We start from the raw sequence: 57,117 nt of genomic DNA, 5'->3' as shown, positions 1-57,117 counted from the left end.
CCGATGCGGGTCGGGGGTCGAGGTTAGCCTGTGGCCATGCACGCGATCGTCCCTCCCTATCTGCTGTCCCGCCTCGCGGCCACTGAGGAGGAGCGCCTGGTTCGGGCTGCCGCCGCGGCGCGCGCGACGCTCGCCGCACCGCGCACCTACCTTCCCGTGCGAGCGGCTCCGGATCTGTCCGCAGCCGGTCGCGAGCTCGTCGCAGAAGCGTCGTCCACACCGGACCGGGTCATCAGCGACGCGCAGAATCGCGAGAGCCTTCCCGGAATCCGCGTGCGCGGGGAGGAAGATCCCGTCAGCGCTGACGCTGCCGTCAATCAGGCGTTCGATGGACTGGGCGCCACGTTCGCGCTGTACTGGGAGGCGTTCGAACGCTCGTCGATCGACGACGAAGCAGGTCCGCTGCCGGCCACGGTGCACTTCGGCGACCGCTACGACAACGCCTTCTGGAACGGAGAGCGCATGGTCTTCGGGGACGGTGACGGTGAGGTTTTCGCGGGCTTCACGCAGTCTCTGTCGGTGATCGCCCACGAACTCACACACGGGGTGATCGAGAATTCCGGGGGTCTCGAGTACTCCGGGCAGTCGGGTGCGCTGAACGAATCGCTGGCCGATGTGTTCGGCGCTCTCACCGAACAGCATGCCGCCGCGCAGACGGTGACCGAGGCGTCGTGGCTGATCGGCGAGGGAATCTTCACGGACGCCGTACAGGGCGCCGCACTGCGCTCCCTGAGCGCGCCGGGCACCGCCTACGACGACGACGTGCTGGGCCGCGATCCGCAGCCGGCGCACATGCGGGACTTCGTGGTCACCGACGCCGACAATGGCGGCGTGCACATCAACTCCGGCATCCCGAACAAGGCCTTCCACCTGGTCGCCATGGCGCTCGGGGGGAATGCCTGGGACCGCGCGGGACACATCTGGTATCTGGTCATGACGGCCGGGACGCTGAGCCGCACGGCGGGTTTCTCGGCGTTCGCCGCAGAGACCCTCGCGGTCACGACGCGGGAGTACGGTGGTGGATCGGAGGAGGTCGACGCCGTCCGCGCCGCGTGGATCGGTGTCGGCGTGATCGAGGATGCCGGATGAGCCTGAGCGCGCAGAGTCCGCGCCGCCCGTGCCGCTGTCGGTGGTCGTGAAGCGTTCGGGCGGCGTGGCCGGAGTGACGCGGCAGTGGCGAGTGGACGCGGTCGCAGACGAATCGTCAGCATGGGAAGAGCTCGTCGACCGATGCCCCTGGGGCACACCGAAGCACGCGGCGCCGACCGGCGCCGACCGATTCTGGTGGACGGTGTCGGCGCACCGCGGCGACGACCGTCGCCGTGCGGAGCTCGCCGAGTACGAGATCGACGGACCGTGGAAGGTCCTCATCGATGCGGTACGGGGCGCCGCCGGCGCCGAGCGCGCGGGTTCAGCGGGTGCGCCGCCCGAAGAGTGAGCGCTTCTTGCGGCTGTGCAGGTGCTTCTGAAGGTAGATCGTGCCGATCGAACGACCGAACTTGAACCCCACTCGGCCCATTCGGCCGACCTCGACGAAGCCGAGCCTGTTGTGAAGGGCGATGGACGCCTCCGCCCCCCGATCACTGATGACGGCCACCATCTCTCGGATGCCGAGTTCTTCGCACGCCGCGATCAACGCCTCCAGGAGCGCCCGGCCGAGCCCCTTGCCGGTGGCCGCGTGCCCGAGGTAGATCGAGTTCTCGACCGTGTACCGATAGCCGGATTTTCCGGTCCAGGGTGCGACGAGTCCGTAGCCGAGGATCTGCCCCGTCGGAGAGACGGCCACGAGGAACGGCAGCGCGAGCTTGTGCAGAAAGTCGAACTTGTCGAGCCACTGCTGGTGCGACCACTTCTTCTCGTCGAGGGTGACGACGGAATTGGTGACGTAATAGTTGTAGATCTCACGCACATACGGCATGTCGGTGCGCACCGCGGGGCGGATCTCATAGGCGAACGGATGCTCCGCCTCACGTCGCCGCAGGTGTGGCGGGACACGGCGACGCGACTTCTCGTATTCCTCTTCGAGCATGCGGATCAGCCTACGCGCCGGGCTCCGCGGGCGGGAGGCGCCAGTCGATCGGGGATGCCCCGAACCCGACGAGCGCATCATTCGCGCGCGAAAACGGCCGGGAGCCGAAGAACCCGCGCCGCGCCGACAGCGGAGAGGGATGGGACGAGGCGATGATGTGGCTTGCGCCGAGGAGCGGCCGCAGGCTCTCGGCATCCCTTCCCCACAGGATCGCGACGAGCGGTTCGGGGCGGGCGACAAGGGCGCGGATCGCGTGCGCGGTGACGTTCTCCCACCCCCACCCCCGGTGGGAACCCGGGGCGCCGGGCGCAACCGTGAGGACACGATTCAACAGCATGACGCCCTGGTCACTCCACGCCGACAGGTCGCCGTGCGCTGCACGCGGGATGCCCAGATCGCCCTCGAGCTCTTGATAGATGTTCGCCAGGCTGCGCGGCAGCGGGCGAACGCGCGAATCGACCGCGAAGGACAGACCGATCGCATGGCCGGGGGTGGGATACGGATCCTGGCCGACGATGAGGACCTTCACGGCGGACGGAGGGCGGGCGAAAGCGCGGAAGATGGCGTCGCCCGCGGGCAGATAGACGCGGCCTGCGGCCGTCTCGGCACGCAGCCGATTGCCCAGCAGTTCGATCTGGGCAGCCACGGGCGCGAGCGCCGCAGCCCAGTCGGGATGGATCGTCCGAAACCACCGGTCGCTCTCGCTCGGTGCGCTCACGCCGCCTCCTTCTCGCGGATGTCAGCCTATGTCGCTGACGGGTCACGATGGACGCGACCCTAGACTGGTCGCCGTGTCCACGCCCCCCTCCGCGGCCCTCCGCACCTCTGCCCTGGGCATCACCGCGGGCCTGATCGGCTGGTTCATCGTCGTCGAGATCGTCAGCGGCATCCTCCAGGGGTACTACGTGCCGCTGTTCAGCGACATCGTGGTGACCCTCGGCATCCACGATTCAGACGTCAACTGGTTCGAGGCCGCACAGCTGCTGCTGTCGGCGCTCGTCGTGCCGATCCTCGCGAAGCTCGGCGACATGTACGGTCACAAGCGCATCCTGCTGATCGCGGCCGTGCTGACAGCCGGCGCGACGTGGTGGCTTGCTTTCGCGACCTCGTTCTGGAGCTTCCTGATCGCCTGGGCGCTGCAGGGCTTTTACGTCGTGTGGCTGCCGCTGGAGATCGCGCTCATCTTCGAGCGCGGACGTGCGCAGCAGCGAGGCGTCTCGATGACGCGGCGCGCGGCGGGCCTGCTCGTCGTCGGCCTGCAGGCGGGCGCGATCATCGGCGCGCTCGCGGCCGGCCGGATCTTCGCCGCCACCGGGCAGAACCTCAGCGCCACGCTGATCGTGCCGGCGATCGCCGTGACACTTGTGACGGTCGTGATCTGGATCGGGGTGCCCGAGTCGACGCCCGAGCCCGGACGCAAGCTCGACACCGGCGGGTTCGTGCTGCTGGCGATGGCCTTGCTCCTGGTCACCAGCGCGCTCACGTTCCTCAGGTTGAACGGGCCCGCTGCCGCGTGGGTCTGGCTGCTGCTCGTCATCGGCATGGCCGGCTTTGCGCTGTTCGGCTGGTTCGAGCTCCGGCAGAACGATCCCGCGGTGGACATCCGCGTGCTCCGACGCCCCGAGATGTGGCCCGTACAGGCGACCGCGTTCCTCGTGGGCATCAGCCTGCTGGGCGCGCAAGGGCCTCTGTCGACCTACGCCGGCACAGATCCCGCGCTCGGGTATGGCCTCGGGCTCGATGCCACGGAACGTTCGAACCTCATCGGCGTCTACCTCGTCTCGCTCATCGTCGGCGCAATCGTGTTCTCCGTGACCTCACGGCGCGCCAGCCCGCGCGTCGTGCTGATCGCCGCGGCCCTGCTCGTCGGGATCGGCTACGCGTTGTTCCTGCCTTTCCATCTCGACGTGTGGCAAGTGGTCGTCAACCTCTCGATCGCTGGACTCGGATGCGGGGCGCTCGTCGGAGCGATGCCCGCCGCCGCCGCGGCGGCGGCTCCTCGCGGGCAGACCGGCATCGCATCCGCGCTGACCAACACGACCAAGACGATCGGCGGAACGTTCTCGTCGGCGGTGTTCGGTGTCGTTCTCGCCGCGGGGGCGGGCGTCGTCGCGAGCGAGACCGCGGCATCCCTCGGCGGATACCTCACGGTCTGGGGGATCTGCGCAGCGGGCGGATTCTTCGCGGCCATACTCCTGGTGTTCGTGCCGAAGGTGGCTTTCGCCGACGCGCCGCCGGCCTGAACGCGGGCGCCGACTGCGCGCGATGGCCGAGCGATGCCAGACCCCGGTGGATAGGTGAGCTCCGCCCGCGCCGAGAAGCTGGCGTGAGGCGGTCCGGGATGACCGCGCGGGCTCTCACGCTCCATCTGAGCAATGGGCGACCGGACCACGGCGCTCGCCGCACGCAACGGGGCCGAATGGGCGACTTTCCCACCCGGGCCGGGGCCCGCCCGCAGGGAACCCGTCAGCCGCGGGGAACCAGTGGGCCACGGGCCAGCAGGTGCTGAGCGGATTGCGCGACGGGGCGCATCGTGACCAGGTCCAGGTTGACGTGGCCGGGTGCATTCAGCGCGTAGCTGATGACGTCCGCCACATCTTCCGCGACCAGCGGCCGCTCGACGCCCTCGTAGAGCTTCCCGGCGCCGGCCTGATCGCCGCGCAGCCGGTTCAGAGTGAACTCCTCCGTGAAGACCATGCCGGGGGCGATCTCGGTCACGCGGATCGGCTCGCCGTTGAGTTCGAGTCGGAGCGCGTGGGCGAGCATCGCCTCGCCGGCCTTGGCGGCGTTGTACCCACCGCCGCCCGGATAGGCGACCTGTGCCGCCGTCGAGGTGACGTACAGCGTGTCGGCGTGACCTCCTCCGCCTGAGATCGACCTGCGCAGCAGCGGCAGCAGCGCCGTGGTGACCAGCTGCGCCGCGAGCACATTGACCTCGAACATCCAGCGCCAGTCGGCGGGACGGGCATCCTCGATGCGATCCGTGCCCCGGGCGCCGCCGGCGATGTGCACGAGCGCGTTCACGGACCCCGTGGATGCCAGATGTTCGGCGAGCGCAGCGACATCGCCCTCATCGGTGAGATCGGCCGCGAACGACACCGATCCGACCTCGGCGTCGAGCGCTTCGAGCCGCTCCGCGCGGCGCGCGACGCCCACGACATCCCATCCGGCGCTGCGGAGAGCCCGCACCGTGGCCTCGCCGATCCCCGAACTCGCCCCTGTGACCACTGCGCGTCTTGAAACCATGACCACTACGCTACCCGGAGCCCGCGTTACGTCACATTTCCCGCGGGTTGTCGAAGCCGGTGCCGGGCCGTACTGTCGTTGGAGTCGTCGGCATCCGCCCCGGCACCCCGAAAATCGCAGGAGCCTTACCATGTCCGCACCCGAGAACTGGCGCTTCGAGACCACGCAGATTCACGCCGGCGCCGCTCCGGACCCCGTGACCAAGGCACGCGCGACCCCGATCTACCAGACGACCTCCTACGTCTTCGACAGCGCCGACCACGCGGCCAATCTGTTCGCGCTCGCCGAGTTCGGCAACATCTACACCCGCATCCAGAACCCGACGCAGGCCGTCGTCGAAGAGCGCATCGCCGCGCTCGAGGGCGGTACCGGAGCGCTCCTGGTGGCCAGCGGCCAGGCTGCCGAGACGTTCGCCGTGCTCAACATCGCCGAGGCCGGTGATCACATCGTCTCGTCGAGCTCGATCTACGGCGGAACGTACAACCTGTTCAAGTACACGCTGGCCAAGCTCGGCATCTCGGTCACTTTCGTCGAGAACCAGGATGATGTCGAAGAGTGGCGCCGCGCCGTGCAGCCGAACACGAAGCTGTTCTTCGCCGAGACGATCGGCAACCCCAAGATCAACATCCTCGACATCCGGACCGTCGCTGACGTCGCGCACGAAGCCGGTGTTCCGCTGATCGTCGACAACACGATCGCAACTCCGTATCTCATTCGCCCGTTCGAGCATGGTGCCGACATCGTGGTGCATTCGGCGACGAAGTTCCTCGGGGGTCACGGCACCGTGATCGGCGGCGTCATCGTCGACGGCGGCACGTTCGCATGGACGCAGCACTCCGAGCGCTTCCCTGGGCTGACGACCCCCGACCCCTCGTACCACGGCGCGGTCTACACGGATGCCGTCGGCGACGGTCTCGCCTACATCATCAAGGCGCGCGTGCAGCTGCTGCGCGACCTCGGCGCCGCCATCTCGCCGCAGAGCGCGTGGCTGCTGATCCAGGGCATCGAGACGCTGTCGCTGCGCATCGAGCGCCACGTTCAGAACGCGCAGGAAATCGCCGAGTGGCTCGAGAACCATGATGACATCGCGAGCGTGAACTACTCCGGCCTGCCCACCTCACCCTGGTACGCGGCGGCCAACCGCTATGCCCCGAAGGGCGTCGGCGCCGTGCTGTCGTTCGAGCTGAAGGGCGGCGTGCAGGCAGGGCGTGAGTTCGTGAACTCCCTGAGCCTGTTCAGCCACCTCGCGAACATCGGCGACGTCCGATCGCTCGTGATCCACCCGGCATCCACGACGCACTCGCAGCTCACGCCCGAGCAGCAGCTCACGACGGGTGTGACGCCTGGCCTCGTGCGCCTGTCGGTCGGCCTCGAGAATGTCGAAGATCTCAAGGCCGACCTGGATCAGGCGCTCAGCGCCGCGCGGCGCCTCACCGAGTCCGCGCGCGCCTGATCCCTCCCGCTGCGGCCCGCGGAGTCCGCAGACCCGCCGGGCGACGTAACACGGCGCCGCATCTGCGCGCGTGCCGGGAGAATGGATGCCATGGACTGGCAGACCTCCGAAGACACAGTGCCCAGCGCACCGATCACGGAGGCCGATGCGCGCCTGCTCCGCGGTCGCCCGCCCACGACGGGCGCGTGGCGCGACGGCGATCCGTCGGGCGACAGGCACTTCGCCGCCTTCGGCGCGTTCAGGACTGAGAGCGGACAGGAGCTTCCCGGCATCCGTCTGGCGTACGAGACCTGGGGGGAGCTCAACGTCGCGCGCGACAACGCTGTGCTGATCCTTCATGCCCTCACCGGCGACAGCCACGTGCGGGGGCCGGCCGGTCCCGGTCACCCCACGGCGGGCTGGTGGGGCGACACCGTGGGACCCGGTGCGCCGATCGATACGGATCACTGGTTCGTGGTCGCCCCGAACATGCTCGGCGGATGCCAGGGTTCGACCGGCCCGTCCGCCATCGCGCCGGACGGCTACGAGTGGGCGTCGCGCTTCCCGTACCTCACGATCCGCGATCAGGTCGCCGCGCAGGTGCGGCTGGCCGATGCCCTCGGCATCCAGGTCTGGGCCGCGGTCGTCGGAGGATCGATGGGTGGGATGCATGCGCTGGAGTGGGGCATCGGCGAACCCGACCGGCTGCAGCGGCTCGCCGTGCTGTCTGCCCCGCCGACGACGACCGCCGACCAGATCGCGCTCAACGGGGTGCAGCTGGAGGCCATCCGGATGGACCCACGCTTCGCGAACGGCGAGTACTACGACTCGGACGACGGCGACGGCCCGCACCGCGGGCTCGCGCTCGCGCGACGGATGGCCCTGCTGAACTATCGGAGTCCGACCGAGCTCAATCAGCGCTTCCAGCGGTCGTGGCAGTCGGGCAAGAGTCCCCTCGGGCACGGCGGCCGGTTCGCGGTCGAGAGCTACCTCGACTTCCACGGCAACAAGTTCACGCGACGCTTCGACGCGAACAGCTACATCACGCTGGTCGAGGCGATGGACGCGCACGACGTCGGCCGCGATCGCGGGGGCATCGAGGACGCCCTGGCGCGAGTTCAAGCAGAAACCCTCGTCCTCGGCATCGACAGCGACCGGCTGTTCCCGGTCGATGGTCAGCACCGTGTCGCCCGCGGCATCCGCACGACGATCGACGACGATGCCGTGGTCCTCAGCAGCGACTTCGGACACGACGGGTTCTTGATCGAAACCGCCGCCGTCGGGGCGCACCTGCGCCGGCTGCTGGAGTCCTGACCCGGGGCAGCGGCGAGCACGGACCCGGATTCAGGCCGTCGCTACCCGTCGAGTTGCTCGATCGCTCGCTCCAGCCGCTCGAGCTTCCCGTCGAGCTCGCCCGTGCGGCCAGGCCGGATATCGGCCTTCAGCACGAGGGAGATCCGCGACCCGAACGGCAGCACGGCTTCGGTCGCCGCTTTGACGACCGCGAAGACGGCATCCCACTCTCCCTCGATTTCGGTGAACATCGACGTGGTGCGGTGCGGGAGGCCCGACGAGCGGACGACCGCGACGGCTGCCGCGACGGCATCGTGGACCGAGCCGTCGGTCGAGCCGCCCCCGGATGGGGCGACGGAGAAGGCGATCAGCATGAGGACTCCCGAGGTTCAGCGGATGAGGGCGTGGCGGGGGCGGACGGTGTGCGGAGCAGCCGGACCAGTCGTACGAGCATCCAGACGAAGAGCGCGACGAGGGTGGCGTTGCGGAAGGTCAGGATCGCGACCGGCAGGAGCGCAGGCGAGAGGATGCCGTCGTACAGCAGCGGGTACACGAGCTGCGTCGCCAGCGCCGCCACGAGTGCGACCGTGGCCGGCAGCACCCAGCGACGCCTGTCGATCACCAGGCCCAGGGCCATCGGCGGAATGAGCCAGGTGAGATACTGCGGCGACCCGACCTTGTTGAAGACGATGAGAGCGGTCACCAGTGCCAGCGACAGCGGCGGAAACAGCGCCGCAAACCGCGCGCCGCGCGCGGCCGCCCACCCGCCGAGCAGTGCGACGGCGGCCGCCACGACCGCGAGGATCGGCGTCATGGCGGCGATCACGGGGTCGATGTCCGCACCGGTGACCTGGAAGGCCACGATCCCCGGATCCCAGTAGACCCAGAACCCGTCGAGGCCCAGGAGCGCGCCCCAGAGGTAGGGCGTACCGACGACCGCTTCGACCTGCAGGCCCCGCGCACTCTGCTCCGCCAGAAAGCCGAAGGCGTGCTCGGCGCCCCCGGCGAACGCGATCGCAGCCAGGGTGAGCACCGACACGGCGACCGCGCCGCCGATCATCGCTCCTCGCCGCCGCACGGCGATGAGCGCTGCGGCCAGCACCGCTGCCGGCCACACCTTGATCCACGTGGCGACGGCCATCAGGATCGAGGCGAGCCACGGCCGGCCGACGAGCCACAGGCACGCTATCAGCACGAGGGGAACCGTGAACCCGTCGAGCCGGTAGAGACCGACCGGTCCGAGCAGCGCGGTGTAGGCCAGCCAGAACCACGCCGCCGTCGTGCGCCCGGCTGAGCGGGCCGCGCCGACGAGGACCGCGAAGGCGACGGCGTCGACGAGCGTCACCAGGATCGCCCACCCGACGATGTAGCCGCTGATCCACGCGAACGCGTGAGCGAGGATCATCGGGGCCAGCGCCAGCTGGGGGTACACCCATTCCTCGGTGACCCCGACCACGCCCGCGCCCGTGAGCGCCTGCGCCGACCAGGGATCGTACACGTTGTACACGTCGCCCATGGGCCCGTTCGGCATCAGGAAGCCGAGCCACGCGACACCGAGGTGCACGGCGGCGAACGCAACCCACAGCACGACTCGCCTCGACACCCACCCATCCTAGGGACGGGGCTCTGCGCCCCGGCGTGACTCGAGCACCCTCCCGATGACGGATGCCGTCTCTTCGGCGACCTCCAGGGCCACGAGCGGGCCGCCCCCGTGGCGCCGGGATGCGGCCGCCCCGGCGCGGCCGTGCAGCCAGGCGGCGCTCGCGGCGCACGCGAACGGGTCGCCACCGCCGGCCAACAGCGCACCGAGTATTCCGGCGAGCACATCTCCGGTGCCCGCCGTCGACAGCCACCGCGCGCCGCTGGTCACGGTGCGCAGCGCCCCGTCCGGACCCGCGATGATCGTCGTCGCACCCTTGAGGAGAACGACACCGCCCACACGAGCGGCTGTCTCGCGCGTAGCAGCGGCGCGCTCGGCGTTGCCGGGCATCCCGAGCCGCGCACGCAACGCCGCGTGCTCGCGATCGTGCGGGGTCAGTACCAGGGGTGCCGTGGCGGCGCTGACGAGATCGAGTGCGCCGGCATCCACCACGACCGGCGCCTCCCCGGCGAGGATCCTCTCCAGCGCAGCGCTCTCATCAGAGCTCCGGTGCGCGGCATCCATCCCCGAGCCGGCGACCCAGGCCTGCACGCGCCCAGCGGCGGTGACCGTCTCGGGTCGACGTGCCAGCACCAGGGCGCGGGCGGGCCCGAGGTAGCGGACCATTCCCGCACCCGCGCGCCAGGCCGCCTCGACGCCCAGGACCGCCGCCCCCGGATAACGCGCCGATCCGGTGAGCAGACCCACGACCCCTCGGGAATACTTGTCATCAGCGTCGGTCGGCGCGCGCAGGAGCGCGGCGACGTCGGCGTGAGTCCACTCGGTGCCGGCAGTCATGGCGCCACCCTACCGATCTGAACCGGAGCACACGATGAGCCTGCTGCTGAGCCCGTACGAACTGGCCGGGCGTCCTGTCCGCAATCGCCTCTGGGTCTCGCCGATGTGCCAGTACTCCGCGACCGACGGGATGCCCGGCGACTGGCACCACGTGCATCTCGCGCAGTTCGCCGCGGGCGGCGCCGGCGCCGTCATCACCGAAGCGACCGCGGTGCTCCCCGAGGGGCGGATCTCGCCCGAGGACACCGGGATCTGGAACGACGCCCAGCGGGATGCGTGGGCGCCGATCGTCGCCGCGCTCCGCAGTCGGGGCGCCGTCCCCGGCATCCAGCTCGCGCACGCGGGGCGCAAAGCGTCGACCTGGTCGCCGTTCTCCGGCGGACGCGGATCGATTCCAGAGGCCTTCGGCGGCTGGCAGACGGTGGCCCCCTCGGCGATCGCCTTCGAGGGATATGCGGAGCCGGTCGCGCTCGACGAAGCGGGGATCGACGCCGTGGTCGAGGCGTTCGCCGCAGCGGCCACCCGCGCCGTGGATGCCGGGTTCGAGATCCTCGAGGTCCACGCCGCGCACGGCTACCTGCTGCACCAGTTCCTCTCGCCACTGTCGAACGAGCGCACGGATGCCTACGGCGGTTCGCTCGAGAACCGGGCGCGCCTGCTGCTGCGGGTCGTGGCGGCGGTGCGCGCCGCCGCGCCGAACGCCGCGGTGCTCGTGCGCCTGTCCGGCACCGACTGGGCCGAGGGAGGGTGGGATGCCGCGCAGACCTCGACCGTCGCGACCTGGTCCGCCGAGAGGGGAGCCGACCTCTTCGATGTCTCCTCGGGCGGGCTGGTCGCCCACCAGAAGATCACGCCCGGCCCGGGCTACCAGGTCGCGCTCGCGGCCGAGGTCCGGCAGGCAACCGGACTGCCGGTCAGCGCCGTGGGCGAAATCACCTCGGGCCCCCAGGCCGACCGGATCCTCACCGCGGGCGAGGCCGACGTGATCCTGGCCGGCCGCGAATGGCTGCGCGATCCCCATTTCGCCCTCCGCGCCGCGACCGAGCTGGGAGAGCCGGAAGCGGCGCCCTGGCCGGCGCAGTACCTGCGGGCACGTCCGCGCACCTGAGCGCACCACCCGGACGTCAAGGCGTCCGGGTCAGAAGCCGCGCCGCGTCGCGTCGTGCACTTCGCCCACCAACTCCTCGATGATGTCCTCGAGGAACAGCACAGCGGTGACCTCACCCTCGCTGTTGCGCACTTGCGCGAGGTGGCGGCTGGAGCGACGCATGAGGGCGAGCGCATCCTCGAGGTCGGTCTGCTCGCCGACGGGCACCATGTGGTGTATGCGCTTGGGCTTGATGGGGGCATCCGCACGAGCCCCGGCATCCGGTCGCTCGGCATCGCGAAGGATGTCCTTCAGGTGCACGTACCCCACGGGGGCACCCGCCGCATCGACGATGACGTACCGCGAGAACCCGTGCTTGGCAACGGCGCGTTCGATCTCATCCGGCGTCGTGTGCTCCGGCATCGTCACCAGCTCCGACAGCGGCACCGCGATGTCACGTGCTTTCTTGTCCGTGAACTCGACGGCGGCCGCGACCGCACCTGAGGCGTCGTCGAGGACGCCTTCGATGCGGGACTGGTTCACGATCGTAGCCACCTCCTCCAGGGTGAAGGTCGAAGCCGCTTCGTCCTTCGGTTCGACGCCGAGGAGGCGCACGAGGTGGTTGGCGATCCAGTTCAACGCGACGATCACCGGGTGGAACAGCTTCGACACCCACATCAACGGGGTCGCCAGCAGCAGCACGGCGCGGTCGGGCATCGAGAAGGCGAGGTTCTTCGGGATCATCTCGCCGAACACGACGTGCAGGTATGAAACGAGCAGCAGCGCGATCGCGAATGCGACACCGCCGATGACGGCGTCGCTCCAGCCGGTGAGCGCGAGAGGCCCCTCCAGCAGATGGTGGATCGCTGGTTCTGACACGTTGAGGATCAGCAGCGAGCAGATCGTGATGCCGAGCTGAGAGGTAGCGAGCATCAGCGTCGCGTGCTCCATCGCCCACAGCGCGGTTCTCGCCCCGCGCGATCCACTCTCTGCAAGAGGCTCGATCTGCGAACGGCGCGCGGAGATCACCGCGAACTCGGCACCGACGAAGAACGCGTTGAAGGCCAGCAGCACGACGAGCCAGCCGATTCCTGCCCAGTCGTTCATCGCTGCGCACCTGCCTCGTCGCCGGTGCCGTCCGGCAGCGAAGCGGCGACGAATCTCACGCGATCCACGCGCCGTCCGTCCAGCCGCTGCACGGTGAGCGTGCCGTCCTCGATCTCGACGACATCACCGACAACCGGGATGCGTTCCAGCGTGGACATCAGATACCCGCCGACGGTGTCGTAGACATCACCCTCGGGCACGCGGATGCCGGTGCGATCACGGAGCTCATCCGGTCGCAGGTCACCGGGGAAGACAACGCCATCAGCCGTGCGGACGATGCCCGCGCGGTTGCGATCGTGCTCGTCGAGAACTTCACCGACGATCTCCTCGACGAGATCTTCGAGCGTGACGACACCCGCCGTTCCGCCGTACTCATCCACGACGATCGCCATCTGATAGCCGCGGGCACGAAGCTCCGACATGACTGCGTCCAGGTGCACCGCCTCGGGGACCCGCAGCGGCTCCTCGGCGATCGCCGCAGCCGGAACATCGGCTCGGCGCTCGCGGGGCACGCTGATGGCCTGCTTGAGGTGGACGATGCCGGTGATGTCGTCCATCGAGTCGTCGTAGACCGGGAACCGGCTGTGGCCGGTCCGCCGGGCGAGCTGGATGACATCCTCGACGCTGTCGCCGGCGGCGATCGCGTGCACGCTCGGCCGCGGGGTCATGACGTCGGCCGTGGTGAGACGGGCGAAAGTGAGCGTGCGGTCGAGCAGGGATGCCGTGTCTTCCTCGAGGACGCCGGCGCTCGCCGAGCGCCGCACGAGACTCGAGAGCTCTTCTGCGGTGCGGGCGCCCGAGAGCTCTTCTCTCGGCTCGACGCCCATGCTCCGCAGTACCCCGTTCGCACTGCCGTTGAGGACGACGATCGCGGGGCGCAGCACCATCGTGAAGGCCACCTGGAACGGAATGACGACCTTCGCGGTCTCCCGCGGAATCGCCAGAGCCAGGTTCTTCGGCACGAGCTCGCCGAGGATCATCGAGAAGACGGTGGCGACGACGATCGCGACCACCGTCGCAATCGGGCTCACGGTCGAGGCCGGGATCCCCCACGACATGAGGACGGGGCGCAGCAGATCGGACAGCGCCGGCTCCATCGTGTACCCGGTGAGCAGAGTCGTCAGAGTGATTCCCAGCTGCGCACTCGACAGGTGCGTCGAGGTGATCCGCAGCGCCGAGATGGTCATCGACAGCCGCGATTCGCCGGCATCCCGGCGTGACTCGAGATCGGCGCGGTCGAGGTTCACCAGCGCGAACTCACTGGCGACGAAAAGGCCGGTGCCGATCGTCAGGAGGAGCCCCACGCCCAACATGACGTAGTCCATCACGCATCTCCCCCGTCGAGTGGGGAGCGGGGTCGGTGGGGCGAGCGTCTACTGGGAGGGTCGTCCATTATGCCGACGATTCTACGGCACCCGTCGGTCGGGGGTCGCTTTGCCTACCAGCTCGCAGGCAACGCCTTGCCTTCCTCGTAGCCGGCGGCGGACTGCAGCCCGACCGTCGCGCGGTCGTGAAACTCCGCAACCGTCGCCGCGCCCGCGTAGGTGAACGACGAGCGCACTCCGGCGGTGATCATGTCGATGAGGTCCTCGACCGAGGGCCGCAGCGGGTCGAGGTAGATCTTCGATGACGAGATCCCTTCGGCGAACAGCTCCTTGCGTGCACGCTCGTAGGGGTCGAGCCGGCCGAACCGGCCGAGCACTGCCTTGGTCGAGGCCATCCCCCAGGACTCCTTGTAGACCCGCCCGTCCGCGTCGGTCTGCAGGTGTCCCGGCGCCTCGATCGTGCCCGCGAACCACGAGCCGATCATGACGGATGCCGCTCCCGCCGCGAGCGCCAACGCGACGTCGCGAGGGTATCGGACGCCACCGTCTGCCCACACGTGCGCGCCGAGTTCGGTCGCCGCCTGTGCTGTCTCCAGTACGGCCGAGAACTGCGGCCGACCGACCGCCGTCATCATGCGTGTCGTGCACATCGCCCCCGGCCCGACCCCGACCTTGAGGATCGTCGCGCCCGCACCGATGAGGTCCCGCGCGCCTTCCGTCGTGACGATGTTGCCCGCCGCGATGGGAATGCCGAGGTCGAGGTCTGTAACGGTGCGGAGCGCACGCAGCATCCCCTCCTGGTGGCCGTGGGCGGTATCGACGACCAGCACGTCCACTCCGGCCGAGGCGAGCGCCCGCGCCTTGGCTGCGACGTCTCCGTTGATTCCGACGGCGGCTGCCACGATGAGTCGGCCGTCGGCGTCCACCGCCGGCCGATAAAGGGTCGAGCGCAGCGCCGTGCGGCGCGAGAGGGTTCCCACGAGGAAGCCGTGGCGCAGCACGCACACGGTTTCCGCCTCAGCAGCGACGATGAGGTCGAACGCGTGCCGCGCGTCGACGACGTCGTCCGCGTCGATGGATGCCGTCCGCCCGCGCACAAGGTCTCCGAGCCGCGCATCCGGCAGTGCGGTGGCCAGGCGAGCGGCCGGCACGACGCCGAGGAGGTCGTCGACGTGGACGCGCGGTCCGTGCGCAGCGACCACCACGATTCCGTGCCCGTCGGCCGCCGGCAGGAGGGTCGCCGCCTCGGCGACGCTCGCCTCGGCGCCGAGCACGATCGGCGTGTCCCACTGCGGAGGCTGCTCCTTGACCCAGCGGATCGCCGCGTCGATCTCCTGCAGCGGCATGTCCTGCGGAAGCACGGCGAGCCCGCCGCGGCGGGCCAGCGCGGCCGCGAGGCGCGGGCCGGTCACCGAGTTCATATTGGAGGCCACAAGCGGGATCGTCGCGCTCGTACCGTCCCGCGGCGACAGGTCGACATCAAGGCGGCTCGTGACCTCCGACCGACGAGGAAAGAGGAAGACGTCCGAGTAGGTCAGATCGACGGTGGGCTGCGGGCCGGAGAACTGCATGTCTCCACGCTACTCGGCGTTCGAACCGGGGCTTCGAACGGATTACTGGGATACCCTAGATAGCTGTGTGCGCAAGGGCCGCCAACGGTCCCGCACGAGTTGAACTTCATCGATGAAAGCAGGCGCAACCGTGTCCAGTCAGGTGGCCGGCGTGGGAACTTCCAGCAAAGGCGAATTCGGGGCCAACGAGTGGCTCGTCGCTGAAATGTACGACCAGTTCACGCAGGACCGCAACTCGGTCGACAAAGCCTGGTGGCCCGTGCTCGAGGCCTACCACCCCAGCGCCGCCGCCCCGGCGCCCGCGGCGACTCCCGCAGTCACAGCCGAGCCGAGGCCGGTGACCGCCCCGATCCCCGTCGTCGGCGCCCCGCCCGTGGCCCGGACGACCACCCGCCCGGCTGCTCCGCAACCCGTGCCCGCTCAGGCGCCGGCCGTCGAGCCGGGGCCCGCCCGCGCAGCGGACGACGACGTTGTCACGCCGCTGCGCGGCATGACCAAGACGATCGCGGCGAACATGGACGAGTCGTTGACCGTCCCGACCGCCACGAGCGTGCGCACCGTCCCGGCGAAGCTCATGATCGACAATCGCATCGTGATGAACAATCACATGGCGCGCACCCGGGGTGGCAAAGTGAGCTTCACCCACCTCATCGGGTGGGCACTGATCCAAGCGGTGAAGATCTTCCCGAGTCAGAACGTCGCCTACGCCGAGATTGACGGGAAACCCTCCGTCGTGGCCCCGGCGCACATCAATCTGGGCATCGCGATCGATCTGCCCAAGCCCGACGGCACGAGAGCGCTCCTGGTTCCCAGCATCAAGCGGGCCGAATCGCTGACGTTCAGCGAGTACCTCGCGTCCTACGAGGACCTCGTCAGCCGCGCGCGCGCCAACAAACTCACGGCGGCAGACTTCCAGGGCACCACGATCTCACTCACCAACCCCGGTGGCATCGGCACGGTGCACTCCGTCCCCCGCCTGATGAAGGGTCAGGGCTGCATCATCGGTGCGGGCGCCCTCGAGTACCCGGCAGAGTTCCAGGGCTCGAGCGAGAAGACGCTTGTCGAGCTCGGCATCGGCAAGACGATCACCCTCACGAGCACCTACGATCACCGCGTCATCCAGGGCGCCGGTTCGGGCGAGTTCCTGAAGATCGTCCATGAGCTGCTCACAGGTCAGCGCAGCTTCTACGAGGATGTCTTCGCGGCGCTGCGCATTCCCTATGCACCGATCCACTGGGCCGGTGACATCAACGTCGACATCGCCGAGCGCGTCAACAAGACCGCACGCGTGCAGGAACTCATCAACTCGTTCCGCGTGCGCGGTCATCTGATGGCCGACATCGACCCGCTCGAGTACCGGCAGCGCACGCACCCCGATCTCGAGCTGGAGAGCCACGGACTGACGTTCTGGGACCTCGACCGTGAATTCGTCACGGGAGGGTTCGGCGGCAAGCGCCTCATGCGGCTGCGCGAGATTCTGGGCGTCCTCCGCGACTCCTACTGCCGCACGATCGGCATCGAGTACATGCACATCCAGGACCCGCGTCAGCGGAAGTGGTTCCAGGACAACGTCGAGGTCAAGTACCAGAAGCCCGGCCACGACGAGCAGCTCCGCATCCTCGACAAGCTCAACCAGGCCGAGGCGTTCGAGACGTTCCTGCAGACCAAATACGTCGGGCAGAAGCGATTCAGCCTCGAAGGAGGGGAATCCCTCATTCCGCTCCTCGACGAGATCCTGCAGGGTGCGGCCGGCGCGAACCTCGACGGCGCGGCGATCGGCATGGCCCACCGGGGCCGGCTGAACGTGCTGACGAACATCGCGGGCAAGACATACAGTCAGATCTTCCGCGAGTTCGAGGGCTCGGTCGCGATCGGCTCCAAGAGCGGGTCCGGTGACGTGAAGTACCACCTGGGCACCGACGGGACGTTCGTCTCGGATGCCGGGCAGGAACTCCCCGTCCATCTGGCAGCGAACCCGTCGCACCTCGAGACCGTCGACGGCGTACTGGAGGGTATCGTCCGCGCCAAGCAGGACCGGATGCCCATGGGCTCGTACTCGTGGCTGCCGATTCTCGTGCACGGCGACGCCGCCTTCGCCGGTCAGGGCGTCGTGGTCGAGACACTGCAGATGTCGCAGCTCCGGGGTTACCGCACCGGCGGCACGGTGCACATCATCGTCAACAACCAGGTCGGTTTCACCACCCTGCCGCAGGACGGTCGCACGTCGATCTACGCCACGGATGTCGCCAAGACCATCCAGGCCCCCATCTTCCACGTCAACGGCGACGACCCGGAGGCGGTTGCGCGCGTGGCCGACCTGGCATTCCGGTATCGCCAGGAGTTCCACCGCGACGTCATCGTCGATCTCGTCTGCTATCGCCGCCGCGGTCACAACGAGGGTGACGATCCCTCGATGACCCAGCCCCTGATGACCAACCTCATCGAGGCCAAGCGGTCCGTGCGCCGCTTGTACACCGAAGCACTGGTCGGGCGCGCAGACATCACCCAAGAGGAATACGAGAACACCAAGCAGGACTTCCAGAACCGCTTGGAGATCGCCTTCGCCGAGACGCATGCGGCCGCAACGGGTGCAATCGGCATCGTCTCGCCGGCGACGGGTCCGATCGAGGCCGCCGTGGGCGAGCCGGAGACCACGGGAGTCGGCGCGGATGTCGTCCGCCAGATCGGTGACGCCTTCCTCAACAAGCCCGAAGGCTTCACTGTCCACAGCAAGCTGCAGCAACTGCTCGACAAGCGGAGCGAGATGAGCCGGAACGGCGGTGTCGACTGGGCCTTCGGCGAGCTGCTGGCGTTCGGCTCGCTGCTCATGGAAGGTACCAACGTCCGTCTCGCGGGTCAGGACGCCCGTCGCGGCACCTTCGTGCAGCGGCACGCCGTGCTGCACGACCGCGCGAACGGGCAGGAGTGGCTGCCCTTGGCCAACCTCGGCCAGAACCAGGGACGCATCCATGTCTACGACTCCCTGCTGAGCGAATACGCCGCTCTCGGATTCGAGTACGGGTATTCGGTGGAGCGGCCCGACACCCTCACGCTCTGGGAAGCGCAGTTCGGCGACTTCGCGAACGGCGCTCAGTCGGTGATCGACGAGTACATCTCGGCGGCCGAGCAGAAGTGGGGACAGCAGTCCGGGATCGTCCTGCTCCTCCCGCACGGCTACGAAGGGCAGGGACCCGATCACTCGTCAGCGCGCATCGAGCGCTACCTGCAGATGTGCGCGCAAGACAACATGACGGTCGCTCGTCCTTCGACACCCGCGTCGTATTTCCACCTGCTGCGCCGTCAGGCTTATGCGCGTCCGCGGCGTCCCCTCGTCGTCTTCACGCCGAAGGCCATGCTGCGTCTGCGCGGGGCGACCAGCAAGGTGGAAGACTTCGCGACGGGCCGCTTCGAGCCCGTGCTCGACGATGATCGTGGTCTCGACGCGTCCGCCGTGACGCGGGTGCTCCTGCACTCCGGCAAGATTCACTGGGACCTCAAGGCCGAGCTCGAGAAGAATCCCAACCCGACGGTCGCCCTCGTTCGGCTCGAACAGCTCTACCCGGCTCCGATCGACCAGCTCAATGCCGTCATCGACAGCTACCCGAACGCCGAACTGGTCTGGGTGCAGGATGAGCCCGAGAATCAGGGCGCGTGGCCCTTCGTGGCTCTCGAGGTCGTCAAGCACCTGCACGGCCGGACGATCCGCCGCATTTCGCGTGCCGCAGCCGCATCGACCGCGACCGGCTCACCGAAGGTGCATGCACGCGAACAGGCCGACACCCTGGAGCAGGCGCTCACGCTCTGAGACCGGGCCGCGACCCGACAGCGGTCAGTGGTGCGCGGCCTGGCCGCCGCGCAGACGCGCCAGCACCTGATCGCGCAGTTCGTCCGGGGCACTTTCCCTGCATGCGCGCGCGATGACGGCCGTGAGCGTCGTCGCGACGAGCGCTTCATCACGGCACGCCGGACAATTCTCGAGGTGCTCGGTGATGTCTGAGTGCCGCGTCTTGCAGACCTCGTTGCGGAGGTACTCTTCCAGGTCTTTGCGTGCCTTGTCGCAGCCGCAGTCGCTCATTTCGCTCTCCTCGTGGCGGGCACATCAATGCCGCGCTCTCGTGCATAGTCGGCGAGCAGATCACGCAGCATGCGCCTGCCGCGGTGCAGGCGGCTCATGACCGTGCCGATCGGTGTCTTCATGATGTCCGCGATCTCTTGATACGCGAATCCTTCGACGTCTGCGAGGTACACCGCCAGACGGAAGTCCTCCGGAATGGACTGGAGCGCGTCCTTCACGACGGATGCCGGCATGTGGTCGATTGCCTCGGCCTCGGCCGAGCGGGAGCTGGATGCCGTCGTGGATTCAGCGCCGCCGAGCTGCCAGTCCTCGAGCTCGTCAATCGTTCCCTGGTACAGCTCGCGCTGCTTCTTCCGGTAGGTGTTGATGTAGGTGTTCGTGAGAATGCGGTAGAGCCACGCCTTGAGATTCGTGCCCTGTGTGAACGACGACCACGATGCGAAGGCCTTCACGAACGTCTCCTGCACGAGGTCGGCCGCGTCGGCCGGGTTGCGCGTCATGCGCATGCCGGCGGCATACAGCTGGTCCATGAACGGCAGTGCCTGCTGCTCGAACTGCGTGCGAGGATCCTGGCTCTGCGGATCCGGCTGGGTCTGCGGGTCTGTTGCCGCCTGCTCTTCCATCACGCGCCAGTCTATGTCCGAGGCGTGCGTGAGCATCGGTGTGGCTGCGGCCGTCACGCGGCTCCTTCCAGCGATGTCGTGAGGTTCGTTAGGGTAGAACCCGATGACCGCTCCCGGGTATTCCCCAGATTCCTCCTCATCCCTCAACCCGCGCCGTGCGGGAGGGCTGACGTCGACGAACGGGTTCTGGGATGCGCCGAGCGTCGCGGGGCCGCTCGAGTCGACGATCTCAGTCCCCGGATCCAAGTCCCTCACCAACCGCAAGCTGGTCCTGGCCGCGATCGCGGACGGGCCGAGCACGCTCACCGCGCCCCTCCACTCAGACGATTCCGCCCGCATGATCGAAGCGCTGAGACTGCTCGGCGTAGAAATCGATGAGATCTCCGGCAGCGGCGAATTCGGCCCCGACCTGCAGGTCACTCCCCCCGCGCACTTCCGTGGGCACAGCGTCATCGACTGCGGCCAAGCCGGGACTGTCATGCGTTTCATCGCCCCGATCGCCGGGCTTGCGACGGGCGACGTGACCATCACTGCGCACCCCACGGCACTTCACCGACCAATGGGCACGATGATCAAGGCGCTGCGGGAGATAGGTGCCGACATCGATGACGGCGGCACCTGGTCGCTGCCGTTCACCGTCCGCGGACGCGGGCACATCCGCGGCGGCGAGGTCACCATCGACGCGAGCGGCTCGAGCCAGTTCGTGTCGGGGCTTCTGCTGGCGGCGCCCCGCTTCGACGTCGGCTTGCACCTCATCCACTCCGGCGACCGCCTGCCGAGCCTTCCGCATATCGACATGACGATCGACACGCTCGCGCGGCGTGGCGTGCACGTCGAGCGGCCGACCCCCAACGAGTGGGTCGTCCCTGCGGGCACCCCGCGTGGGCGAGACGCCGTCATCGAACCCGACCTCTCCAATGCGGCGCCGTTCCTCGCGGCGGCCCTCGTCGTCGGCGGCGTGGTCACGATCCCCGGCTGGCCGGCCAGCTCCACCCAGCCGGGTGCACTGCTCCCTGAGATCCTGTCGCTTCTCGGCGCGCGGACGTCTCGACGCGCCGGCGCGCTCAGCGTCGCCGGCACGGGACGAATCGCCGGCGTCGACCTGGACCTCACCACCGCGAGCGAGTTGACGCCCGCACTTTTCGCGCTGGCCGCCTTCGCCGACGCCCCGACGACACTCCACGGCATCGGACACATCCGCGGGCACGAGACGGACCGCATCGCCGCACTGGTGTCCAACCTGCGCTCGCTCGGCGGCGACGCCGAGGAACTCCCCGATGGCATACGCGTGGTCCCCCGGCCGCTGCACGGCGGCGTCTGGCAGGCCCACCACGATCACCGCATTGCGACGGCCGGTGCCATCATCGGGCTGCGCGTTCCGGGAGTGCAGGTCGACGACATCGGCACGACTGCGAAGACCATGCCCGAATTCCCCCGGCTGTGGCAGCGACTCCTGGCCGCGGACAGCTGACCCGCCCCGATGAACTGGTGGGAAGCCCCCGAAGACGAAGACGACGACGACTTCGACGAATCCGACATCCGCGTCCGCCCGAACCCCAAAGCCAACCGACCCCGCACGAAGCGGCGGCCGGTGCACGCAGACGCCCAGATCGCCCGCGTGCTGGGCGTCGACCGCGGCCGCTACACGGTGCTCGTAGATGAAGACGGATCCGACGAGCACCTGGTGCTCGCCACGCGCGCGCGGGACCTGCGCACACAGCCGATCGTCACCGGGGACCGCGCACGCATCGTGGGCGACTCGACGGGTGATGACGGAACCCTGGCGCGGATCGTCGGCATCCAGGAGCGCACGTCACTGCTGCGCCGAAGCGCAGACGACACCGACCAGGTCGAGCGCATCATCGTCGCGAACGCCGATCAGATGCTCATCGTGGTCGCGGCGGCCGATCCGGAGCCCCGACCACGGCTCGTCGATCGGTACCTGATAGCCGCGTTGGATGCCGGCATCCATCCCCTGCTCGTGGTCACCAAGACCGATCTGGCCGACCCGACGTCCTTCCTCGGACACTTCGAGGGCCTCGACAGGCTGGAGATCTTCCGGAGCAGCCCGGAGGGCATGCCGCTCGAGGCGATCGGAAGGCGCCTCGAGGGCCACTCCACGGTCTTCGTCGGGCACTCCGGCGTGGGCAAATCCACGCTCGTGAACGCGCTTGTGCCGAGTGCACTGCGTGCGACCGGCCACGTCAACGAAGTCACCGGGCGCGGGCGCCACACCTCCAGTTCGACTGTCTCGCTGCGCTACCAGAGCACCGACGGCCGCGGGTGGGTCATCGACACCCCGGGAGTCCGCTCGTTCGGCCTCGGACACGTCGATCCCGCGAGCATCCTCGCGGCGTTCACCGATCTCGCCGCCGTCGCAGAAGAATGCCCGCGCGGCTGCACGCACCTCCGCGACGCCCCCGACTGCGCCATTGCCGAAGCCGTCGCGGAGGGACGCCTCGGCGATCGCGGCATGGCACGCCTCGACTCGCTGCAACGGCTGCTCACGACTTTCTCCGGAGACGGGCGCGCGTAGGCTGAGCCCATGCCGCGCCTCGAACCCGGGTCACTCGCCCCCCGATTCACGTTGCCCGACCAGGACGGGAACGATGTCGCACTCTCGGACCTCCGAGGCGACGTCATCGTGTTCTTCTACCCAGCCGCCATGACTCCCGGCTGCACGACGGAGGCGTGCGACTTCCGCGACAGCCTCGTCCCGCTCCAGGCCGCGGGTTACACCGTGGTGGGAATCTCCCGGGACGATCCGGCGACCCTGCGCGCCTTCCGCGAGCGCGACGCACTCCCCTACACACTCCTCAGCGATCCCGACCACACCGTCCACGACGCCTACGGCGCGTGGGGCGAGAAGATGAACTACGGCAGGGTGGTCGAGGGGGTCATCCGGTCGACCTTCGTGGTGGCAGCGGACGGCCGCATCGAGCACGCACTGTACAACGTGAACGCCACGGGGCACGTCGCGCGCCTGCGGAGCCTGCTCGGCGCGAAGTGATCACTCGGAGCCGCGCCGGGTGCCTCCGCGGCGTGCCGCGGCGACCAGCATCGCCAGCGTCACCAGAGCAGGAACAGCCAGCACGATCGCGGTGACGGGTTGCGCATCCGCACCCGTCAAGGCTCCTCCGGCCACCGCGAGTACGAGAAGCTGAGTCACGACCCCACCGGAGCGCCCCCACGACTGTCCGCGCGCAATCCCGATCGCGAACGCGATCACGGCGGCGGCGCCCACGAGGGTCAGAACCAGCAACGCCACAGCGCTGCTCACCGATACGGTGTCGCCCCCGGCGAGCGCCAGCACCTGCCAGCCTGCGAGGATCGCCAGCGCAAGCCCCTCAAGGCCGACCAGCACGGCCGCGAGACGTTCGGCGGGCGATGTCGACACGGAATCTTCCTCGGGTTCAGGGTGCTTCGGAGGGGCCCGCCCCACCGGAACTCGGCAAATCGGGCACAACTGCCGTGTTCACCCTTGATTCATGCGAGTGTGCATGGGATCATGGGTGAAGCAGTGTGCTCCCACAGCGAAGTGGGGCGAGCATTCCGGCTCGCACACCCACCAGGGTAATCGACGCATCGCGTCACCGCCCTCTCTCACTTCGAATCCCGCATCTAGGAGCACCTTATGGATTGGCGCGACAAATCCGCCTGCCTGACCGTCGACCCCGAACTGTTCTTCCCGGTGGGGAACACGGGTCCCGCTGTTGACCAGATCGAGAAGGCCAAGTCCGTGTGCGCACGCTGCACAGTCACCGAGATCTGCCTGCAGTACGCTCTCGAGACCGGTCAGGATTCGGGTGTGTGGGGCGGCCTGTCAGAAGACGAGCGACGTGCGTTGAAGCGCCGCGCCGCCCGCGCACGCCGAGCCTCATAACCCGGCCACCATCACCGGCCCGCAGGGCCGCCAGAAGGTGACGCCGCGCCGCCCGCGCACGCCGAGCCTCATAACCCGGCCACTCAGTTCACCGCTCGGTCGATGTAGCGGAGTGGAATGTCGATGGTCACCTCGGTGCCGCTGCCGGTGATCGTGTGCCAATCGATCGTGCCGCCGAGTTCTCCCTGGATGAGGGTGCGCACGATCTGCGTGCCCAGCCCCTGACCGACCTGCCCTTCGGGGAGCCCTACGCCGTTGTCGCGGACGCGCACCTCGAGGCGTTCCTCGCTGCGGGCGGCGCTGATCTCGACCTCGCCCTCCTTGTCCGCCAGACCGTGCTCAACGGCATTGGTGACAAGCTCGGTGAGCGCCAGCGCGAGCGGTGTCGCGTACTCGCTGGGCAGTGTCCCGAAAGTGCCGCTCTTCAGGGTGCGTGCTCGCGTATTGGGTGATGCCGCCACTTCGGCCACGAGCTTCAGCACCTGGTTGAAGACCTCGTCGAAGTCGACGTCCTGCGCGAGCCCCGCCGACAGCGTGTCATGGACGACCGCGATCGCGGACACACGGCGCATGGCTTGGGTGAGCGCGTCGCGGGCCTCGTCGGAATATGTGCGACGCGACTGGATGCGCAGCAACGAGGCAACCGTCTGCAGGTTGTTCTTGACGCGATGGTGGATCTCCCGAATCGTTGCGTCCTTGGTGATGAGCTCCTGCTCCTGGTGACGGATCTCCGTCACATCACGGCAGAGGACTATCGCCCCGATCCGGCTGCCGTGCTCGCGCAGCGGGATGCTGCGCAGCGACACCGTGACGCCGCGCGCTTCGAGATCGGCGCGCCACGGAGCACGGCCGGCCATCACAATCGGCAGGGACTCGTCGTATTGACGCTGGGAGGGAAGGAGAGCCGATGCCACCTCGAGAAGCGACTCCCCCTCGAGCTCGTCCTCGAACCCGAGCCTGTTGAATGCCGAAAGGGCGTTGGGGCTTGCGAAGGTGGCGATCGCGTCCGCGTCGAGTCGGATCAGACCGTCCGAGGCACGCGGGGCGCCCCGTCGGGGGGATGTCGGCGCAGCGAGGTCGGGAAAGTCAGCGGCGGCGATCATTCCGAACAGGTCGTCGGCGCAATCGTTGAAGGTGATCTGCTGGCGCGAAGGGGTGCGCGCCTCGCCCAGGTTGGTGTGGCGGGTGAGCACCCCGATGACCGTCGCCGCCCGATCCGCCGTGGCCCGCTCCCGGACGATCGGCACGGCACGCACGCGCGTCGGCGTTTCCTCGAACCAGTCCGGCGAAGCCGAATCGACGATGCGGGCCTGGGTGAAGGCATCCCGCACCTGCGTGCGCCACTGCGGACGGACGAGGTCACCGACGATATCGCGGTAGAACAGCGTCGCCGCGCCCCCAGGACGAGTGTGCGCGACAGCGACGAACGAATCGTCGCTCATGGTGGGCACCCAGATGACGATGTCGGCGAACGCGAGGTCGGCCAGGAGTTGTCCGTCCCCGACCAGACGGTGCAGCCACTCGATATCCTGCTCGCTCGAGCGGCCCTGGGCGTAGACGAGATCGCTGAGTGTCGACACGCGTCCAGCCTAGATCCACGCGCTCAGGCCGCGCGGTGAGTGACTCGAGCGCGCGAAGGACCCCGCCGAGAGTGCCGCCCCTCGCGGGTGTCACGCACACGCACCGGAGGGTCGACCGCCTCCCCCACGAAACGGCGCAGCGCCGCCGAGAAGGCTGACCGCCCTGCGACCTGCGCGATGGGCTGTGCGGCCAGGAGCGCCGCGTCGGCCGCCTTGACATCCCACGGCAGGAACCAGAGGTGGTCGACGCCGAGATAGCGTTCCAGCGTTCGGCGCACCTGCCCGCGCGCGTCGATGCCGAGCGCTCCGGTGCGCGCTTTGTTCACGACGACGCGCACCGGGGTCGACCCGGCAACGGCGCGCAGCTCCCCATAGCCGCGCACGAACCGCGACACACTCGTCGGATCCGCGGCGACGACGGCGATGATCACATCGGCCTCGGCGAGCACGGCGAGCGTGGCCGCGTTGCGCCTGGGGCCGTCGAGATCGCTCACGATCTCCTCATCGCTCTCCAGGGGCGAAGCCACGTCCACGATGGCATCGGTCACCCACTCCCGGCAGACGCCGAGTGCTCCGCGCACGCGCTCGCGGCTCAGTTCAGGCCACCGGCCGGGGCGGTTCACACCCGTCAGCACCTCCACCGCACCGAGCGGCACGGCGATGCGTGCGAGCTCGGCAACGGTCAGCGTGCCCCGCTCCGCCTGTCGGCACGCCGCCGCAAATCCTGGTCCTTCGTCAGCCAGCCCCGTCACGAGCGCCATCGACGGCGCGTGCGAGTCGGCATCGATCAACGCGACCGAGCGCCCGTCCCTGGCCAACTCGCAGGCGAGTTCGACCGCGACCCGGGTCCGGCCGGGCGCGCCGGCGGGACCCCAGACGGCGATGACACGGCCGCGGGCGGAGGGAGCGGCATCCGCCGCGATCGTCGGCGTCGCCAACAGGGATGCGGCATCGGCACCCGCCTCACCGATTCCGACGCCGAACATGCGCGCCAGGCGGCGCTGGTCGTCGCGCAGACACAGCGCGATGATCCGCACACCGAATCGATCGCATGCCGCGACGAGCTGCGCCGTCAACGAGGAGCGGTCCGCCGAGACGATCAGCAGGTCGACACGGGCCAGCTCTCCGAGCAGCTGCGCCGCCTCCGGCCCGGCCATCGCGTCCGCAACCGCCGCAGCGGGTTCATTCGGGGCGACGACGAGCCGCACCTGCGCGCCCTCAAGCTCCAACTCGTCCGCGAGCGCACGCCCGCGCCTCCCGTCGACCGCGACGATCACCGCGCTCATCGAGCGATCCCCGCCGTCGGCACGATCGACATGCTCGCGCCGGCCGCGACGGCCGCGAGCGTGTCGGCGACATCGGCTCGCTCGATCACGAGCTCGACAGCCCTCCCCGCGCTCCCCATCACCGACGCCTCGTCGTCGACCGACACCACGGTCGCCGAGGCGACCAGGATCCGAGGGACGTCGAAGACTCCGCGTTCGATTTGCGGGGCCGCCCAGACCTCGACCGTCGTGCCGGCGCCCACCGCTGCCGGGAGCGCGGTGGCACTGGTCACCACGACCGTGGTGGTGCGCGCCTGCTCGGCCGCGCCGATCGCGGTCCGCGGCACCAGTTCTCCCGCCGTGACGGTGCGGAGGGCCACGGATCCGGGTTCGAAGCTCGCGGGCGACGCATACGCATCCTCTATCCGGCCGAGCGCGACCTCGACGACCTGCAGATCGCCGGAGGTCACGATCTCACCCGGCACGATCGTGCGCGATGCGGCGAAGACCGGAACGGTCTGCCGCGCCGCTGCGACGACGACCCAGACTCCGGCGATGGACACGACGATCAGGCCGACGCCGACGAGGAAGCGCACATCGGACCAGAAAGCCCGGGGGCGTGGGCGGGCAGGGGCAGTCTCACTCATGCGGTCCATCGTCGCCGACGACGCTCACCGGCATCCCTCTTTATCCACAGGGCGGCTTATCCACAGGGCGGCGTGGGCGGATGGTCGATGCGCGTCGCGGGAAGATAATGACCTCATGCCCGAAACACCCGAACCGGGGATTCGCCTCTTCGCGCCCGCGCAGGTCGCGGAGATGCTCCAGCTGCCCGTAGATGAGGTCATAGCGCTCGTCCTCGACGGCCGGCTGCGTGGCACAAAGGTCGGCAGGCCCGGGCGCTGGCGGATCGAGCCCGACAGCGTCAACGCCTATCTCGATGACCAGGCCGAGGAGGCTCGCCGCATCGCTCTCTGGCGCGAGTCGAACGCGGCGAGCTTCCCCGAGCTCTGGGGCCGCGGCGAGGTCCGGAACCCGGACTGACGACAGCGACGGGTTGCGGACGTCAGGGCAGTCCGGCGGCGGCATCCAGGCGTACGACGGCGACGGCGGCGAACGGGATCATGCGGAAGCCCGTGACGTTGTCGGCCCGGCGCGGCGTGCCGGACTCGTGGAGTGCGAGGTCGAGGTGATCGGATCCGGCGCGGTCGATGGTGCCCGAGAGCGTGCGGCCACCGGTCAGCTGGACCGTCGTGTAGATCCGCCGTCGCACGACGTCGCGCAGGACGAACCCGAAGGTCATCCGCTGCGCGAGAGCCGTCCCCGGCGCCGCGGCGCGGACACTGGACAGCACCGCGTCGGCCGATGCTCCGAGCGCCATCACGGCATGCAGCGGCACCAGCGACGCATCGGGCCGCCGCGCGTTCGCCTGAAGTGCGAACCAGTCCACCCCGACCCGGGTCACGGTCCCCACAGTCTCCCCTCCGCCGGAGAGATCGACCACGACCTGATGCCCCGCAGAAGCAAGCGCCACCAGGCGCTCGCGAATCGGTATGCGCGAGAGCCGGAGGCGCTCGGCTTCCGTGTCCAGCGCGGCGCGCTCGGCCTCCCATTCGGAGTCGAGCTGATCCTCCAGGTCTTCGAAGAAGCGATCCCAGCGCACGTCGCGAGGGTAGGCGATCGGCCACGTCCGCGCGGAGCCTCTCCACAGGTTGGAAGATTCTCATCCCACCGGCGCGTGCGCTGTGGTGTACTCATGCCACGTCGCCGACCCGGCATCCGCCCTTTCTCCCCCCCAGAGGAGGTCCGCATGGTTCCCCCACTCGCACGTCCCGATCGCCGCGCCGGCACGGCACTGGAGGTGGCGGAGTATTTCGCGCCTCAGCGCAGCTCGACCGCTCAACTCCCCGATCCGGCCACCCTGCTGCGCAATCTCACGATCGGTGTCCTCGAGGTGCTCGCCGGCGTGCGGGAGGTCGACCAGCTCGCCCGCTGGCTCGACGAAGACGCCTACCGGGCGCTCGTGATCCGCGCAAACCTCACCGCCCGCGCCCGGAGCGCGCGCGGAGTCCCCGCCGCGCGTCCCACCCACCGCATCCTGTCGATCCACTGCGCCTCGCCCGCGGACGGCGTCGTCGAGGGTGTCGTCATCTCGGCCGGCCCGGCGCGCACGCGCGCCGTCGCGATCCGCCTCGAAGGCTGGGACGGCCGCTGGCGCGCAACCTCGCTCGCGCTGCTCTGACCTGACCGCCTTTCGCTACTGGCGGTACGACGACAGGAAGTTGCCGAGCCGCTCGATCGCCTCCGTGAGCACGCGCGCTTCGGGCAGCGTCACGATGCGGAAATGATCCGGCGTCGGCCAGCTGAACCCGGTCCCCTGGACCAGCAGCACCCGCTCAGCCACGAGGAAGTCCAAGACGAACTTCGCATCGTCGTGGATCTCGTGCACATCCGGGTCCAATCGCGGGAATGCATACAAGGCACCCTGTGGCCTGTGACATTCCACACCGGGAATACTCACGAGCGCCTCGTACGCGGCATCCCGCTGTTCGTGGAGCCGACCCGTCGGAGCGATCAGCGCCTCGATCGACTGCACGCCCGACAGCGCCGCCTGAACGGCATACTGCGCGGGGACGTTCGGGCACAGCCGGGTCGACGCGAGCAGCTGGATGCCCTCGAGGAACCCCACCGCGTACTTCTTCGGCCCGGTGATGACCATCCAGCCGGAGCGGAACCCCGCCACGCGATAGGTCTTGGAGAGACCGTTGTAGGTCAGGCACAGAAGATCCGGAGCGAGGGTCGCCAGCGGAATGTGCTGCGCGTCGTCGAAGAGTATCCGGTCGTAGATCTCGTCCGACAGCAGCAGCAGGTCGTTCTCACGCGCGATCTGGACGATGCCCTCGAGGATCTCGCGGGAGTACACGGCGCCGGTCGGGTTGTTCGGGTTGATGACGACGATGGCCTTCGTGCGCGGCGTCACTCTCGAGCGGATGTCCTCGAGGTCTGGCTGCCAGCCGTCCTGATTGTCACACCGATAGTGAACGGGAGTGCCGCCGGCAAGGCTCGTCATCGCCGTCCACAGCGGATAGTCCGGTGCCGGGATGAGGACCTCGTCGCCTTCGTCGAGCAGAGCCTGCATCGTCATCGTGATGAGTTCGGAGACGCCGTTGCCCAGGTACACGTCATCCGGGTCGAACAACGGGAACCCCGGCACCTCCTCGTACCGCGAGACGACCGCTCGGCGGGCCGACATGATCCCGCGGCTGTCGCTGTACCCGTGCGCGTGCGGAATCGCGTCGATCATGTCTCGCACGATCTGGAAGGGGGCTTCGAACCCGAACAGGGCCGGGTTGCCCGTGTTCAGCTTGAGGATGCGATGGCCATCAGCCTCGAGCCGGTCGGCCTCGACCAGCGCGGCCCCTCGGATCTCGTAGAGGACGTCCTTCAGCTTCGACGACTGGTCCAGGATACGGCGGCTCATCGGATCAGGATATCCCCGCCCCGAGCGGGCCAATCGCCTCCGGGTGGCCCCGCGCTGACGGCCGAGGCCTGGCCTTCGGGTGTCCTACCGCTTCTTCTCGGCCGCGCGGCGCTGCGCACGGTTCTGCGGCGCGACGGTGGATGCCGCAGCATCGGCACGCTGACCGAAGGTGCCCCGCGGTGCCTCCGCAGCGGGCTCGGCGGCCTGCTGAGGCCGCCGAAGCTTGCTCGTCGCGGCCTGCTGCACCTGGCCGCGTTCATTGCGGACCTCGACCTCGCCGGCGTCGTTGGGCGCCGTGTACTGCAGGCGCTGCGCCTCGACTGCGGGCGCGGCCAGACCCTTTGCTTCGACTTCTCCACTGCCGGCCTGGCGAACTTCGACATCCAGATTGAAGAGGAAGCCGACCGATTCCTCCTTGATCTGCGCCATCATCGACTGGAACATCTGGTAGCCCTCGCGCTGGTATTCGATCAGCGGGTCACGCTGAGCCATGGCGCGAAGGCCGATTCCGTCTTTCAGGTAGTCCATCTCGTACAGGTGATCACGCCAGCGGCGGTCGAGCACCTGCAGAATGACCCGCCGCTCCAGCTCGCGCGTCGCGGCCGCGCCGAGGGTCTTCTCACGCGCGGCGTAGGCGATCTTCGCGTCCGAGAGGATCTCGCGCTTGAGACCCTCAGGGGTGACGCGCCCCCTGCTGCCGCTGTCGGCGACCACCTCGTCGATCGTGACACCGACGGGATAGAGCGTCTTCAGCTCGGTCCACAGGGCGTCGAAGTCCCAGCTCTCGGTGTGACCGTGGGAGGTGTGGTCATCGATGATGGCGCCGATGGCATCCTCGATGAAGTGCTCGACCCGCTCCGACAGATCATCGCCCTCGAGTACGTGCCGACGATCGCCGTAGATGGCTTCGCGCTGACGATTGAGGACGTCGTCGTACTTGAGCACGTTCTTGCGGATCTCGGCGTTGCGCGACTCGACCTGCCCCTGCGCGCTGCGAATGGCGCGGGAGACCATCGTGGATTCGATCGCCACATCGTCGGGGAAATTCGTGCGCGCGAGGATCGCCTCCGCCGCGCCCGACTGGAACAGGCGCATCAGGTCGTCCGTGAGCGACAAGTAGAACCGGCTCTCGCCGGGATCACCCTGACGACCCGAACGGCCGCGCAGCTGGTTGTCGATGCGGCGCGACTCGTGACGCTCTGTGCCCAGGACGTAGAGGCCACCGGCGTCCACGACCTTCGTCGCCTCTTCGGCAACGAGCTCGCGCATGCCCGTGTAGACCCCGTCCCACTCGGCCTCGTACTGGTCGGGCGTCTCGACGGGATCAAGGCCCCGCGCCTTCATCTCCTGGACGGCGAGGAACTCGGCGTTTCCCCCGAGCATGATGTCGGTGCCGCGACCGGCCATGTTCGTCGCGACAGTGACGGCAGCGAATCGACCGGCGCGAGCGACGATCTCGGCCTCGCGCGCGTGGTTCTTCGCGTTGAGGACCTCGTGCTTGACGCCCTTCTTCGCCAGCAGACGCGAAAGGTACTCGCTCTTCTCGACGCTGACAGTGCCGACGAGGACCGGCTGACCGGTCTCGTGGCGACGGGCGATGTCCTCGACGACCTGGGCGAACTTGGCCTGCTCGTTCTTGTAGACCAGATCGGACTGATCAGTGCGGATCATGGGCTTGTTCGTGGGGATCGGCACGACGCCGAGCTTGTAGGTCGACATGAACTCGGCCGCTTCGGTTTCGGCGGTACCGGTCATGCCGGCGAGCTTTTCGTACAGCCGGAAGTAGTTCTGCAGCGTGACGGTCGCGAGCGTCTGATTCTCGGCCTTGACCGGCACTGCTTCCTTGGCCTCGATAGCCTGGTGGATGCCTTCGTTGTAGCGCCGCCCGACGAGGATGCGGCCGGTGTGCTCGTCGACGATCATGACCTCGTCGTTCATCACCACGTAGTCGGTGTCGCGCTTGAAGAGGGCCAGCGCCTTGATCGAGTTGTTGAGGAAGGAGATCAGGGGCGTGTTGACCGACTCGTAGAGGTTGTCGATGCCGAGGTAGTCCTCGACCTTCTCGATGCCGGGTTCGAGCACGCCGATCGTGCGCTTCTTCTCATCGACCTCGTAATCCACGCCGGGCTCGAGCGTCTTGGCGATCTTCGCGAACTCGACGAACCAGCGGTTGGCCTCGCCGGACGACGGGCCGGAGATGATGAGGGGGGTGCGTGCCTCGTCGATGAGGATCGAGTCGACTTCGTCCACGATGGCGAAGAAGTGGCCGCGCTGAACGAGGTCGTCGCTTCGCGAAGCCATATTGTCGCGAAGATAGTCGAAGCCGAACTCATTGTTCGTGCCGTATGTGATGTCGGCGCTGTACTGCTCGCGACGCACCTCGGGCGTCTGGCCCGAGACGATCGTGCCGGTGGTCATTCCGAGGGCGCGGTACACGCGGCCCATGAGCTCGGACTGGTATGAGGCCAGGAAGTCATTGACCGTGATGACGTGGACACCCTTGCCGGCGATCGCGTTGAGGTAGACGGCAAACGTGGCGGTGAGGGTCTTTCCTTCACCGGTCTTCATCTCCGCGATGTTGCCGAGGTGGAGAGCCGCTCCGCCCATGACCTGCACGTCGTACGGGCGCTGACCGAGCGTGCGCTGGGCGGCTTCGCGGACCGCGGCGAACGCCTCGGGCATCAGCGCGTCGAGGCTTTCACCGGCCTCGTGCCGCGCACGGAGTTCTGCCGTCTCGCCGCGCAGCTCGTCGTCGGTGAGCTTCGAGTACTCCGCTTCGAGCGCCCCGACGGCTTTCGCGACCTGCTGCAGGCGGCGCAGGATGCGGCCTTCACCGGCACGAAGCAGTTTCTCGAGAGGATTGGCCACGGAGGATCTCCATACTTTCGGGCTTTCCGGCTGGTCGCCATTGCCGAGCTCGGCAACGAAAGCCTTGCGGGCATACCCACCCATGTTATCGGCCTGTGACCTTGGAATGCTCTGAGTCGCCATGAGAAGGCGTATGCGCGACCCCCGACGGCGGCACGGCTGCCCCACCGCCGACCTAGGATCGGGGTATGGCCGGAATCTGGGGCACCCGCAAGAAGGAGCGCGCGCAGCTTGCCGCGCAGGACGCCGAGCTCGGCCGACAGGCCGACGCGGCGCTCGTGGCGACGGACGAGCGCTTGCGGAGCACCGCAGACGAGCTGACGTTCGCCGAAATCGAGCTCGGCATGGAGGCTACCAGCGACCTTCGCGACGCGCTCACGGCCGTGCGCCGGCACCTCGGTGAGGCGTTCCACCTCAATCAGCTGAACCACGACGAGATCCCCGACACCGCAGAGGAACTGCGCACCCGCAACGCACGGATCATCCAGCTGTGCGAGTGGGCCGACGAACTCCTCGACGATCGCACCGAGGCGCTCGCGGCCCCGATCGCCCGAGCCCGACGCGCACCGGAGATCATCGCAGGCATCCGTGCCGACCTCGACGTGCTGAAAGATCGCCTTCCGGGATCCGAAGCGACCGTGGCACGACTCGCCGGACGCTACTCGACTGATGCGCTGCGGAAGATCGCCGGAAATCCCGGCGAAGCGGCCCAGCTGATCGATTTCGCCGGGCACGGCGCCGACATCTCGGAAGCCCGCCGACAGTCGGGTCAACGCGAACAGGCGAACCTCGCTCTCGAAACGTCGATGGAAGCGGTTCGACGGGCCACGACACTTCTGAATGCCGTGGACGCCTACGAGATCGAAGCGCTGCGCGCGGCCTCGACGCTCGCCGCGATCGTCGAGGATTCGCGTGATGACATCGTCACCGCCCGTGATCTGCGTCATGTCCCGAGCGTCGAGAAGGCCAGCATCGCACTCGAGAAGGCGCTCGGCACGTTGTCGCCCGCGGGAACGCCGACCGACCCGTTCCTCGAGCTGACGACCCTGCGCGAAGCCAACGGCGCTCTGGACGCCGCGGTGGCCGCCGCGCGCGAGCGCGCCGCCCGCCCCGTGCTGCCCGAAGCGCACGTGCGGCACGCGATCGATGATGCCGACCGACAGCTCGGCGTGGCGCGCAGTGTCATCTCCGGCCACCGCGGGTGGATCGGCGCCGATGCGCGCACGCGACTGGCCGAAGCGGAACGCCTGCGCCAGGACCTCTCGGCGTTCGCCGGGGCAGCCATCGCCGAGGACGACCGCGAGCGCGCTCTGACCGACGCCCGCCGGTGCGGTCAACTCGCCGCCGAAGCGCTTCAGCTCGCACAGCGCGACATCGACTCGTCGCGTCCGAACGACGGCGGGTGGGGCCAGAGCGGCGGGTGGAGCCAGGGCGGCGGCCGACGCCGCACGGGCAACGGCGGCGACATGATGGGCGGAATCCTGGGCGGTCTCGTGATCGGCGGCCTCTTGGACGGCATGTTCGACTGAGCCCGCCGAACGCGGGGGGCGGATGCCGCAGCATCCGCCCCCCGCCACAGTCGCCCGCTTACGAGGCGAGCTCCTCAGCGTCGGGTGCCGCGGTGGTCATGAGTTCGATGACGCCATAGTCCCAGCCCTTGCGGCGGTACACGACGCTCGGGTGGTCGGTGCGGGCGTCGATGAACAGGAAGAAGTCGTGGCCGACGAGCTCCATCCGATCCACCGCCTCCTCGACCGTCATCCATTCCGCGTCGAAGCTCTTCGATCGGATGACGACGGGCGAGTAGTCCTCGTCTTCCGCTCCGCCCGCGAGGATGCTCAGCTCACCGGCTTCGACGGCACTCAACGCGTCGACGGAGGCCGGCTCGACATCGATCCCCTGGAGCGAGCCGCTCTCCTTGTCCAGCTTCGCGCCGCGCGGGTGATTGCGGGCATCGACCCGCTTGTCCTTCGCGCGCCGCAACTGTTCCGCGAGCTTGTCGACCGCGATGTCGAGCGCCGCGAACTTGTCGCCGTCGGTTGCTTCGGCGCGCACCACCGGGCCCTTGCCCGTGACGGTCAACTCGACCGTCTCTTCCTCCCGGTTGCCATTGTGATAGGCCCGGTGGGTGACCTTCACCTCGAGCTTCTGCGCGCGCGGTGCGAGATTCTCGATGCGGGCGGACTTCTCTTCGGTCACGGTCCGGAAGCGATCCGTGATGCTCACTCCCACGCCGACGATGCTGGTTTCCATCCCTGACCTCCTTGTATCCGGGTCCACCCGGTCAAGGGCGGACCCTCGTTCGCCTTGTCATCTCCAGAGTATCGACACCCGCCGTCCCTGTCACCTGTGCGACGTGACTCGCGTAAGAGGTCCGCTACCCGGACACTTCACATGAGGCGAACAGGAACGCTACGCGGACCTATTGACGTGAGGCAAGACGCTGTGCAAGCCGGATCGCATCGCCGTCTCCGTGACCCGGGCGCAGCGTCGTGGCCACCGTGGCCGCACCGATGACGCACGCCCCCGCCGCCTCGAGCGCCCGTGCGGCCTCTCGGAGCGTCGCCCCCGTCGTCACGACGTCATCGACGATCACGACCCGCGCGCCCGCACAGCCGCGGGCGCGCAGCGTGCCGGCGACGTTGCGTTCTCGATCGGTGCGCCCGAGTCCGCGCTGATCGGCAGGCGCTCCCGTGCCGGAGAGCAGGCGTACGGGTTGCAGCCCCCCGCGGCGCGCGAGCAGCTCGGCGGTGGGATAGCCCCGCCGACGCATCGCCGATGCGGAGGATGGCACCGGGACGACGACGGCGTCGCCGTAGCCGACGGCCGCGCTCGCAAGCAACGGTCCGAGCGTGCGCGCCAGCGCCGTGCGTCCCTCTTCCTTGAACGCGCGGATCATGCGGGCAGCCGGCCCCTCGAAGGCCACTGCACTGGTGACCGGCATCCGCCCGAGACGACGCGTGAGTCCGCGGAAAGCCAACTCCGATCGGCATGCTCCGCACAGCGACACGTCCGGTTCAGCGCACCCCGCGCACCACGTCGGGAAGACCACGCCCAGGGCGTCAGCAAGGGCATCGACGACGACTGCGCGCACGTGTGAAGAGGGGGGCATCCTCCGACTGTGCACCGCGCCGTCTCGAGGTGTACGCGAGCGGGCGGATCCGTGGAGGGAGCCCGGCACCACGTGCCCTGTGGAGGCGAAGTCAGCGGGGTGAGCCTTGCTGCGTCGCAAGAACGAGGACACCCGATGCAAGATGCTGCCAGTTCGCGCCACTCTGGGTGTAGAGATCGCCCGCTGCGTCGCGCAGTCGCGCGGTTCCGGACTGATTGCCTCCGGCGACGGTCGTCACCTGATCGGGCGTGCGTGTTGACGAGCCGAACCCACCCAGCGGCTGCTCCCAGAGGGACGTCACCCCGTCGAGCGTGTACACGACGGCGACGAGAGCGGCATCCGACCATGCGACCTGTGCGCCGGCACCGGGCAGCACGGCGAGCACGGACCGCTCGCCGAGCGCTGTCGGGGCGCCTTCTCTGTCGCGCAGGATGCCCGCCACCCAGAGCGCGTCGCGCGCGCCGTCGCGGACGACGGCCGCCACTCGCGTGCCGTCGCGCGAGACGTGCATCGAGATGATCCGCACGGCTCCGGGCCAAGCGCCGGCGACCTCGACGATCGTGCCGTCAGGCGCGGCGGCATGGACGGCGGCTGGCCTGTCGGCCGGGACCGACCAGATGTACCCGTACGGGTCGATCGACGGCGCGAGCAGCCCTTGCCGATCGTCCACGACGAGCATGGCTCCGTCGGCCCGGACTCCGGCGACCGCTCCATCGGACATCAGAACGGCGGCGCTGGTGCGGTCGGCGTCCACGTCGATCTGGACCGCGTCGACGGCTTCGACCGCCGAGGAGAGCCCGTCGATCCGCTCGACGACCGAACCCGAGAGAAAGCCGAAGGCGTCGGCAGTGCGCACGAGCGGACGGGCATCGACGCGCGTCGAGCGCACCGCGACGGTGCCCGCGCGGAGCAGCTCATCACCCACCAGCATGTCGACGCCGATCACGCCCGCGCTGGCGAGGCTCGCCTCAAGCTGTGTTCGCATGCGATCCAGCACGGTCGCCTCGAGTGCCCGCGCGCCCTCCTCGAGCACGACCTCCGCCACACCGCCGGAGCGCAGCGGCACGGAAGGCTGAGCCAGTCGTGCGCCATCCGTGAAAGCGGTCGCGACGGCGCCGGTCAGCCACGGGCTCGGTGCGCCGTCGACCAGCGCCTGAGCGATGTTCGTCGCGGCATAGGACTTCGGGAACCACCGCTCGTCCGGCACGAGCGTCGACCAGGTCGGATCGAAGTACATCAGGGCGTAGCCGCCGAAAACAGCGCGGAACCGGTTCTGATCGAGCACGATACCGTCGGGCGCCTGCGCGATGCGCCACTGTCCATCGCTCCGCTGCGCCAGGGAGAACCCCAGGGGAATCTCACCGTCTTCGACCACCGAAGACAGCGCACCCGTATCGTCGACCCGTGCGAGAGGCGACACAGACAGCACGAACTCGTCGTTCGCGACCTGCACGAGCCGCCGCTCCCCCGGGTTGTACACCGTGACACCGGCCTGGGGCTTCCACAGCGCCTTGGCGCTGTCGGAGAGGAACTCCCTCGCCGTCGCCCAGTTGCCGCGCGGTCCCGACCCCGCCGCGATGAACCCCTCGACGATCTGCTGCGGTGTCGCGCCGGCGGCAGGACCATCGGGAATGAAGACGAAGTCGCCGTCCGCCTCGCCCTCGGTCACCGACAGCCCGACGTTGACGGGACCCACCGTCGGAAGACCGGCGCAGGCGCTCAGAATGAGGGTGAGCAGGATGCCGAGACCGGCAAGAACCGCAGAGGAGTGCGCGCGCGTCATGTTCCCACTCCCTTGCCCGGCGCGGCGACGGGTCGATCGCGACCGAAATACTCGGCGGCGTCGTCATCGCCAGGATCGAGAGCGACCGGCGAGGCCCCTCCCACGGCCCGGCCGCGATGAGGCAGTGTCAGCACGAAGTTCGTGCCGCGGCCAGGCTCGGACCACACCGCGAGCGTGCCGCCGTGCAGACGCGCATCGCCGAGGGCGATGGACAGGCCGAGGCCGGTCCCGCCGATCGTGCGCTTGCGCGACGGATCGGCGCGCCAGAACCGGTCGAAGACCCGCTCGGCATCAGCGGCGCTCATCCCGAGCCCGTAGTCGCGCACGCCCAGCGCGACAGCGCGCTGATTGCTGTCAACGGTGACGACGATCGGCCGACCCTCGCCGTGTTCGATCGCGTTGCCGAGGAGGTTGCGGACTATCCGCCGCACCCGTCTCGGATCCATCTCAACGGGTGAATACCCCCCGGGGGCGACCAAGCGCACCTCGGTGCCGTGCTGTTCGGCCAGTTGCTGCATCGAGGCGATGACGTCTTCGGCCAGGTGCGCCAGGCTCGTGGGCTCGTTCTCGAGATGCACCGAGCCGGCGTCGTACCTGCTGATCTCGAGGAGGTCGGTGAGGAGCGTCTCGAAGCGCTCCACCTGTGCGTGCAGCAGCTCGGCGGCGCGCGCCATCGTCGGATCCAGGCTTTCGCGCTGGTCGTTGAGCATGTCACTCGCGAGGCGAATGGTCGTCAGCGGTGTGCGCAGCTCGTGCGACACGTCCGAGACGAACCGCTGCTGCACGAGCGAAAGTTCGGCCAGTTCCTTTATCTGGGCCTCGATGCTGTCGGCCATCGCGTTGAAGGAGCGGCCGAGCGTCGCGAACTCGTCCTGGCCGCGAACCGGGAGGCGCACGCCGAAATCACCCGCGGCCAGAACCGCACTGGTCTCGGCGGCCTGCGCGATCGGCACCGTGACCGACCTCAGCACAAGCCACGAGATCACGCCGATCAGCACGACGAGCCCCAGTCCCACGAGCCACAGCGTGATCTGCACGAAGCGCAGCGTCCCGGCTTCCGAGGCCAGGTCATAGGCGAAGTAGAACTCGTACGCGCCGACCTCGGGGAACACCAGCTGCTGCCCGATCACGATCCCCGGCACCGCCCCTCCGTCGTCATCTGGGATCGCGATCGACTGCCACCACTGCTGCTCGGCGTCGCGCTGGACGGCGGCCCGCAGCCCCGCGGTGAGCAGCTCCGGTTCCATGCCGCCCTTCGTGAAGTCCTGCGGGGCGATCTGCGAGGGCTCCGACGCGATGCGGAACGCGGCGATCAGGTCGGTGCCCGCCTGACGGGAGATGGCATCGGTCGCGTTCTCCATGAGGAGGCGCAGCGCGTCGGGATCACCCTCGGGCTGGGCGACATCCAAGGATCGTTGCGCAGACTGCGTGGCCCGCTCGACAGCCTGCTGCGCCTGCTGGACGCGCGACTCGAACAGGTCGTTCTGGATGGCCAGGGCCATCGTCACGAACGCGATCAGAACGGTCAGCGCGGTGAGTCCCAGCGTCAGCGCCAGCGTGCGGAAGCGCAGGGAACGCTGCCAGGCGTACCCGACCCGCTTCGGCCACGACCGCCAGTCGCGCCACCCACGCCAATCGCCCGGAAGCGTGACGGTGGAGCTCGTGGCGGACATCGGACCGGGAACGTGTCCGGACGGTCAGGCGACCGCGCCTGCGCGGTAGCCGACGCCACGGACCGTCGTGACGATCTTGGGGTTGTCGGGGTCGATCTCGACTTTTGCGCGGAGACGCTGGACATGCACGTTCACCAGTCGAGTATCTGCCTTGTAGTGATAACCCCACACCTGCTCGAGCAGCATTTCGCGGGAGAACACCTGCTGCGGAGCGGACGCCAGGGCCACGAGCAGCTCGAACTCCAGCGGGGTGAGCGCGATCATCGTGCTGCCGCGCCTGACCTCGTGCGCGGCGACGTCGACGCTCACGTCGCCGATCCGCAGGGTCACGGCGTCAAGAGTGGATGCCGGGCGCAAACGCGTGCGGATGCGGGCGACCAGCTCCTTGGGGTTGAACGGCTTGACGATGTAGTCATCGGCCCCCGATTCGAGCCCCCGGACGACATCGGCGGTATCCGTGCGGGCCGTGAGCATGATGATCGGCACGCCGGACTCGGCACGAATGTGGGTGCAGATCTCGATCCCGTCCATCCCGGGCAGCATGAGGTCCAGCAACACGAGCTCCGGACGTTCTGCCCGCCAGGTTTCGAGCGCGGCGCCACCATCGGCGCAGAAGACCGGGTCGAATCCCTCGGTGCGCAAGACGATGCCGATCATCTCCGCCAGAGCGGTGTCGTCATCGACAACGAGAATCCGAGCGGTCATGGGCTTCGTTCGTCCTTCGGGGTTCGGCCGGTGCCAGGTGCCGAGAGGTCGGCGCACTGCCACAGTAGCGGACCGGTCTGTGACGGAGCCGCAGCGTCACCGAATGAAGGTCCGCTCCGGATCCGGAGCGGACCTTCATTCAAGGGGTGTGGCTACGCGTGCAGATCGAAGCGATCGAGCTCCATGACCTTGCCCCACGCGGCGGCGAAATCACGGACGAACTTCTCGTGCGCGTCGTCAGAGGCGTACACCTCGGCGAGCGCCCGCAGCTCCGAGTTCGACCCGAACAGCAGATCGACGCGAGTGCCGACGCCGACGTCCTCTCCGGAGCCGTCCTTGCTGCCGGTGAAGGCGTGCTTGCCGGGATCGAGCGGGGTCCACGTCGTACCGAGATCGAGCAGGTTCACGAAGAAATCGTTCGTGAGCACTCCCCTTCGATCCGTGAAGACGCCGTACGACGATCCGTCCCAGTTCGCGCCGAGCGCACGCAGGCCGCCGACCAGCACGGTCATCTCGGGCGCGGTGAGCGTCAGCAGGTTCGCCCTGTCGACGAGCAGATGCTCCGCGGGCAGCCCGGAGGCCATGGCCAGCGGGCCAAGGTAGTTGCGGAACCCGTCGGCAGCGGGCTCGAGATAGCCGAACGACTCCTCATCCGTCTGCTCCGCCGTCGCATCGGTGCGACCGGGGTGGAAGACGACCTCGGCCGTCACCCCGGCATCCGCCGCCGCCTTCTCGACGGCCGCGTTCCCCGCCAGGACGATCAGGTCCGCCAGCGACACCTTCGCACCGGTCGCGTCGACGTCGGCTTTGATACCGCCGAGAACACCGAGCACCTTCTGCAGCTGCGCCGGGTTGTTGACCTCCCAGTCCTTCTGCGGTGCCAGTCGGATGCGGGCGCCGTTGACACCACCGCGCTTGTCGCTGCCGCGGAAGGTGGATGCCGCCGCCCACGCGACCCCGACGAGCTCGGCGATGGTGAGACCGGATTCGAGGATCCTGGCCTTCAGCGCCGCGGCAGCCGCTGCGTCGATCAGTTCGTGATCCACGGCCGGCACGCGGTCCTGCCAGATGAGCTCCTCAGCGGGAACCTCAGGGCCGACGTAGCGCTCGATGGGCCCCATGTCGCGGTGGGTGAGTTTGAACCAGGCGCGGGCGAACGCGTCGGCGAAGGCCTGCGTGTCATCCTTGAACCGGCGCGAGATCTTGTCGTACTCGGGATCCATCCGCAGGGCCAGGTCGCTCGTCAGCATGCGCGGCTCGCGGCGGCCGCCGGAGTGGGCCAGCGGAACCATGTCGGCGCCGCCGCCGCTCACGGGACGCCACTGCTGCGCGCCCGCCGGGCTGGTGAAGAGCTCCCACTCGTAGGCGTAGAGAATGTGGAAGAACTCGTTGTCCCACCGGGTGGGGTGGTACGTCCAGGTGACTTCGAGGCCCGACGTGATCTGGTCGTCGCCCTTGCCGGAGCCGTAGTTGTTCTTCCAGCCGAGTCCCTGCATTTCCAAGCCCGCGGCCTCGGGGTTCTCCTCGAGGTAGGAGTCGGGCGCCGCGCCGTGCGTCTTGCCGAAGGTGTGGCCGCCGGCGATGAGGGCCACGGTCTCTTCGTCGTTCATCGCCATGCGCGCGAACGTCTCGCGGATGTCGCGCGCCGAGGCCACCGGGTCGGGGTTCCCGTTCGGGCCCTCCGGGTTGACGTAGATGAGACCCATCTGCACGGCCGCGAGGGGCCTCTCGAGATCGTGCTCGCCCGTGTACCGCTCGTCACCGAGCCAGGTGGTCTCGGGACCCCAATACACATCGTCGTCCGGCTCCCAGACATCGGGGCGACCGCCGCCGAAGCCGAAGGTCTCGAAGCCCATGTTCTCGAGCGCGACGTTGCCGGCGAGGATAATGAGGTCGGCCCACGAGATCGCCTGACCGTACTTCTTCTTCACGGGCCAGAGCAGGCGCCGCGCCTTGTCGAGGCCGACGTTGTCGGGCCAACTGTTCAGCGGAGCGAACCGCTGCTGCCCGCCGCCGCCGCCGCCGCGTCCGTCCATGACGCGGTACGTGCCGGCGGAGTGCCACGCCATCCGGATCATGAGGGGCCCGTAATTGCCGAAATCAGCAGGCCACCAGTCCTGCGAGGTGGTGAGGAGCTCGTTGATCTCGCTCTTGACCGCGGCGAGATCCAACGCGGCGAAGGCGGCGCGGTAGTCGAAGTCGCCGCCGAGCGGGTTCGCCTCCGCGGGGTTCTTCTTCAGGATCCGCAGGTTCAGCCGATTGGGCCACCACACGCTGTTGGCCGAGCCCGACGTCGGGTGCGGCTGTGCGTGGATGACGGGGCACGTCGCCGCTTCCTCAGCCTTCGCCTCTGCGGTGTCGGTGACGGTGCGGGACTGATCGATGTCCGTCGGGTTCTCGCCGATCGGAGCGACGCTGTCATCGCGTTCGGGCATGATGTTCCTTCCTCGGGGATTCGGGTGGTTCAGGGATGCGGGATGGCGCACGCTGGGCAGATGCCCCAGAAGGTGACTTCGGCGGATTCGATCGCGAAGCCGTGCGCCTCGCCCGGCTCCAGACACGGTGCCGCGCCGACGACGCAATCGACGTCCTCGACGGCATTGCATACGCTGCAGACCAGGTGGTGGTGATTGTCGTCGACGCGCAGTTCGAAGAGCATCGATCGGCCGGCCGGCTCGATCCGCCGGACGAGGCCGGCCTCGGCGAAGTCACTCAGCGCGTTGTACACCGACTGCCGGCTGGTGCTCGGCACCCGCGGCAGCACGTGCGCATACAGGTCTTCCGCGCTCGCGTGGGGGCGAGCGGCGAGAGCGTCGTAGACGGCCGCACGCGGTTCGGTCAGCCGCAGTCCGGCGCCCCGCAACGCCTCAGCCGCGGGAGCGTAGACGTGGGCGGCGACCATGCCTTCAGCCTACGCTTGTTTTGACCGGATCAAAACAAATCTTCCCGACTCCGCGGTGAACGATCTCCGACGCGTCGTCGGATCAGTAGCGGTAGTGATCGAGCTTGTAAGGACCTTCGACCGGCACGCCGATGTAGCGGGCCTGTTCCTCGGTCAACTCGGTGAGCTCAACGCCGATCGCCGCCAGGTGCAGCCGCGCGACCTTCTCGTCGAGCACCTTCGGCAGCACGTAGACGCCGACGGGGTAGTCCTCCGGCTTGGTGTAGAGCTCCAGCTGCGCGAGCACCTGGTTGGTGAAAGACGCGCTCATCACGAACGACGGGTGACCCGTGGCATTGCCGAGGTTGAGAAGTCGTCCCTCCGACAGCACCAGGATGCTGTGGCCGCCCGGCATCCGGTACTCGTGGACCTGCGGCTTGATCTCGATCTTCTCGACTCCCGGCAGGGCCTCCAGGCCCGCGATGTCGATCTCGTCGTCGAAGTGGCCCACGTTGCCGACGATCGCCAGGTGCTTGAGCGACTGAAGGTGCTCCTTCGTGACGACGCGGGTGTTGCCCGTGCCGGTGATGAGGATGTCGACGTCGCCGATGACCGAGTCGAGCTTGGCGACCTGGAATCCGTCCATCGCGGCCTGAAGAGCGCAGATCGGATCGACCTCACCGATGATGACCCGGGCGCCCTGGCCTCGCAGCGCCTCGGCGGCACCCTTGCCCACATCGCCGTATCCCACGATGAACGCGACCTTGCCGCCGACGAGAACGTCGGTGGCGCGGTTGATCCCGTCGGGCAGGGAGTGACGGATGCCGTACTTGTTGTCGAACTTCGACTTCGTCACCGAGTCGTTGACATTGATCCCCGGGAACAGCAGTCCGCCGGCGGCGTGCAGCTCGTACAGGCGGTGGACACCCGTGGTGGTCTCTTCCGTCACACCGATCATGTCCGCGGCCATCCGCGTGAATCGCTGGGGGTCGCGGGCGAGGCTCGCCCGCAGGGTCTCCAGGACGATCCGGTACTCGGTCGAGTCGCCGTCGCCCGCATCGGGGACTGCGCCGGCCTTCTCGAACTCCACGCCACGATGGATGAGGAGCGTCGCGTCGCCGCCGTCGTCGAGAATGAGGTTCGGGCCCGCGTAGCCCTCGGCCGACCAGTCGAAGATGCGGTCTGCGAGCGCCCAGTACTCCTCCAGCGTCTCGCCCTTGAAGGCGAAAACCGGGATCCCGGCGGGGTTCTCCACGGTGCCGTGGGGGCCGACGGCGACCGCCGCCGCCGCTTCATCCTGCGTCGAGAAGATGTTGCAGCTGGCCCAGCGCACCTTGGCGCCGAGCGCCACGAGGGTTTCGATCAGTACGGCCGTCTGCACCGTCATGTGCAGCGATCCCGCGATCCGGGCTCCCGCGAGCGGCTGAGTGGGACCGAACTCGGCGCGGAGGGCCATGAGGCCGGGCATCTCGTTCTCGGCAAGCCGCAGCTGGTGCCGTCCTGCCTCAGCGAGAGACAGGTCGGCGACGACGAAGTCCTGGGCGTGGTCGAGGAGAGAAGCGGGCGAGGCGGGTGTCGGCATCCGGCAATTCTGCCACGCGAAGGAGTCTCAGACGCGCAGTGTTTCGTGCCGCACGACCGTCCAGCCCTTCGGGAACGACATCCGGTCGGTATGGATGGCACAGAGGTCGTGCGCGTGCGGGGCTCCCGCACCGCCGAGCGGACCCACGACGGCCATCTGATCGCCGTAGTCGTAGGTCAGCGTCGTCACGGCCTCACGGGCACAGGCCACCTTGGAGCAGAGTCTCTCGCGCATCGTGCCCACGGTACTCGGCGCCGGTGCTCCGGTTCGGATGCCGCGCCGCCGACTAGAATGGCAGCATGTCACGGATGCGGCTCTCGTGAGACGGCGCGCGGCACAGCCGCCCCGTCGGCCGACGCGGCATGGCCGACACGGACGCGACGATCGCAGCCCGGTCGTGCGTCCCCCGCTCCCCCCACTCGAGACGCGCGCTGAGCGTTTCGACCTCACGGTCGGAACGGCCGCCGAGTTCTTGCGGAGCGCATGGCCCGAACTGCGCGACATCCGTTTCGAGGTGGGCGCCATGCCGCCGGCATCGGACGACGAGGGCATTCCGCGCTGGACGGTGCTGACCGACGAGCGACGCATCATCCTCTACCGGCTGCCGATCGAGCGTCTGAGCCACCTGCACCGCGATGATGAACTGCACCGTCGCATGACGATCGAGAGCTGCGTCTTCCGCGCGGCGGCCGAGTATCTGGGGCGTGACCCCTGGGACCTCGGTCCCGACCGCTTCCGCTTCATCTGAGCCGGCCGGACCCGCTCAACGCGGGAACACCTCGAGCGATGCTGCCGCGACATCGCCGGCTGACACGGGGTAGCCGGCGAGCCGGCCGGGTCCGGCGTAGGCGACTGCCGCTCGTACTCCGTCGCCGTCGGGGATGACCTGGTAGACCCGATCGCTCTGGAGCGGGACCGACACCGCGCGCCCGGCTGGCACGACAATCTCCTCGACAGAGCCGGCCCCGGCCCCGGCGACGAGCCGGACCCGCCGATCGGTGTCGCTGGATGAGGTCACGGTCAGCGTCGGCGATGGCCCGGCCGCGACGGCGACGAGCGCGGGAGCGGCGAGCTCCTGCGCGGCGACGAACCATGCGAAATCGGATTCGCCGCCGGAGCCGGACGTGCTCCACACGGCACCGGTCATGGGGGCGCTCGACGTGATGCGCGCGGTGTAGACGCCCACCGGCAGCCCGGCGAGTTCGAGCTCGAGCGGCACACCGGCCGCGAGGTCGACCGACACGGCATCGCCGACCTGGCCGGCGTCGCTCCACACCGTGACGCTCGCTGTCGCCGGCGCGCTCGGGGACAGCAGCCTCACGAACGCCGCGACGTCGCTCACGTCGGCCGCTCCCGGCTCCTGGGCGATCGCGAATCCCGGGATCACGAGGTCGCGCGCCGGCGTCGTCGTCGCGGTGACCTGATCGACACCGACGGGGACCAGAACCCGGGTGAGGCTGGTCTGCAGCGACGCACGCACGGGAGCCTCGGCCGCCGTGACGCGGATGGTCGGACTCTCCTCGCCGAGCGCCAGGGCAGCCAGCGCGATCACGCGCTGCGCGCCGGCTGCAACGCGCAGGTCGGCACCGGCGGCCGGCGTCGATGCGCCCTCGGCGCCATAGACGGTGAGCGTCACGCGCGCGGCCACATCGCCCGGATTGGCCAGGACGACGAGGTCGGCGGCTCCCGTGGCCGCCGAGCCGCCGACCAGCCAGGATTCCATCGTCGCCCGCGTGCAGGCGGATGCCGCGAACCCGCGCAAGTCCGTCTCATCGATCTGCGCGGATCCCGCCGCGGCCACATCGGTCCGTGCGCCGTCGACGGGTTCGGCGGTCACGGCGAGCGGTCCCCCGCCCCCGATCACGCTCGCTGCCGTGAGCTGCCTCGACGTGGGCACGGCTCCGTCCGATGCTCCGAACACGACACGCTGTGCCGCGGCGTCCGCCAGCGCGGCGGCGGCGGACTCCCGCCCCGCCGCCAGAAGAGGTCCGCCGCAGGTCGCCACCGATGCTGTCGCGGCCGGAGCGGCAGTGATCGCCGCCGGTTCGCGGGAAAGGCCGGGCCACGCCGTGAGCACGGTGCCCACCCCGCCGACCGCGATGGCCATCGCGACGACGGTGCCCACGATCACCTGCCTGCGCGGAGTCCGAGCGACCCGTGTGCTGGTCATCGTCGCCGCCCTGCGCCGATGCCGATGACCCGCGGCCAGCGCCGCGCGTCGGTGAGCGAGCGGCGCGTGGGGACGGCGAGCAACAGGGCGACGGCGACGATCCCGAGCTGCAGAGCGGCCGTGCGGCCCGCATCCGCCTGCTGCACGGCCGACGGCGCGGTCCGCTCGGCGACGCCGGCCGAAACCCGCCACAGCAGACCCTTGGCGGTCTCGCCGACCTTCTCCAGGTCGTCCCGCTGGTCGAGCGAGGTGATCGCCTGGATGCGCAGCTCTCGCGCGTCGTCGGAGTCCGCCGACCCGTCATCGCCGAGCATCACGAACGCAACACCGTGGGCTGCCAGGCGGTCCACGGCATCTCCCTCGGGGTCGGCGATCAGCGCCGCGGCCACCTGCGCAGCCTCGCGGTCACCGGCGTCCGGCGACGTCCGGGCCGAACGGAGCGTGGACTGACCTCCGAGAGCGGCCGTCCCACCCCACACGACGTCGACGACAGCGCCTCCCGAGGTCGGCGTGATCACGAACGTGGCTCGATCCGAGCCAGCGCGCCCCTCCGCGGCGACGTAGGCCGGGAGCGTGCTGGCCGAGCCCTCGATGAGAGCCGATGCGCCGCGCAGCGGGGCGGTCAGCGCGGGCACCGCGGCCACGGCGAGCACAATCACGATCGCGGCGGCGACGGATCCGCGGACCCGGACACGGACCCGCCAGAGATCGAGAGTCGTCAGCGCCGCACCGAGCAGGCCGAACCAGTAGAGGCTGAGCGCTGCGCCGGGCCAGAGGCCCACCGGCTCGGTTCCGTCCGAGCTCAGCACCACGCCGATCGCGAGGGTCGCCGTCGCGAGGCCCACGAGAGCGGTCACCAGCAGGACGGATGCCGGGATCAGGCGTCCGCGGGCCGGGGCGAGCAGCGCGAGCAGAAGAAGCGGTGCGACCGCGAGGGTGATCCACACGGCGGACGAGCCGGTCGCAGCAGCCCAGCCGCCGGCATCCGTACCGGGAAATCCAGCGGCGAGGAAGATCCGTCGCACGAGGTCGATGCGCGCCTCGGGTGCCAGGGGCACTCCCGGGTCGGCGAGCAGCGACCAGGGGTCGCCGGCGCGCACACGCGTCCACACGAGCGGAGCGAAGATCACCGCGGTCGGAACGAGGAGCCAGATCACCCGGCCAAGACCGGCGCCGCGGCGGAGTGTCACGGTGAGCACGATCGCAAGAACCCAGAGGAGCAGCAGAGCCGGCGCGAGAGACGGGGCACAGGCGAGGACGAGAACGGCGATGACCGAGGCGACGGCGGCCGCGCTCCACGAGCGATGAGCGGCTGCCGCAGTGAACACCAACCAGGGCAGCAGGAGGTGCACGAGCACGCCGGTCGGGCGACCCTCGGTCAGTGCGGCGAGGAACATCGGCGCCAGCGCCCACCCGGCCGCGCCGAGTGCGCGAAGGCCGCTGCGCTCGCTCACACGCGTCGTGGCGAACCACCCGCCGAGAGCGGCCAGCGGCATCGCGAGAATCCACAGGACGACGAGAGCCCGCGAGGGCGCCGCGGGCCAGAGCGACCCGATCGCGGCGATCAGCGCGGCAAAGGGGTCGGCCGGCCCGGAGGTCGCCCAGCCCAGCGCGCGGGGCCCGCTCGCGGCGTCGGCCCACAGCTGCCCGACCGTCGCTCGAAGCGGCGCGAGAGCCCCGCCGGCGAGCACGGGCCACGTGAGAAGTGACGTGAACACGATGATCGATACGGCGAGGAAGGCAAGGAAGATCCATGCCCCGCCGCCGCTGAAAAAGCGCAGTTCGCTGCGGCCGGGACCGACCGCACGGGACGAATCGGAGTCGAACCGCTGACGCAGCTCCGAAGAGGTCACCCGGAGCGGCGCGAGCTGCGCCCAGCTCGATCGGCGCGTACGGCGGATGCGTGATCGCGCCCGTTGCACGGGACCCAACCGCGCGACAGCGGTCGCGGCGGATGCCCATTCCGGACCGATCTGCCCTGGTCGCTTTGCCAGAAGGTGCCCGAGCGTCCGGAGAAACGCGAGCGGAAGAACGCTCAGCCAGTGCAGTGGGACCGCCGGTCCCGGGGCGTAGACGAGACGCCGGTGCAGCTGCGCGGTCCGCCCGGCATACGCGCGTCGCCCCCAGGCTGCGGATGAGACCGGCGCCCCGGCGACGCCGTCGCCCGCGACGGCGATCACCGCGCCGGGCACGATGGCCACGCGGTCCCCGCGGAGCCGGGCACGCACGCCCAGGTCGAGCCCTTCGTCGGCGCCGGCCAGCGCCGCATCGATGCCGTCGAGCTCGCGCCACGCGGCCGTCCGCACGAGCAGGCCGCGGGCGTCGGCGCCCATCACGTCTTCGCGGGAGTCGTGCTGCCCCTGATCCAGTTCCCCTTCGGCGAGCTGCACCGTGCGTCCGAGCGCAGTCATCGAGGTGCCGAGCGAGACGATCTGACCGGCGTCGTCCCAGCGGACGAGCTTGGGTGCTGCGACGGCGACGGAGGGAGCGGTCTCGAGCGCGCCCGCGAGGCGGACGAGGGCATCGGGCGCGGGCGCGGTGTCTTGCGCCAGCAGCCACACTGCGTCGCCGTCGATCCGCCGGCTCCCCATCGAAACGGCCTCGGCGAAAGAGGTCCGCCGGTCGGCGGCGATCACCCCCTCCGCTCCGGAGTCGGCGGCGAGCCGCGAGATGACGGCATCCGTCCCGCACAGCACGATGGTCAGCACGTCGAGCGGGCGCGACTGTTCTCGAAGAGCAGCAAGCGTCCGCTGCAGATGCAGATCGGCGGGCACGCGCCCGTCGGGGCGCACGACCAGCAGCGCGTGAACTCTGGCGGGCATGACGGAGTCAGCCTAAGCGCGGGGGACGAGCACCAACGCCCATCCGCCGCGAGTCCCGAGATCGATCGAGCGGATCAGGCGCGACGCTTGATCTTGCGACGTTCTCGCTCGCTGAGCCCGCCCCAGATGCCGAAACGCTCGTCGTTGCTCAGCGCGTAATCGAGGCACTCACCGCGCACGTCGCACGTCGTGCAGATGCGCTTCGCGTCGCGGGTGGATCCACCCTTCTCCGGAAAGAAAGCCTCCGGATCGGTCTGTGCGCACAGCGCCTCGGACTGCCATGACAGCGTGGCGTCGCGTTCGCCCTCGACCGGTCGCCGCACCCCGGGGACCCCGAGATTGACCGGGTCGACGAACCAGTCGTCGGGAACGCCGGAACGGTACCCAGCCATATCGCTCTCCCCACTGTTTCCCCTCACGCTGGTGCGCGTGTTGTGATAATTACACCCTTGTCATTCCACGGGGTCAAGTCGCAGATCGTAAACCCTCAATACGGAAGTGAAGCTTTTCCGGCCCTGCACGGCGTGTCGCGACCACCCGAGACGGTCAGCGACGACCGGGCGTCGCGACGAACGCCTCGCCGGAACCCGTGAGGACCGCGTCGCCGTCACGCGCAGACAGATAGGCGGCGCGTCCGGGCACGAGCACGACGGATGCCGCGCCCGCGGCGACCTCGACCGTCCCTCGGACGGCGAGCACGATGGCCGGCCCCATGAGGGTGAGCGGGATGGCCACGCCCACGACCGTGACGCGCGTGAGCGCGAAGTCCGGGACGTCGACCTCGAACACCTCGACGCCGGGGGCGACCCATCGCGCGGCGACCAGCGGCACCGGTCCCGGCGTCGTGTCGACGATGCGGAGGAGTTCGGGGACGTCGATGTGCTTGCGGGTCAGCCCGCCGCGCAGGACGTTGTCGCTGGCCGCCATGAGCTCGACTCCCAGGCCGTCCTGATACGCGTGCAGCACACCCGCGGGGGCGAAGACCGCCTCTCCTCGCTGCAGCACGACGAGATTCATCAGCAGCGCGACCACCAGGCCGGGGTCTCCGGGGAAGGCGGCCGCGATCGTGCACAGGACCTCGAGCTCCCCGGTGAACTCCGGCGACGCGGCAGCGGCAAGCTCCGCCGCGATCTCGGCCACGGGGGCCGAGCCCGAGAGCGCCCAGGCGAGTGCGTCGCGCAGCACCGCGGACTCGTCGTCTCCGTTCAGCCGGCCGGCGAGCGCCCGGGCCCCCGGGCCGTCTCCGAGCGCGTCGACGAGCCGCCGCGTCTGCGGCAGGGAGCGCAGACCCAGCAGCGCACGGAAGGTGCCGCTCAGGGCGACGATGATCTCCGGCTTGTGATTGTCATCTCGATAGAGGCGGTCAGCGGCATCCCGCGGGATCCCGCGCGCCTCTTCGTGCGCGAACCCTGCCACGGCCTGCTCTTTCGTGGGGTGGGCCTGGATCGACAGGGTGGATGCCGCGGCCAGCAGCTTCATCAGATACGGCAGCGCGGGTTCACCCGCCTCAGCGAGCGCGACGTCGAGCGTGCGTCCCGTTCCGTCGTCGACGATCGACGGCGACCCGGCATAGTCGCCGTACCAGGACTCGGCCTCGGGAGCGCCCGAGGGAGCCCTGCCCTCCAGCTCCGCAATGAGCGACGCCGATCCCCAGGAGTAGCCGCGGGGTGTATTCGAGATCGGGAGGAGCACATCTTCAGCCTAGAGCCGCGGGAGAACCGGGCCCGCGGCCCGCCGGCGGTAGCCTGATCAGACCATGGCCGCCCACGCACTGCATCCGATCTCGGCGCCTCCTGCCGCGCCGATCCGGGAGAAGTTCGGGCATCTGCTCGTGCGCGCCTGGTGCATCTTCGTGCTGGTGGCCGGGTTCGCGGGGACATCGTGGCTGATGGCGTTCGGCGTCGCGGGGACCGCGGTGGTCGCGTACGGCTCGGGCCTGATCTCGATGATCCTCTGGATCGTGCTCCGACCCGGAGTGCAGTGGCGGCGGCTGCCATGGCTGGCCGTGGGCTACGTCGCGTGGGCGACCTGCTCGATCCTCTGGAGCGCGTACCCGGCATCCACCGTCCCGACCCTCCTCCTGCTGCTGAGCACGACGGTGCAGGCCATGTTCGTCGGCTCGGTGCTCACCTGGCGGGAGCTCGTGCGCTCGATCGCCTCAGCTCTGAAATGGGTTCTCGGCGTGTCGCTCGCGTTCGAGATCTGGGTGTCGCTCGTCTGGGGGGGGCCCGTCATGCCCGGCTTCGGGCGACCCGGGCGGGGCGTCGACCCGATCGAGATGTGGAGCCGCGACAACCTCTTCGACGGGGGACGCATCCAGGGTGTCTTCGGCAACGCGAACGCGCTGGCCTATGTCGCGCTGCTGGGCATCGTCGTCTTCTCGATCCGCATCGCCTCCCGCGCGCCGCGACGCCCCTTCCTGTACGCGTGGATCGTGGTCGCCGCCTTCCTCTTCTTCCGCGCCGCCTCGGCGACGGCCACTCTGGCCGCCGCCGCGGTCGCCGTGGTGCTCGCGGCCGCCCTCATCATGCGCGCGAGCCGGCGTGCCGGCGTCCGGACGCGCTTGCACCTCGCCTATGCCGTCATCGCACTCGGCGGTCTGGGCGCTCTGTGCGTGGCCCGCGACGGGGTGTTCGCCCTCCTCGGCCGCTCTTCCGACCTCTCCGGACGTGAGCGCATCTGGGAGGCCGTCGGCGATCGGGCCGCCGAACGACCCGTGCAGGGCTGGGGGTTCTCGACTCCGTGGATCCCGACCGACCCGGCCTTCGACGGCTGGATCGTCGACCACGGGGTCACCGTGATGCAGGCCCACAACATGTGGCTCGACGTCTTCCTGCAGCTCGGAGTGATCGGCGTCTCGCTGATGGCGCTGACGGTGTTCGCCTTCGGCTGGCGCGCCTGGTTCTTCGCGATCGACCGCCCCCGCTCGGACTTCGTCGCCGATCGCCCATACTCCGCCCTCACGCTTCTGCCCCCCCTCGTCGCCGCCCTCCTCCTGGTGCAGGGACTCGCGGAATCCACTCCGCTGCTCGGCTGGGGCTGGATGCTGCTGGTCATGTTCTCGTTCAAGATCAAGCAGACACCGCTTCTCAGCCGTGGGCCCGCAGAACAGCGTCCGGTCGGCGAGCAGGGCGAGCGGCTCCCGACGTGATGGCGGCTCCCGATGCGTCCGCGCCCGCCGGCGCGGCGGCGCTTCTCCGGTCGGCCGACTTCGCACGGGCTTATACGCTCACGGTGTTCGCCGCCATGTTCGGCAGTCATCTCATCGAGCGCCTCGCGGGGCGCGTGACCCTCGTCACGATCGTGACGGCGCTCTGCCTTCTCGGCGTGAGCATCCTCCTCTCCCGGCGCGGCGAGATCTCCCTCGTCCGCCTCGTGCCCTCATCGCTGCTGCTGCTGTGCGCGTGGGCCTTCGCCAGCATCTTCTGGAGCACGGATGCCGGAACGAGCCTGTTGCGCTGGCTCGCGATGATCGGGGTCGCCCTCCTGGCCGTCACCATCGGCCACATCCGTGACACGCTGCAGACGGTACGCGCGCTCGGTGATGTTCTCAGAGCAGCGCTGGTGCTCTCGCTCGTACTCGAGATCCTCTCCGGCATCCTGCTGGACACTCCACTGCGTTTCTTGGGCATCCAGGGCAACCTCGCCGCGTGGGGGCCGATCCAGGGGATCTTCGGCACGCGCAACTCTCTGGGCATCGTCGCGGTCGTCGCGCTCATCACGTTCGCGGTCGAGCTGCGCACTCTGTCCGTGCGCCCGGCGGTCGGCATCGGTTCGATCGTCCTCGCCGCCGGTCTCGCGCTGCTGTCGGCCTCCCCCACCGTCCTCGTGCTGTCGACCGGCGTCGGGGTGGCCGGCGGGGCACTCGCTCTCGTGCGTGCCGCGCCGATCGCGCGCCGAAGCGCCCTGCAGTGGATGCTTGCGGGTGCCGTCACCGCGTCGGCGATCGCGCTGTATGCGCAACGATCGGCGATCATCACCACCACCGGCGCGGCCGACGACCTGGCGCTGCGCACAGATCTGTGGACGCTCGCGCAGTACTACATCCGTCTGAAGCCGGTGCAGGGCTGGGGCTGGTTCGGTGCCTGGCCGGCCGCCGAGCCGCCCTTCGCGACGATCAACATCCTGCTCGAAGAAGCACACCGGAGCGCGCTCAACGCATACGTCGACGTGCTGTTGCAGCTCGGCTGGGCGGGGGCCCTGCTCCTCTGCATCGTCGGCGGCGCAGCTTTGGTTCGTTCCTGGCTCGATGCCAGCCAGCGCCGGTCGACCGTCTACGCCTGGACGCCGCTGGTGCTGGTCGCCCTGGCGGTCACCTCGCTGTTCGAATCGTACGTGCTCACCGGCGCGGGCTGGCTGCTGCTCGCGCTGGCCGCCGTGCGTGCCGGGCAGTCACGATCGTGGCGCCGACGATTGGATGCCGCGGGTCCTGGCGAGGCGGGCCTGCAACACGCTCCGGGATAGACTTCCAGGGCCATGAGTGCTTCCCCTGACGCCCCGGTCGCGTTCACTCCCGAGAGCGCGACGATCGCGATCGTGACGTTCAACCGCGCGCACCTGCTCACGCGTCTGCTCGAGTCGATCTCGGTGATGAACCCGCAGCCCGGGCACGTCGTCATCGTCGACAACGCCTCCACCGACGACACCGGCGATGTGGTCGAGTCCTTCCGGGACGGCATCGGCTCTGAGATCGTCTATCGCAGACTCGACACGAACACGGGCGGGTCGGGCGGATTCAGCGAGGGAATGCGCATCGCGTACGAGCTCGGGTCCACCTGGATCTGGCTCATGGACGACGACGTCGAGGTCCTGACGGATGGCCTCGCACGCATGGGCGCGTGGGCACCGCGGTTCAAGTCCATCCAGGGCCGCCGCTACGATTACGACGGCAGCGAGTTCTACTGGCAGTACCGCATCGCGGAGCGCATGGGCATCCCGATTCCGTTCGCGCCGTCGGGCTTCGACGCGTCGGGGTACAAGGAGATGAACTCGGGCTGCTTCGAAGGGATGTTCATCCATCGCGACATCGTCGCGCGGATCGGGCTGCCCGACCCGAGGTTCTTCATCTACTGGGACGACCAGACCTACGGATGGCTCGCCTCCCGGCACACGACCTCCGTCATCGTCGACGAGTTCGTGCTGCGCCGCACCCGCGAGATCAAGCAGTGGGACATGGGCATCCGCCACATGAATGCGTCCAGCGACGCCTACCGGTACTACATCATGCGCAACCGCGCCTACATCAAGCGCTATCACCGCGCGCTCGGCGTCTACAGCCCGGTCCTGTTCGGTGCCGGCACGGCGCTGACCTTCGGCAAGGAGCTCATCCGGCTGTTGTTCGTCGAGCGCAAGGTCCGGGGCACCTTGAACCTGTTCCGCGGACTCAAGGATGGGCGCGTGATCGCCCGCGACCCGCACTGGCAGCCGATGCCGGCGCTGGAGCCCGCCGCCTGACCTCAGCGGTGGGAGTCGGCGTTGTACGAGTCCAGGACCTCTGCGATCGGAGCGTCGAGCTTCAGCCGTCCACTGTCGAGGTACAGCCCGCGGGTGCAGAAACGCCGCAGGTCCCTCTCGTTGTGGCTGACGAAGAAGAGTGTCCGCCCGTCGGCGAGCAGTTCATCGATACGGCGGTAGCACTTCTCCCGGAACGCCTTGTCGCCGACGGCGAGCACTTCGTCGACCAGCAAGATCGGCTCGTCCAGCTGAGAGACGACCGAGAACGCCAGGCGTACCTTCATGCCGTTCGACAAGTGCTTGTACGGCATCTCGACGAAGTCGCCGAGCTCGGCGAAATCGACGATGCCATCGAACCTGCGCGCCACTTCAGCGGCCGACATCCCGTGCAGCCCCGCCGTGAGCCGGATGTTCTCGCGCACCGTGAGGTCGCCCACGAACCCTCCGGTGATCTCGATGAGCGGCGCCACTCCCCCGTGGACTTCGACCGATCCCTCGTCGGGCAGCAGCACCCCGGCCACGAGCTTGAGAAGAGTCGACTTCCCCTGGCCGTTGCGGCCGACCACGCCGATCGCCTCGCCGTGCTTCACGTCGAAGGACACGTCCCGGAGGGCCCAGAACTCATCGGGGCGCGTGCGGCGCGCAGAACCCGCGAACAGGTCCTTCAGCGAACGTCGGCCACGCCGGTTGCGGCGAAAGCGCACGCCGAGGCCGGATACTTCGATCGCGACGTCCGCCATCAGAGTTCCTTCAGGACGGCGCGTTCGAGGCGCCGGAACACGAGGATCCCGAGCGCCAGGATCCCGATGCTCATCCCGGCACCGATGCCGACCGCCAGCGGGTCCCATTCCTCCGGGAACAGGCCCACGCGATAGAGCGTGAAGATCCCGGCGAGCGGATTGAACACGGCGAGCTGGGCGACGATGCCCGGCAGGTCGGTGACTCCGTAGATGATCGGCGACGCGTAGAAGAGCGCGCGCAGGATCAGCCGTGTCGTGCGCTCGAGGTCGCCCCACATCACGCACAGGGGGGCGACAAGCAGGCCGAGGCCCACGAGGAGCATCAGCTGCAAGAGGACCGCGACCGGCAGGAGGAGAAGCCCCCAGCCGACCGTGGCCCCCGCGGCGATCGCGAAAACCGCCAGCACCGGGAGCGAGAAGAGAAACTCGATCCCCTTGCTCAAGACGATCCGGTTGACCCAGATCGAGCGCGGAATCGCCGTCGAGCGTACGAGTCGGGCATCCTTGTGGAATGCGCGCGTGAAGTCCGTGACCGCTGCGTTGAACCACACCCAGGGCAGCAGACCTGAGATCAGGAAGACGATGTAGGGCTGCGCGCCGATGTCGCCGCGCTGAAAGACCTGGGTGAAGACGAACCAGTAGATGAGGCTCATCACGAGCGGATCCAGTACCGACCAGAGGTACCCCAGAGCGCTGGTCGAATAGCGCACGCGGAGGTCGCGAGCCGACAGGAGCCACAGCGAGTGGAGGTAGCGACGCGGGGATCCGGGTGCGCCGACAACGGCTGTGGTCACGGTCCGATCCTACGGTGGCGCGCGCTCAGCGGAGCCTCATCACGCTAGTAGCGTGTCGCGTCTAATGTAACGGGTATTGCTGGTTGGCTTGTCTCGATT

General features: G+C 69.0%; 51 protein-coding genes. 18 read left to right on the top strand and 33 right to left on the bottom strand.

The genetic code is table 11. The annotated features are described in order from the left end of the window. The first annotated feature begins 36 nt into the window (after positions 1–36). Complete coding sequence (locus QZV81_RS03120) at positions 37–1,089, top strand: M4 family metallopeptidase (protein WP_292832353.1); 1,053 nt, start codon at positions 37–39, stop codon at positions 1,087–1,089. Beyond that, a complete protein-coding gene (locus QZV81_RS03115) occupies positions 1,079–1,438 on the top strand; it encodes a protealysin inhibitor emfourin (RefSeq protein WP_292832350.1) in 360 nt (119 codons plus the stop codon). Before QZV81_RS03120 ends, QZV81_RS03115 begins: the two co-directional genes overlap by 11 nt. Here the strand turns inward: QZV81_RS03115 and QZV81_RS03110 are convergent. Beyond that, positions 1,412–2,029 (bottom strand): GNAT family N-acetyltransferase, encoded by a 618-nt coding sequence (locus QZV81_RS03110; RefSeq protein ID WP_292832347.1) that lies wholly within the window; start codon positions 2,027–2,029, stop codon positions 1,412–1,414. The two genes, QZV81_RS03115 and QZV81_RS03110, sit on opposite strands and share 27 nt — an antisense overlap. Before the next feature lie 10 nt (positions 2,030–2,039). Beyond that, the gene (locus QZV81_RS03105) at positions 2,040–2,747 is read right to left on the bottom strand and encodes a uracil-DNA glycosylase (protein WP_292832344.1); all 708 of its coding nucleotides are present in this window, start codon (positions 2,745–2,747) and stop codon (positions 2,040–2,042) included. Between the two features lie 73 nt (positions 2,748–2,820). On the opposite strand from QZV81_RS03105, the gene QZV81_RS03100 reads away from it, so the two are divergent. Further along, positions 2,821–4,272, top strand: coding sequence for an MFS transporter (locus tag QZV81_RS03100; RefSeq protein WP_292832341.1), 1,452 nt, complete (start codon positions 2,821–2,823; stop codon positions 4,270–4,272). Between the two features lie 223 nt (positions 4,273–4,495). On the opposite strand, the gene QZV81_RS03095 is transcribed toward QZV81_RS03100, so the two are convergent. After that, positions 4,496–5,275: an SDR family oxidoreductase gene (locus QZV81_RS03095; RefSeq protein WP_292832338.1), complete on the bottom strand. Its 780-nt coding sequence runs from the start codon at positions 5,273–5,275 to the stop codon at positions 4,496–4,498. Positions 5,276–5,405: 130 nt separating this feature from the next. Here QZV81_RS03095 and QZV81_RS03090 point away from each other — a divergent pair, with 130 nt between their 5' ends. Then, a complete protein-coding gene (locus QZV81_RS03090) occupies positions 5,406–6,728 on the top strand; it encodes a bifunctional o-acetylhomoserine/o-acetylserine sulfhydrylase (RefSeq protein WP_292832335.1) in 1,323 nt (440 codons plus the stop codon). Between the two features lie 90 nt (positions 6,729–6,818). After that, on the top strand, positions 6,819–8,021 hold the full coding sequence (locus QZV81_RS03085; RefSeq protein WP_292832332.1) for a homoserine O-acetyltransferase: 1,203 nt from the start codon (positions 6,819–6,821) through the stop codon (positions 8,019–8,021). Between the two features lie 41 nt (positions 8,022–8,062). Here QZV81_RS03085 and QZV81_RS03080 read toward each other — a convergent pair whose 3' ends face one another. From QZV81_RS03080 to QZV81_RS03070, 3 genes are read right to left on the bottom strand one after another with little or no spacing between them, the layout of a single operon-like run. Next, positions 8,063–8,374 (bottom strand): thiamine-binding protein, encoded by a 312-nt coding sequence (locus QZV81_RS03080; protein ID WP_292832330.1) that lies wholly within the window; start codon positions 8,372–8,374, stop codon positions 8,063–8,065. After that, positions 8,368–9,603 carry a glycosyltransferase 87 family protein gene (locus tag QZV81_RS03075; protein ID WP_292832327.1) on the bottom strand — a complete coding sequence of 412 codons (1,236 nt, stop codon included), beginning with the start codon at positions 9,601–9,603 and terminating at the stop codon, positions 8,368–8,370. The genes QZV81_RS03080 and QZV81_RS03075 overlap by 7 nt, the downstream gene beginning before the upstream one ends. Before the next feature lie 9 nt (positions 9,604–9,612). Beyond that, positions 9,613–10,437: an NAD(P)H-hydrate dehydratase gene (locus QZV81_RS03070; RefSeq protein WP_292832324.1), complete on the bottom strand. Its 825-nt coding sequence runs from the start codon at positions 10,435–10,437 to the stop codon at positions 9,613–9,615. Positions 10,438–10,471: 34 nt separating this feature from the next. Between QZV81_RS03070 and QZV81_RS03065 the strand changes: the two genes are divergently transcribed. After that, a complete protein-coding gene (locus tag QZV81_RS03065) occupies positions 10,472–11,545 on the top strand; it encodes an oxidoreductase (RefSeq protein WP_292832321.1) in 1,074 nt (357 codons plus the stop codon). 30 nt (positions 11,546–11,575) lie between these two features. On the opposite strand, the gene QZV81_RS03060 is transcribed toward QZV81_RS03065, so the two are convergent. The 3 genes from QZV81_RS03060 to QZV81_RS03050 form a co-directional block, all read right to left on the bottom strand. Then, positions 11,576–12,631 (bottom strand): hemolysin family protein, encoded by a 1,056-nt coding sequence (locus QZV81_RS03060; RefSeq protein ID WP_292832318.1) that lies wholly within the window; start codon positions 12,629–12,631, stop codon positions 11,576–11,578. Then, complete coding sequence (locus QZV81_RS03055) at positions 12,628–13,956, bottom strand: hemolysin family protein (RefSeq protein ID WP_292832315.1); 1,329 nt, start codon at positions 13,954–13,956, stop codon at positions 12,628–12,630. Before QZV81_RS03055 ends, QZV81_RS03060 begins: the two co-directional genes overlap by 4 nt. 113 nt (positions 13,957–14,069) lie before the next feature. Next, positions 14,070–15,527 (bottom strand): GuaB1 family IMP dehydrogenase-related protein, encoded by a 1,458-nt coding sequence (locus QZV81_RS03050; RefSeq protein ID WP_292832312.1) that lies wholly within the window; start codon positions 15,525–15,527, stop codon positions 14,070–14,072. Positions 15,528–15,657: 130 nt separating this feature from the next. Here QZV81_RS03050 and QZV81_RS03045 point away from each other — a divergent pair, with 130 nt between their 5' ends. Next, positions 15,658–19,332, top strand: coding sequence for a multifunctional oxoglutarate decarboxylase/oxoglutarate dehydrogenase thiamine pyrophosphate-binding subunit/dihydrolipoyllysine-residue succinyltransferase subunit (locus tag QZV81_RS03045; protein ID WP_292832309.1), 3,675 nt, complete (start codon positions 15,658–15,660; stop codon positions 19,330–19,332). 24 nt (positions 19,333–19,356) lie between these two features. Here the strand turns inward: QZV81_RS03045 and QZV81_RS03040 are convergent, their stop codons facing one another. Together QZV81_RS03040 and QZV81_RS03035 are read right to left on the bottom strand one after the other, a co-directional pair. After that, a complete protein-coding gene (locus QZV81_RS03040) occupies positions 19,357–19,602 on the bottom strand; it encodes a zf-HC2 domain-containing protein (protein ID WP_292832306.1) in 246 nt (81 codons plus the stop codon). Continuing rightward, on the bottom strand, positions 19,599–20,225 hold the full coding sequence (locus tag QZV81_RS03035; protein ID WP_292832451.1) for a sigma-70 family RNA polymerase sigma factor: 627 nt from the start codon (positions 20,223–20,225) through the stop codon (positions 19,599–19,601). The genes QZV81_RS03040 and QZV81_RS03035 overlap by 4 nt, the downstream gene beginning before the upstream one ends. Positions 20,226–20,328: 103 nt before the next feature. On the opposite strand from QZV81_RS03035, the gene aroA reads away from it, so the two are divergent. From aroA to bcp, 3 genes are read left to right on the top strand one after another with little or no spacing between them, the layout of a single operon-like run. Then, positions 20,329–21,696, top strand: coding sequence for a 3-phosphoshikimate 1-carboxyvinyltransferase (gene aroA, locus QZV81_RS03030; RefSeq protein WP_292832303.1), 1,368 nt, complete (start codon positions 20,329–20,331; stop codon positions 21,694–21,696). 9 nt (positions 21,697–21,705) lie between these two features. Next, complete coding sequence (rsgA, locus tag QZV81_RS03025; protein WP_292832300.1) at positions 21,706–22,761, top strand: ribosome small subunit-dependent GTPase A; 1,056 nt, start codon at positions 21,706–21,708, stop codon at positions 22,759–22,761. 9 nt (positions 22,762–22,770) lie between these two features. Continuing rightward, positions 22,771–23,235: a thioredoxin-dependent thiol peroxidase gene (bcp, locus tag QZV81_RS03020; protein WP_292832297.1), complete on the top strand. Its 465-nt coding sequence runs from the start codon at positions 22,771–22,773 to the stop codon at positions 23,233–23,235. Here the strand turns inward: bcp and QZV81_RS03015 are convergent, their stop codons facing one another. Further along, positions 23,236–23,622: a histidine kinase gene (locus QZV81_RS03015; RefSeq protein ID WP_292832294.1), complete on the bottom strand. Its 387-nt coding sequence runs from the start codon at positions 23,620–23,622 to the stop codon at positions 23,236–23,238. Between the two features lie 237 nt (positions 23,623–23,859). Between QZV81_RS03015 and QZV81_RS03010 the strand changes: the two genes are divergently transcribed. Next, positions 23,860–24,108, top strand: a complete 249-nt coding sequence (locus QZV81_RS03010; protein ID WP_121060093.1) for a WhiB family transcriptional regulator — start codon at positions 23,860–23,862, stop codon at positions 24,106–24,108. A gap of 83 nt (positions 24,109–24,191) precedes the next feature. Here QZV81_RS03010 and QZV81_RS03005 read toward each other — a convergent pair whose 3' ends face one another. From QZV81_RS03005 to QZV81_RS02995, 3 genes are read right to left on the bottom strand one after another with little or no spacing between them, the layout of a single operon-like run. Continuing rightward, positions 24,192–25,688, bottom strand: coding sequence for a PAS domain-containing sensor histidine kinase (locus tag QZV81_RS03005; protein ID WP_292832279.1), 1,497 nt, complete (start codon positions 25,686–25,688; stop codon positions 24,192–24,194). Between the two features lie 23 nt (positions 25,689–25,711). Next, a complete protein-coding gene (locus QZV81_RS03000; RefSeq protein ID WP_292832276.1) occupies positions 25,712–26,974 on the bottom strand; it encodes a hypothetical protein in 1,263 nt (420 codons plus the stop codon). Continuing rightward, a complete protein-coding gene (locus QZV81_RS02995) occupies positions 26,971–27,600 on the bottom strand; it encodes an SAF domain-containing protein (protein WP_292832273.1) in 630 nt (209 codons plus the stop codon). Before QZV81_RS02995 ends, QZV81_RS03000 begins: the two co-directional genes overlap by 4 nt. A 115-nt stretch (positions 27,601–27,715) precedes the next feature. Between QZV81_RS02995 and QZV81_RS02990 the strand changes: the two genes are divergently transcribed. Continuing rightward, the gene (locus QZV81_RS02990; RefSeq protein WP_292832270.1) at positions 27,716–27,997 is read left to right on the top strand and encodes a helix-turn-helix domain-containing protein; all 282 of its coding nucleotides are present in this window, start codon (positions 27,716–27,718) and stop codon (positions 27,995–27,997) included. 22 nt (positions 27,998–28,019) lie between these two features. Here QZV81_RS02990 and QZV81_RS02985 read toward each other — a convergent pair whose 3' ends face one another. Then, positions 28,020–28,616 (bottom strand): hypothetical protein, encoded by a 597-nt coding sequence (locus QZV81_RS02985; RefSeq protein ID WP_292832267.1) that lies wholly within the window; start codon positions 28,614–28,616, stop codon positions 28,020–28,022. A gap of 147 nt (positions 28,617–28,763) precedes the next feature. Here QZV81_RS02985 and QZV81_RS02980 point away from each other — a divergent pair, with 147 nt between their 5' ends. Beyond that, on the top strand, positions 28,764–29,195 hold the full coding sequence (locus QZV81_RS02980) for an Rv3235 family protein (RefSeq protein WP_292832264.1): 432 nt from the start codon (positions 28,764–28,766) through the stop codon (positions 29,193–29,195). A 15-nt stretch (positions 29,196–29,210) separates the two neighbouring features. Here the strand turns inward: QZV81_RS02980 and QZV81_RS02975 are convergent, their stop codons facing one another. Both QZV81_RS02975 and secA read right to left on the bottom strand, forming a co-directional pair. Beyond that, on the bottom strand, positions 29,211–30,434 hold the full coding sequence (locus QZV81_RS02975) for a pyridoxal phosphate-dependent aminotransferase (protein WP_292832261.1): 1,224 nt from the start codon (positions 30,432–30,434) through the stop codon (positions 29,211–29,213). An 84-nt stretch (positions 30,435–30,518) separates the two neighbouring features. Then, the gene (gene secA / locus QZV81_RS02970; protein WP_292832258.1) at positions 30,519–33,302 is read right to left on the bottom strand and encodes a preprotein translocase subunit SecA; all 2,784 of its coding nucleotides are present in this window, start codon (positions 33,300–33,302) and stop codon (positions 30,519–30,521) included. A gap of 188 nt (positions 33,303–33,490) precedes the next feature. Between secA and QZV81_RS02965 the strand changes: the two genes are divergently transcribed. Further along, positions 33,491–34,831, top strand: a complete 1,341-nt coding sequence (locus tag QZV81_RS02965) for a hypothetical protein (RefSeq protein ID WP_292832254.1) — start codon at positions 33,491–33,493, stop codon at positions 34,829–34,831. Positions 34,832–34,889: 58 nt separating this feature from the next. On the opposite strand, the gene raiA is transcribed toward QZV81_RS02965, so the two are convergent. The 9 genes from raiA to QZV81_RS02920 all read right to left on the bottom strand — a co-directional run bounded on the left by raiA (position 34,890) and on the right by QZV81_RS02920 (position 45,272). Continuing rightward, a complete protein-coding gene (raiA, locus tag QZV81_RS02960; protein WP_292832251.1) occupies positions 34,890–35,555 on the bottom strand; it encodes a ribosome-associated translation inhibitor RaiA in 666 nt (221 codons plus the stop codon). Between the two features lie 169 nt (positions 35,556–35,724). Continuing rightward, a complete protein-coding gene (locus QZV81_RS02955; RefSeq protein ID WP_292832248.1) occupies positions 35,725–36,246 on the bottom strand; it encodes a phosphoribosyltransferase family protein in 522 nt (173 codons plus the stop codon). 259 nt (positions 36,247–36,505) lie between these two features. Continuing rightward, the gene (locus QZV81_RS02950; RefSeq protein WP_292832245.1) at positions 36,506–38,197 is read right to left on the bottom strand and encodes an LpqB family beta-propeller domain-containing protein; all 1,692 of its coding nucleotides are present in this window, start codon (positions 38,195–38,197) and stop codon (positions 36,506–36,508) included. Next, on the bottom strand, positions 38,194–39,870 hold the full coding sequence (gene mtrB / locus QZV81_RS02945) for an MtrAB system histidine kinase MtrB (RefSeq protein ID WP_292832242.1): 1,677 nt from the start codon (positions 39,868–39,870) through the stop codon (positions 38,194–38,196). The genes QZV81_RS02950 and mtrB overlap by 4 nt, the downstream gene beginning before the upstream one ends. A gap of 24 nt (positions 39,871–39,894) precedes the next feature. Further along, positions 39,895–40,575, bottom strand: coding sequence for an MtrAB system response regulator MtrA (gene mtrA, locus QZV81_RS02940; protein ID WP_292832239.1), 681 nt, complete (start codon positions 40,573–40,575; stop codon positions 39,895–39,897). A gap of 152 nt (positions 40,576–40,727) precedes the next feature. Further along, positions 40,728–43,010, bottom strand: coding sequence for a catalase/peroxidase HPI (gene katG, locus QZV81_RS02935; RefSeq protein ID WP_292832236.1), 2,283 nt, complete (start codon positions 43,008–43,010; stop codon positions 40,728–40,730). A gap of 29 nt (positions 43,011–43,039) precedes the next feature. Next, a complete protein-coding gene (locus tag QZV81_RS02930) occupies positions 43,040–43,477 on the bottom strand; it encodes a Fur family transcriptional regulator (RefSeq protein ID WP_292832233.1) in 438 nt (145 codons plus the stop codon). Positions 43,478–43,559: 82 nt separating this feature from the next. Continuing rightward, on the bottom strand, positions 43,560–45,038 hold the full coding sequence (gene ahcY / locus QZV81_RS02925) for an adenosylhomocysteinase (protein ID WP_292832230.1): 1,479 nt from the start codon (positions 45,036–45,038) through the stop codon (positions 43,560–43,562). A 27-nt stretch (positions 45,039–45,065) separates the two neighbouring features. Next, complete coding sequence (locus QZV81_RS02920) at positions 45,066–45,272, bottom strand: DUF3499 family protein (RefSeq protein WP_292832227.1); 207 nt, start codon at positions 45,270–45,272, stop codon at positions 45,066–45,068. A 163-nt stretch (positions 45,273–45,435) separates the two neighbouring features. Between QZV81_RS02920 and QZV81_RS02915 the strand changes: the two genes are divergently transcribed. Then, the gene (locus QZV81_RS02915; RefSeq protein ID WP_292832224.1) at positions 45,436–45,786 is read left to right on the top strand and encodes a metallopeptidase family protein; all 351 of its coding nucleotides are present in this window, start codon (positions 45,436–45,438) and stop codon (positions 45,784–45,786) included. Between the two features lie 15 nt (positions 45,787–45,801). On the opposite strand, the gene QZV81_RS02910 is transcribed toward QZV81_RS02915, so the two are convergent. The 4 genes from QZV81_RS02910 to manA form a co-directional block, all read right to left on the bottom strand. Continuing rightward, positions 45,802–47,208, bottom strand: coding sequence for a DUF5719 family protein (locus QZV81_RS02910; RefSeq protein WP_292832221.1), 1,407 nt, complete (start codon positions 47,206–47,208; stop codon positions 45,802–45,804). Next, the gene (locus QZV81_RS02905; protein ID WP_292832218.1) at positions 47,205–50,030 is read right to left on the bottom strand and encodes a glycosyltransferase; all 2,826 of its coding nucleotides are present in this window, start codon (positions 50,028–50,030) and stop codon (positions 47,205–47,207) included. The genes QZV81_RS02910 and QZV81_RS02905 overlap by 4 nt, the downstream gene beginning before the upstream one ends. Before the next feature lie 74 nt (positions 50,031–50,104). Then, the gene (locus QZV81_RS02900; protein WP_292832215.1) at positions 50,105–50,422 is read right to left on the bottom strand and encodes a WhiB family transcriptional regulator; all 318 of its coding nucleotides are present in this window, start codon (positions 50,420–50,422) and stop codon (positions 50,105–50,107) included. 154 nt (positions 50,423–50,576) lie between these two features. Continuing rightward, positions 50,577–51,722, bottom strand: a complete 1,146-nt coding sequence (gene manA, locus QZV81_RS02895) for a mannose-6-phosphate isomerase, class I (protein WP_292832212.1) — start codon at positions 51,720–51,722, stop codon at positions 50,577–50,579. Positions 51,723–51,786: 64 nt separating this feature from the next. Here manA and QZV81_RS02890 point away from each other — a divergent pair, with 64 nt between their 5' ends. The 3 genes from QZV81_RS02890 to QZV81_RS02880 are packed head-to-tail and all read left to right on the top strand — an operon-like array spanning position 51,787 to position 55,484. Further along, entirely contained in the window at positions 51,787–53,181 is a 1,395-nt protein-coding gene (locus QZV81_RS02890) for an O-antigen ligase family protein (RefSeq protein ID WP_292832209.1), read from the top strand. Beyond that, on the top strand, positions 53,181–54,494 hold the full coding sequence (locus QZV81_RS02885) for an O-antigen ligase family protein (RefSeq protein ID WP_292832448.1): 1,314 nt from the start codon (positions 53,181–53,183) through the stop codon (positions 54,492–54,494). The genes QZV81_RS02890 and QZV81_RS02885 overlap by 1 nt, the downstream gene beginning before the upstream one ends. A gap of 12 nt (positions 54,495–54,506) precedes the next feature. Beyond that, complete coding sequence (locus tag QZV81_RS02880) at positions 54,507–55,484, top strand: glycosyltransferase (RefSeq protein WP_292832206.1); 978 nt, start codon at positions 54,507–54,509, stop codon at positions 55,482–55,484. A 2-nt stretch (positions 55,485–55,486) separates the two neighbouring features. On the opposite strand, the gene QZV81_RS02875 is transcribed toward QZV81_RS02880, so the two are convergent. Together QZV81_RS02875 and QZV81_RS02870 are read right to left on the bottom strand one after the other, a co-directional pair. Next, entirely contained in the window at positions 55,487–56,224 is a 738-nt protein-coding gene (locus QZV81_RS02875; RefSeq protein WP_292832203.1) for an ABC transporter ATP-binding protein, read from the bottom strand. Continuing rightward, positions 56,224–57,018, bottom strand: a complete 795-nt coding sequence (locus QZV81_RS02870; RefSeq protein WP_292832200.1) for an ABC transporter permease — start codon at positions 57,016–57,018, stop codon at positions 56,224–56,226. The genes QZV81_RS02875 and QZV81_RS02870 overlap by 1 nt, the downstream gene beginning before the upstream one ends. Positions 57,019–57,117: the final 99 nt, after the last annotated feature.

The sequence above is a fragment of the Microbacterium sp. genome, assembly GCF_011620665.1.
GTDB lineage: Bacteria > Actinomycetota > Actinomycetes > Actinomycetales > Microbacteriaceae > Microbacterium.
This window is presented reverse-complemented; position numbering and strand designations above follow the sequence as displayed.

Coding starts and splice junctions, on each gene's coding strand:
- QZV81_RS02920 (WP_292832227.1), bottom strand. CDS start 45,272: ATGCGCGAGAGACTCTGCTCCAAGGTGGCCTGTGCCCGTGAGGCCGTG.
- mtrA (WP_292832239.1), bottom strand. CDS start 40,575: ATGACCGCTCGGATTCTCGTTGTCGATGACGACACCGCTCTGGCGGAG.
- QZV81_RS02910 (WP_292832221.1), bottom strand. CDS start 47,208: ATGACCAGCACACGGGTCGCTCGGACTCCGCGCAGGCAGGTGATCGTG.
- QZV81_RS03035 (WP_292832451.1), bottom strand. CDS start 20,225: ATGGAAGAGCAGGCGGCAACAGACCCGCAGACCCAGCCGGATCCGCAG.
- QZV81_RS02885 (WP_292832448.1), top strand. CDS start 53,181: ATGGCGGCTCCCGATGCGTCCGCGCCCGCCGGCGCGGCGGCGCTTCTC.
- QZV81_RS02930 (WP_292832233.1), bottom strand. CDS start 43,477: ATGGTCGCCGCCCACGTCTACGCTCCCGCGGCTGAGGCGTTGCGGGGC.
- QZV81_RS03040 (WP_292832306.1), bottom strand. CDS start 19,602: ATGAGCGACTGCGGCTGCGACAAGGCACGCAAAGACCTGGAAGAGTAC.
- QZV81_RS03085 (WP_292832332.1), top strand. CDS start 6,819: ATGGACTGGCAGACCTCCGAAGACACAGTGCCCAGCGCACCGATCACG.
- QZV81_RS02900 (WP_292832215.1), bottom strand. CDS start 50,422: ATGGCTGGGTACCGTTCCGGCGTTCCCGACGACTGGTTCGTCGACCCG.
- QZV81_RS03090 (WP_292832335.1), top strand. CDS start 5,406: ATGTCCGCACCCGAGAACTGGCGCTTCGAGACCACGCAGATTCACGCC.
- QZV81_RS03055 (WP_292832315.1), bottom strand. CDS start 13,956: ATGGACTACGTCATGTTGGGCGTGGGGCTCCTCCTGACGATCGGCACC.
- QZV81_RS03060 (WP_292832318.1), bottom strand. CDS start 12,631: ATGAACGACTGGGCAGGAATCGGCTGGCTCGTCGTGCTGCTGGCCTTC.
- QZV81_RS02980 (WP_292832264.1), top strand. CDS start 28,764: ATGGTTCCCCCACTCGCACGTCCCGATCGCCGCGCCGGCACGGCACTG.
- QZV81_RS03080 (WP_292832330.1), bottom strand. CDS start 8,374: ATGCTGATCGCCTTCTCCGTCGCCCCATCCGGGGGCGGCTCGACCGAC.
- QZV81_RS03115 (WP_292832350.1), top strand. CDS start 1,079: ATGCCGGATGAGCCTGAGCGCGCAGAGTCCGCGCCGCCCGTGCCGCTG.
- QZV81_RS03000 (WP_292832276.1), bottom strand. CDS start 26,974: ATGAGCGCGGTGATCGTCGCGGTCGACGGGAGGCGCGGGCGTGCGCTC.
- rsgA (WP_292832300.1), top strand. CDS start 21,706: ATGAACTGGTGGGAAGCCCCCGAAGACGAAGACGACGACGACTTCGAC.
- ahcY (WP_292832230.1), bottom strand. CDS start 45,038: ATGCCGACACCCGCCTCGCCCGCTTCTCTCCTCGACCACGCCCAGGAC.
- QZV81_RS02875 (WP_292832203.1), bottom strand. CDS start 56,224: ATGGCGGACGTCGCGATCGAAGTATCCGGCCTCGGCGTGCGCTTTCGC.
- QZV81_RS03095 (WP_292832338.1), bottom strand. CDS start 5,275: ATGGTTTCAAGACGCGCAGTGGTCACAGGGGCGAGTTCGGGGATCGGC.
- QZV81_RS02905 (WP_292832218.1), bottom strand. CDS start 50,030: ATGCCCGCCAGAGTTCACGCGCTGCTGGTCGTGCGCCCCGACGGGCGC.
- QZV81_RS02965 (WP_292832254.1), top strand. CDS start 33,491: ATGGCCGGAATCTGGGGCACCCGCAAGAAGGAGCGCGCGCAGCTTGCC.
- katG (WP_292832236.1), bottom strand. CDS start 43,010: ATGCCCGAACGCGATGACAGCGTCGCTCCGATCGGCGAGAACCCGACG.
- bcp (WP_292832297.1), top strand. CDS start 22,771: ATGCCGCGCCTCGAACCCGGGTCACTCGCCCCCCGATTCACGTTGCCC.
- QZV81_RS03050 (WP_292832312.1), bottom strand. CDS start 15,527: ATGCAGTTCTCCGGCCCGCAGCCCACCGTCGATCTGACCTACTCGGAC.
- QZV81_RS03065 (WP_292832321.1), top strand. CDS start 10,472: ATGAGCCTGCTGCTGAGCCCGTACGAACTGGCCGGGCGTCCTGTCCGC.
- QZV81_RS03070 (WP_292832324.1), bottom strand. CDS start 10,437: ATGACTGCCGGCACCGAGTGGACTCACGCCGACGTCGCCGCGCTCCTG.
- QZV81_RS02955 (WP_292832248.1), bottom strand. CDS start 36,246: ATGCCGGTCACCAGTGCAGTGGCCTTCGAGGGGCCGGCTGCCCGCATG.
- QZV81_RS03010 (WP_121060093.1), top strand. CDS start 23,860: ATGGATTGGCGCGACAAATCCGCCTGCCTGACCGTCGACCCCGAACTG.
- raiA (WP_292832251.1), bottom strand. CDS start 35,555: ATGGAAACCAGCATCGTCGGCGTGGGAGTGAGCATCACGGATCGCTTC.
- QZV81_RS02890 (WP_292832209.1), top strand. CDS start 51,787: ATGGCCGCCCACGCACTGCATCCGATCTCGGCGCCTCCTGCCGCGCCG.
- QZV81_RS03120 (WP_292832353.1), top strand. CDS start 37: ATGCACGCGATCGTCCCTCCCTATCTGCTGTCCCGCCTCGCGGCCACT.
- aroA (WP_292832303.1), top strand. CDS start 20,329: ATGACCGCTCCCGGGTATTCCCCAGATTCCTCCTCATCCCTCAACCCG.
- QZV81_RS02995 (WP_292832273.1), bottom strand. CDS start 27,600: ATGAGTGAGACTGCCCCTGCCCGCCCACGCCCCCGGGCTTTCTGGTCC.
- QZV81_RS02880 (WP_292832206.1), top strand. CDS start 54,507: ATGAGTGCTTCCCCTGACGCCCCGGTCGCGTTCACTCCCGAGAGCGCG.
- QZV81_RS02950 (WP_292832245.1), bottom strand. CDS start 38,197: ATGACGCGCGCGCACTCCTCTGCGGTTCTTGCCGGTCTCGGCATCCTG.
- QZV81_RS03110 (WP_292832347.1), bottom strand. CDS start 2,029: ATGCTCGAAGAGGAATACGAGAAGTCGCGTCGCCGTGTCCCGCCACAC.
- mtrB (WP_292832242.1), bottom strand. CDS start 39,870: ATGTCCGCCACGAGCTCCACCGTCACGCTTCCGGGCGATTGGCGTGGG.
- QZV81_RS02990 (WP_292832270.1), top strand. CDS start 27,716: ATGCCCGAAACACCCGAACCGGGGATTCGCCTCTTCGCGCCCGCGCAG.
- QZV81_RS02975 (WP_292832261.1), bottom strand. CDS start 30,434: ATGAGCCGCCGTATCCTGGACCAGTCGTCGAAGCTGAAGGACGTCCTC.